This is a genomic window from Streptomyces sp. NPDC006368 (genome assembly GCF_040612535.1).
GTDB lineage: Bacteria > Actinomycetota > Actinomycetes > Streptomycetales > Streptomycetaceae > Streptomyces.
The window spans coordinates 56,533-109,149 of sequence record NZ_JBEXQK010000020.1; the positions used below are offsets into that span (position 1 = coordinate 56,533).

At 71.9% G+C, this 52,617-nt stretch carries 45 protein-coding genes (1 of these 45 only partly in view); 22 read left to right on the forward strand and 23 right to left on the reverse strand.

Translation table 11 applies throughout. The features are described 5' to 3' along the window. Positions 1 to 495: the 3' end of a malto-oligosyltrehalose trehalohydrolase gene (gene treZ, locus ABZZ38_RS17245; RefSeq protein WP_356740462.1), read on the forward strand. 1,251 nt of this gene lie to the left of the window's left edge; only the last 495 of its 1,746 coding nucleotides appear in the window; the start codon falls outside the window, past its left edge; it ends in the stop codon at positions 493 to 495. 24 nt (positions 496 to 519) lie between these two features. Here treZ and ABZZ38_RS17250 read toward each other — a convergent pair whose 3' ends face one another. Continuing rightward, entirely contained in the window at positions 520 to 1,146 is a 627-nt protein-coding gene (locus ABZZ38_RS17250; RefSeq protein ID WP_356740375.1) for a nucleoside/nucleotide kinase family protein, read from the reverse strand. A 62-nt stretch (positions 1,147 to 1,208) separates the two neighbouring features. Between ABZZ38_RS17250 and ABZZ38_RS17255 the strand changes: the two genes are divergently transcribed. Then, complete coding sequence (locus ABZZ38_RS17255; protein ID WP_356740377.1) at positions 1,209 to 1,598, forward strand: VOC family protein; 390 nt, start codon at positions 1,209 to 1,211, stop codon at positions 1,596 to 1,598. 84 nt (positions 1,599 to 1,682) lie between these two features. Here ABZZ38_RS17255 and msrB read toward each other — a convergent pair whose 3' ends face one another. The 4 genes from msrB to ABZZ38_RS17275 all read right to left on the reverse strand — a co-directional run bounded on the left by msrB (position 1,683) and on the right by ABZZ38_RS17275 (position 4,957). Further along, a complete protein-coding gene (gene msrB / locus ABZZ38_RS17260) occupies positions 1,683 to 2,096 on the reverse strand; it encodes a peptide-methionine (R)-S-oxide reductase MsrB (protein WP_356740379.1) in 414 nt (137 codons plus the stop codon). Positions 2,097 to 2,106: 10 nt separating this feature from the next. Beyond that, on the reverse strand, positions 2,107 to 3,504 hold the full coding sequence (gene murC / locus ABZZ38_RS17265; RefSeq protein WP_356740381.1) for a UDP-N-acetylmuramate--L-alanine ligase: 1,398 nt from the start codon (positions 3,502 to 3,504) through the stop codon (positions 2,107 to 2,109). An 81-nt stretch (positions 3,505 to 3,585) separates the two neighbouring features. After that, positions 3,586 to 4,071, reverse strand: a complete 486-nt coding sequence (locus ABZZ38_RS17270) for an indole-3-glycerol phosphate synthase (RefSeq protein WP_356740383.1) — start codon at positions 4,069 to 4,071, stop codon at positions 3,586 to 3,588. Between the two features lie 115 nt (positions 4,072 to 4,186). Further along, the gene (locus ABZZ38_RS17275; RefSeq protein WP_356740385.1) at positions 4,187 to 4,957 is read right to left on the reverse strand and encodes a pyrimidine reductase family protein; all 771 of its coding nucleotides are present in this window, start codon (positions 4,955 to 4,957) and stop codon (positions 4,187 to 4,189) included. Between the two features lie 63 nt (positions 4,958 to 5,020). Here ABZZ38_RS17275 and zapE point away from each other — a divergent pair, with 63 nt between their 5' ends. The 6 genes from zapE (at position 5,021) to ABZZ38_RS17305 (ending at position 10,868) form a co-directional block, all read left to right on the forward strand. Next, positions 5,021 to 6,076: a cell division protein ZapE gene (gene zapE, locus ABZZ38_RS17280; protein WP_356740464.1), complete on the forward strand. Its 1,056-nt coding sequence runs from the start codon at positions 5,021 to 5,023 to the stop codon at positions 6,074 to 6,076. Positions 6,077 to 6,136: 60 nt separating this feature from the next. Beyond that, positions 6,137 to 6,562 (forward strand): OsmC family protein, encoded by a 426-nt coding sequence (locus ABZZ38_RS17285; RefSeq protein ID WP_356740387.1) that lies wholly within the window; start codon positions 6,137 to 6,139, stop codon positions 6,560 to 6,562. A 141-nt stretch (positions 6,563 to 6,703) separates the two neighbouring features. Further along, entirely contained in the window at positions 6,704 to 8,062 is a 1,359-nt protein-coding gene (locus ABZZ38_RS17290) for an alkaline phosphatase PhoX (protein ID WP_356740389.1), read from the forward strand. A gap of 216 nt (positions 8,063 to 8,278) precedes the next feature. Next, positions 8,279 to 9,628 carry a nucleobase:cation symporter-2 family protein gene (locus ABZZ38_RS17295; protein ID WP_356740391.1) on the forward strand — a complete coding sequence of 450 codons (1,350 nt, stop codon included), beginning with the start codon at positions 8,279 to 8,281 and terminating at the stop codon, positions 9,626 to 9,628. A 17-nt stretch (positions 9,629 to 9,645) separates the two neighbouring features. Continuing rightward, complete coding sequence (locus ABZZ38_RS17300; RefSeq protein WP_356740393.1) at positions 9,646 to 10,506, forward strand: polysaccharide deacetylase family protein; 861 nt, start codon at positions 9,646 to 9,648, stop codon at positions 10,504 to 10,506. An 83-nt stretch (positions 10,507 to 10,589) separates the two neighbouring features. After that, entirely contained in the window at positions 10,590 to 10,868 is a 279-nt protein-coding gene (locus ABZZ38_RS17305; RefSeq protein ID WP_356740395.1) for a DUF2087 domain-containing protein, read from the forward strand. A gap of 49 nt (positions 10,869 to 10,917) precedes the next feature. On the opposite strand, the gene ABZZ38_RS17310 is transcribed toward ABZZ38_RS17305, so the two are convergent. Genes ABZZ38_RS17310 through ABZZ38_RS17320 form a run of 3 tightly spaced genes read right to left on the reverse strand, consistent with a single transcriptional unit; the run spans position 10,918 to position 12,097 of the window. After that, on the reverse strand, positions 10,918 to 11,109 hold the full coding sequence (locus tag ABZZ38_RS17310; RefSeq protein ID WP_356740397.1) for a hypothetical protein: 192 nt from the start codon (positions 11,107 to 11,109) through the stop codon (positions 10,918 to 10,920). Between the two features lie 42 nt (positions 11,110 to 11,151). After that, on the reverse strand, positions 11,152 to 11,379 hold the full coding sequence (locus ABZZ38_RS17315) for a hypothetical protein (RefSeq protein ID WP_356740398.1): 228 nt from the start codon (positions 11,377 to 11,379) through the stop codon (positions 11,152 to 11,154). 40 nt (positions 11,380 to 11,419) lie between these two features. Continuing rightward, a complete protein-coding gene (locus ABZZ38_RS17320) occupies positions 11,420 to 12,097 on the reverse strand; it encodes an AIM24 family protein (RefSeq protein WP_356740400.1) in 678 nt (225 codons plus the stop codon). A gap of 70 nt (positions 12,098 to 12,167) precedes the next feature. On the opposite strand from ABZZ38_RS17320, the gene ABZZ38_RS17325 reads away from it, so the two are divergent. The 6 genes from ABZZ38_RS17325 (at position 12,168) to ABZZ38_RS17350 (ending at position 19,020) form a co-directional block, all read left to right on the forward strand. Beyond that, positions 12,168 to 12,836 carry a peptidyl-tRNA hydrolase gene (locus ABZZ38_RS17325; protein ID WP_356740402.1) on the forward strand — a complete coding sequence of 223 codons (669 nt, stop codon included), beginning with the start codon at positions 12,168 to 12,170 and terminating at the stop codon, positions 12,834 to 12,836. A gap of 65 nt (positions 12,837 to 12,901) precedes the next feature. Beyond that, on the forward strand, positions 12,902 to 13,678 hold the full coding sequence (locus tag ABZZ38_RS17330) for a DUF4142 domain-containing protein (protein WP_356740465.1): 777 nt from the start codon (positions 12,902 to 12,904) through the stop codon (positions 13,676 to 13,678). A 108-nt stretch (positions 13,679 to 13,786) separates the two neighbouring features. Beyond that, on the forward strand, positions 13,787 to 15,526 hold the full coding sequence (locus ABZZ38_RS17335; RefSeq protein ID WP_356740404.1) for a DUF692 family multinuclear iron-containing protein: 1,740 nt from the start codon (positions 13,787 to 13,789) through the stop codon (positions 15,524 to 15,526). A 7-nt stretch (positions 15,527 to 15,533) separates the two neighbouring features. Then, on the forward strand, positions 15,534 to 16,532 hold the full coding sequence (locus ABZZ38_RS17340; RefSeq protein WP_356740406.1) for a TIGR04222 domain-containing membrane protein: 999 nt from the start codon (positions 15,534 to 15,536) through the stop codon (positions 16,530 to 16,532). A gap of 74 nt (positions 16,533 to 16,606) precedes the next feature. Continuing rightward, on the forward strand, positions 16,607 to 17,359 hold the full coding sequence (locus tag ABZZ38_RS17345) for a TIGR04222 domain-containing membrane protein (protein WP_356740408.1): 753 nt from the start codon (positions 16,607 to 16,609) through the stop codon (positions 17,357 to 17,359). Positions 17,360 to 17,517: 158 nt separating this feature from the next. Next, positions 17,518 to 19,020 (forward strand): alpha/beta hydrolase, encoded by a 1,503-nt coding sequence (locus ABZZ38_RS17350; RefSeq protein ID WP_356740410.1) that lies wholly within the window; start codon positions 17,518 to 17,520, stop codon positions 19,018 to 19,020. Between the two features lie 51 nt (positions 19,021 to 19,071). Here the strand turns inward: ABZZ38_RS17350 and hemQ are convergent, their stop codons facing one another. Next, positions 19,072 to 19,785, reverse strand: coding sequence for a hydrogen peroxide-dependent heme synthase (gene hemQ, locus ABZZ38_RS17355; protein ID WP_356740412.1), 714 nt, complete (start codon positions 19,783 to 19,785; stop codon positions 19,072 to 19,074). 4 nt (positions 19,786 to 19,789) lie between these two features. Beyond that, positions 19,790 to 21,226, reverse strand: coding sequence for a protoporphyrinogen oxidase (gene hemG / locus ABZZ38_RS17360; protein ID WP_356740413.1), 1,437 nt, complete (start codon positions 21,224 to 21,226; stop codon positions 19,790 to 19,792). Positions 21,227 to 21,322: 96 nt separating this feature from the next. Here hemG and ABZZ38_RS17365 point away from each other — a divergent pair, with 96 nt between their 5' ends. Then, entirely contained in the window at positions 21,323 to 22,708 is a 1,386-nt protein-coding gene (locus tag ABZZ38_RS17365) for an FAD-dependent oxidoreductase (protein ID WP_356740415.1), read from the forward strand. Here the strand turns inward: ABZZ38_RS17365 and hemE are convergent. Next, on the reverse strand, positions 22,705 to 23,787 hold the full coding sequence (gene hemE / locus ABZZ38_RS17370) for a uroporphyrinogen decarboxylase (RefSeq protein WP_356740466.1): 1,083 nt from the start codon (positions 23,785 to 23,787) through the stop codon (positions 22,705 to 22,707). The genes ABZZ38_RS17365 and hemE overlap by 4 nt on opposite strands. Before the next feature lie 112 nt (positions 23,788 to 23,899). Between hemE and ABZZ38_RS17375 the strand changes: the two genes are divergently transcribed. The 5 genes from ABZZ38_RS17375 (at position 23,900) to ABZZ38_RS17395 (ending at position 30,967) form a co-directional block, all read left to right on the forward strand. Then, entirely contained in the window at positions 23,900 to 24,571 is a 672-nt protein-coding gene (locus ABZZ38_RS17375) for a DUF3000 domain-containing protein (RefSeq protein WP_356740417.1), read from the forward strand. A 729-nt stretch (positions 24,572 to 25,300) separates the two neighbouring features. Then, on the forward strand, positions 25,301 to 25,960 hold the full coding sequence (locus ABZZ38_RS17380; protein ID WP_356740419.1) for a response regulator transcription factor: 660 nt from the start codon (positions 25,301 to 25,303) through the stop codon (positions 25,958 to 25,960). A 78-nt stretch (positions 25,961 to 26,038) separates the two neighbouring features. Next, positions 26,039 to 27,334 (forward strand): ribonuclease D, encoded by a 1,296-nt coding sequence (locus tag ABZZ38_RS17385; RefSeq protein WP_356740421.1) that lies wholly within the window; start codon positions 26,039 to 26,041, stop codon positions 27,332 to 27,334. Positions 27,335 to 27,614: 280 nt separating this feature from the next. Next, entirely contained in the window at positions 27,615 to 28,841 is a 1,227-nt protein-coding gene (locus tag ABZZ38_RS17390) for an acetyl-CoA C-acyltransferase (protein WP_356740423.1), read from the forward strand. Continuing rightward, the gene (locus tag ABZZ38_RS17395; RefSeq protein ID WP_356740425.1) at positions 28,838 to 30,967 is read left to right on the forward strand and encodes a 3-hydroxyacyl-CoA dehydrogenase NAD-binding domain-containing protein; all 2,130 of its coding nucleotides are present in this window, start codon (positions 28,838 to 28,840) and stop codon (positions 30,965 to 30,967) included. Before ABZZ38_RS17390 ends, ABZZ38_RS17395 begins: the two co-directional genes overlap by 4 nt. Positions 30,968 to 31,033: 66 nt before the next feature. Here ABZZ38_RS17395 and ABZZ38_RS17400 read toward each other — a convergent pair whose 3' ends face one another. Beyond that, entirely contained in the window at positions 31,034 to 31,783 is a 750-nt protein-coding gene (locus tag ABZZ38_RS17400; protein WP_356740428.1) for an ALF repeat-containing protein, read from the reverse strand. A gap of 72 nt (positions 31,784 to 31,855) precedes the next feature. Further along, entirely contained in the window at positions 31,856 to 32,992 is a 1,137-nt protein-coding gene (locus ABZZ38_RS17405; RefSeq protein WP_356740430.1) for a hypothetical protein, read from the reverse strand. Positions 32,993 to 33,062: 70 nt separating this feature from the next. Between ABZZ38_RS17405 and ABZZ38_RS17410 the strand changes: the two genes are divergently transcribed. Beyond that, on the forward strand, positions 33,063 to 33,434 hold the full coding sequence (locus ABZZ38_RS17410) for an NTP pyrophosphohydrolase (RefSeq protein ID WP_356740432.1): 372 nt from the start codon (positions 33,063 to 33,065) through the stop codon (positions 33,432 to 33,434). A 397-nt stretch (positions 33,435 to 33,831) separates the two neighbouring features. Here ABZZ38_RS17410 and ABZZ38_RS17415 read toward each other — a convergent pair whose 3' ends face one another. The 9 genes from ABZZ38_RS17415 to ngcE all read right to left on the reverse strand — a co-directional run bounded on the left by ABZZ38_RS17415 (position 33,832) and on the right by ngcE (position 45,916). After that, positions 33,832 to 35,343: an amino acid permease gene (locus ABZZ38_RS17415; protein WP_356740434.1), complete on the reverse strand. Its 1,512-nt coding sequence runs from the start codon at positions 35,341 to 35,343 to the stop codon at positions 33,832 to 33,834. Between the two features lie 183 nt (positions 35,344 to 35,526). Beyond that, positions 35,527 to 37,452: a 1-deoxy-D-xylulose-5-phosphate synthase gene (gene dxs, locus ABZZ38_RS17420; protein WP_356740436.1), complete on the reverse strand. Its 1,926-nt coding sequence runs from the start codon at positions 37,450 to 37,452 to the stop codon at positions 35,527 to 35,529. 164 nt (positions 37,453 to 37,616) lie between these two features. Beyond that, entirely contained in the window at positions 37,617 to 38,900 is a 1,284-nt protein-coding gene (locus tag ABZZ38_RS17425; protein WP_356740438.1) for a sugar ABC transporter permease, read from the reverse strand. Then, positions 38,897 to 39,691, reverse strand: a complete 795-nt coding sequence (locus ABZZ38_RS17430) for an ATP-binding cassette domain-containing protein (RefSeq protein ID WP_356740440.1) — start codon at positions 39,689 to 39,691, stop codon at positions 38,897 to 38,899. Before ABZZ38_RS17430 ends, ABZZ38_RS17425 begins: the two co-directional genes overlap by 4 nt. Before the next feature lie 159 nt (positions 39,692 to 39,850). Then, positions 39,851 to 40,942, reverse strand: a complete 1,092-nt coding sequence (locus tag ABZZ38_RS17435) for a substrate-binding domain-containing protein (RefSeq protein WP_356740467.1) — start codon at positions 40,940 to 40,942, stop codon at positions 39,851 to 39,853. Between the two features lie 131 nt (positions 40,943 to 41,073). After that, positions 41,074 to 42,273, reverse strand: a complete 1,200-nt coding sequence (locus ABZZ38_RS17440; protein WP_356740442.1) for an ROK family transcriptional regulator — start codon at positions 42,271 to 42,273, stop codon at positions 41,074 to 41,076. Positions 42,274 to 42,492: 219 nt separating this feature from the next. After that, positions 42,493 to 43,452, reverse strand: coding sequence for a carbohydrate ABC transporter permease (locus ABZZ38_RS17445; protein ID WP_356740444.1), 960 nt, complete (start codon positions 43,450 to 43,452; stop codon positions 42,493 to 42,495). A gap of 11 nt (positions 43,453 to 43,463) precedes the next feature. Further along, the gene (locus tag ABZZ38_RS17450; protein ID WP_356740446.1) at positions 43,464 to 44,387 is read right to left on the reverse strand and encodes a sugar ABC transporter permease; all 924 of its coding nucleotides are present in this window, start codon (positions 44,385 to 44,387) and stop codon (positions 43,464 to 43,466) included. A 77-nt stretch (positions 44,388 to 44,464) separates the two neighbouring features. After that, positions 44,465 to 45,916: an N-acetylglucosamine/diacetylchitobiose ABC transporter substrate-binding protein gene (ngcE, locus tag ABZZ38_RS17455; RefSeq protein ID WP_356740448.1), complete on the reverse strand. Its 1,452-nt coding sequence runs from the start codon at positions 45,914 to 45,916 to the stop codon at positions 44,465 to 44,467. 528 nt (positions 45,917 to 46,444) lie between these two features. On the opposite strand from ngcE, the gene ABZZ38_RS17460 reads away from it, so the two are divergent. Further along, positions 46,445 to 50,290: a GH92 family glycosyl hydrolase gene (locus ABZZ38_RS17460; RefSeq protein ID WP_356740450.1), complete on the forward strand. Its 3,846-nt coding sequence runs from the start codon at positions 46,445 to 46,447 to the stop codon at positions 50,288 to 50,290. 175 nt (positions 50,291 to 50,465) lie between these two features. Here ABZZ38_RS17460 and acnA read toward each other — a convergent pair. Beyond that, a partial coding sequence (gene acnA, locus ABZZ38_RS17465; RefSeq protein WP_356740452.1) for an aconitate hydratase AcnA occupies positions 50,466 to 52,617 on the reverse strand: 2,152 nt, incomplete at its 5' end.

A 52,617-nucleotide genomic window follows, 5' to 3' on the forward strand; every position in this document is an offset into this window, starting at 1 on the left:
ATGGGTGAGGAGTGGGGCGCGGGCACGCCCTGGCAGTTCTTCACCGACCACACGGACCCGGAGCTCGCGGAAGCCGTGCGCACCGGGCGGCGGCGGGAGTTCGCTGAGCACGGCTGGGCGGCGGAGGACGTCCCCGATCCACAGGATCCGGCCACCCGGGACCGGTCCTGCCTGGACTGGACGGAGCCGGAGCGCGAGCCGCACGCCGCGCTGCTGGCCTGGCACCGGAGGCTGATCGCGCTGCGGGCGGCCCAGCCCGACCTGACCGACCCCGACCTGGCGGCCGTCCGGGTCGCCCATGACGAGTCGGCCCGCTGGCTGGCGTACCGGCGCGGCGACCTGAGGATCGTCCTCAACTTCGCGAAGGAGCCGGCGCGGATCCCGCTGGGGGCTCCGGGGCGGGTACTGGCGGCGTGGGGGGACGTCGACGACCCGGACGGCGCCGGGGTGCTGTCGCTGCCCGCGGAGTCGTGCGCCGTCCTGAGGGACGTCTGAGGCCCGCGCCGTTCTGTCGCGGCGTCAGGGCACCGGGACGACGAGGTCGGCGCGGGTGCGGCCGGTGGCGACGAGGCGGGCGTTGGCCTCGTCGGACTCGCGGACCCAGCGCTCGGCCTCGGGGCGGTCCTTGCCGAAGCGGATGTGACGCTCGACGAGCCGGCTGACGCGGCGGCGGTCGTCCGGTTCCAGGAACCAGACCTCGTCGAGCAGGGCGCGGACCGGCGCCCAGGGGCCTTCGTCGTGGAGCAGGTAGTTGCCCTCGGTGACGACGAGCGGGACGTCGGGAGCGACGGGGATGCTCCCGGCGACCGGCTCCTCCAGGCCGCGGTCGAAGGCGGGCGCGTAGACGGTGACGCCGGGTTCGGGGGCGCGCAGGCGGGCGAGGAGGGCGGCGTACCCGGCCGCGTCGAAGGTGTCGGGGGCGCCCTTGCGGCCGGTGCGGCCCAGGCGGCGCAGCTCGGCCTGGGCGAGGTGGAAGCCGTCCATGGGCACGAGGACGGCGAGGGGGCCGAGGCGTTCGACCAGGCGGCCGGCGAGGGTGGACTTGCCCGCGCCGGGGGCTCCCGCGAGACCCAGGACGCGCCGGGTTCCGGGCACGGCGAGGCGGCGTGCGCGGGCGGTGAGCTCGGCGAGCTGCTGGGACTCCATGGGGGCATTGTTCCCGGTGGTCCGGCGCACCGCACCGCTGGTCATACGTATAACGTGGTCCCATGTCGTACATCGCCCTGGTCACCCTCGTCGTCCGTGACTACGACGAGGCCATCGCCTTCTACACCGGACCGCTCGGCTTCGCGCTGGTCGAGGACAGTCCCAGGGAGGACGGGGGCCGCTGGGTCGTCGTCCGGCCGCGCGGCGCCGGCGCCGGTACGGGGCTGCTCCTCGCCCGTGCCGGGGACGGGGAGCAGCGGGCGAGCGTGGGCGCCCAGACCGGTGGGCGGGTGGGGTTCTTCCTGCACACCGAGGACTTCACCGGCGACCGGGCGCTGATGCTCGCGGCGGGCGTGCGCTTCCTGGCGGAGCCGCGCCACGAGCCGTACGGGACGGTGGCGGTCTTCGAGGACCTCTACGGCAACCGCTGGGACCTGCTGCAACCGGCGTGACCGGCCCCTCACGGTGAAGCGGGGCCGCCCCGGAAGGTTCCGGAGGCGGCCCCGCTTCGTCGCACCGCGCCCGCGGCGGCCCGGCTAGGCCTGGTCGTCCGCCGGCGTGAGACGCAGCGAGACGGAGTTGATGCAGTACCGCTGGTCCGTCGGCGTGGGGTAGCCCTCGCCCGCGAAGACGTGCCCGAGGTGCGAGCCGCAGCGCGCACACCGCACCTCGGTGCGGAGCATGCCGAAGGAGCGGTCCTCGATCAGTTCGACCGCGTCGGTGTCCTTCGGGTCGTAGAAGGACGGCCAGCCGCAGTGCGACTCGAACTTGGTCGTGGACGTGAACAGTTCGGCGCCGCAGGCCCGGCAGGAGTAGACGCCCCGGGTCCTGGTGTCGGTGTACTCACCGGTGAAGGGGCGCTCCGTGCCCGCCTCGCGCAGGACGTGGTACTCCTCGGGGGACAGCTCCGCACGCCACTGCTCGTCCGGTTTCTCGACGTCGTACGCCATGCGCTCTCCCTCAGTCTCGGTCGGCCAGGCGGGCGAGGATCAGCGGACCGAGGTCCGTGACGTCGCCCGCGCCCATGGTGAGAACGAGATCACCGGGCCCGGCCATTCCCGCGACGACGTCCGGCACGGCGTCCTTGTCGGCGACGGGGGTCACGTCGGCGCCCGCGGCTCGGGCGGCGTCGGTGATCAGGGCGCTGGTGATGCCCGGGATCGGGTCCTCGCGGGCCGGGTAGATGTCCAGGACCACGGACGCGTCGGCGAGCGCGAGCGCCTGTCCCATCTCGGTGCCCAGCTCCTGGGTGCGGGAGAAGAGGTGCGGCTGGAAGACCACGAGGAGGCGGGCGTCCCCGGCGGCGGAGCGCATGGCCTCCAGGTCGGCGGTCATCTCGGTGGGGTGGTGCGCGTACGAGTCGATGACCTGGACGCCCGCGGCCTCGCCCTTGAGCTGGAGGCGGCGGCCGACACCGGTGTACGCGGTGAGGGCCTGGGCCAGCGCGGCGGGGTCGATGCCGGTGCGGGCGCCGGCGGCGAGGGCGGCGGCGGCGTTGTGGGCGTAGTGGCGGCCGGGCACGGAGACCGTGAAGGTGTGCTCGGTGCCGTCGAGGGAGACGGTGACCTCGCTGGTCATGCCCTTGGGGGTGATCGCGAGGATCCGGACGTCAGAGTCGGCCGACTCGCCGACGCGGACGATGTGAAGGTCCTCGCGGCCGGCGACGCGGCGGGCCAGTTCGCGGGCGCCGCCGTGCTCGCCGACGACCAGCGTGCCCCCGGACCGGATCTTGGCGACGAACGCCTCGAAGGACTCGTAGATCTCGTCCATGGACGCGTAGTTCGCGTGGTGGTCGAGCTCGACGTTGAGGACGATCGCGACCTCGGGGTCGTACTTCTGGAAGCTGCGGTCGCTCTCGTCCGCCTCGGCGACGAAGAGCTCGCCGTCGCCGTGCAGCGCGTTGGTGCCGGGCCCGGCGAGGTCGCCGCCGATGGCGTACGACGGGTCGAGGCCCAGCTCGGTGAGGGCGACGGCGAGCATCGAGGTGGTGGTGGTCTTGCCGTGCGTGCCGGCCACCGCGATGGCGCGCAGCCCGGTCATGAGCGCGGCCAGCGCGTCGGAGCGGTGGACCACCGGGATGGACAGCTCGGTGGCGCGGGCGAGCTCCGGGTTGTCGGCCCGGATCGCGCTGGAGACGACGACGCAGGTGGTGTCGTCGGCGAGGTGGTCCGCGGCGTGCCCGATGTGGACGGTCGCGCCGAGCGCCCGCAGGGCGGCGGCGGTGTCGGAGTCGCGCGCGTCACTGCCGGCGACCTTGGCCCCGCGCTGGGCGAGGATCTTCGCGATGCCCGACATTCCGGCGCCGCCGATGCCGATGAAGTGCGGCCGTTCCATGGCAGCAGGGATGGCGGGTGCCATGCGTGTGTCTCCCCGGGTGTGACGTGGTGTGCGTGGTGCGACGTGACGCGCCCGTGGCGCGCCGTACGTGCGGGGCCCAGCCTATGCCGTCTCCCCGTCGTCGTTGTGCGCGAAGAGTTTCAGCACCGGTACGCCGACCTTGTGGCGCGCCCGGGAGGCCCAGTCGCGGTGGAAGAACTCCTCCACGTAGTGCGGGGCGGTCAGCACGATCACCTCGTCGGCGCGCGCTTCCTCGACGACGGCTCTCAGCTTGTCCAGGGGGTGCTCCTCGACCACCTGGCCCACCGCTTCGCAGCCGGCGTCGCGCAGGGCCTGCAGCGAGTGCTCCAGGGCGGCCTGCGCGGGCAGTCTGGCGGCCTTGCCCTCGGGCTCCGCGCCCTCCTGGACCGCTTCCTTGATCTCGCCCAGGGCGACGTCGTCGATGGCGCGCAGCAGGACGACGGACTGGTCGCCGCGGGGCTGCATGAGCACGATGAAGGAGGAGCCCTCGTCGCCGTGCAGGGTGGTGACGAATTCCACGTCCACCCTGGAGAGCGGCTTCTCGATCATGAGAACGCTTGTGAACACCTCGGGAGCCCTTCTGCGGAAACCATCCTTCCCCGTGCGCGCACGGGGACTGCGAGATAAGTGTGCCCACAGGAAGCGAACAGGAACGACATATTCCGCTTCCCGGTCACGTGGGTCACGCCCGTCGGTACCGGGTGAAAAGAAAACCTTCCTCCTCCAGTACGGAGGCGAGCGCGAACCGCTCCGGAACCACGAGCGACGGCCCGCCCGCGATCCGTTGCGCGTTTCCCGCCGTCAGCAGCGGCGACACCGTCAGGCACAGTTCGTCCAGTGCCCCGGCGGCCACCAGCTGCCCGAGCAGCCGCGGCCCGCCCTCGGTGAGCTGGCGGGTCAGCCCCCGCGCGGCCAGCGCCCGCAGCGCCCGCACCGGCTCCACACCCGGCCCGTCGCCGGCGACGATCACCTCGGCGCCCGCCGCCTCGGCCGCGCGGACCCGGTCCGCGGGCGCCGCGGCGCCCGTCAGCAGCAGCGTCGGGACGAGTGGCCCGGTGAACAGCGGGGCGGCGAAGTCCAGCTCCAGCGAGGCGCTGACCACGGCGATCGCGGGCGCCGGGCCCTGTCCGGCCGCCGCCCGCCGGGCCGCGAAGGCCTCACGCGCGCGTGCCGGGCGATAGCCCTCCCGCCGTACCGTTTCGGCACCGACGATCACCACGTCGGCCAGCGCCCGCAGGGTGCCGAAGATCCGCATGTCGGTGGCGGACGAAATGGGCTCGGAGCGGCCGTCGTGCTGGGCGGCCCCGTCCAGGGACGACACCATGTTGGCGCGCAGCCAGGGCCGCTCCGGATACGCGTAGGCCTCCGCCAGCTCGTCGAGGGACCACTCGCGGTCCCGGGCGGGAGCGTGCGCGGCTGATGTCTCGTCGGTCACAGGGAACAGGCGTCGCATGCCGTGCAGTCTGACACGGACCTTAGAGTGGGAAACGTGTCCACCAGCGCGTCCACCAGTGCCATGACCGAAGCGGCCCCGCAGTCCCTGTGCGCCCGCGAGCCGGTCGTCCCCGCCGATCGGCTGGTCGCCGAGATGGTGCCGCCGCCGCGTTTCGACGCGGTGCGCTTCGAGACGTACCTCCCCGACCCGAACCAGCCGAGCCAGACCGAGGCGGTCCGCGTCCTCGGCTCCTTCGCCGCCGGGCTCGGCGGCGCGCACGCGACCGGCGCGGGCCGGCGGCGCTGGTTCGCGCGGAAGCCGGCCGCGCCGGCCGCGCCGCGCGGGGTCTATCTGGACGGCGGGTACGGCGTCGGCAAGACCCACCTGCTGGCGTCGCTCTGGCACGCCACACCGGCCGAGCCGTCACTCAAGGCGTTCGGCACGTTCGTGGAGCTGACCAATCTGGTGGGCGCGCTCGGTTTCCAGCAGACCGTCGCCACGCTCAGCGGCCACCGGCTGCTGTGCATCGACGAGTTCGAGCTGGACGACCCGGGCGACACCGTCCTCGTGTCGACTCTGCTCGGCAAGCTGGTCGACGCGGGTGTCGCGCTGGCGGCCACCTCCAACACCCTGCCCGGCAAGCTGGGCGAGGGCCGGTTCGCCGCGGCGGACTTCCTGCGCGAGATCCAGGGGCTGTCCGCCCACTTCCGCCCCCTGCGGATCGACGGTGAGGACTACCGCCACCGCGGACTGCCCGAGGCCCCGCCGCCGTACGCCGACGAGCAGGTGACGCGCGCGGCGCGCGCCACGCCGGGCGCGTCGCTCGACGCCTTCCCGGATCTGCTGGAGCACCTGGCCCGGGTCCACCCGAGCCGGTACGGCGCGCTGACCGACGGCATAGCCGCGGTCTGCCTCACCGGGGTGGCGCCGGTGCCGGACCAGTCGACCGCGCTGCGCCTGGTCGTCCTCGCCGACCGGCTGTACGACCGCGAGGTGCCCGTTCTGGCCTCCGGGCAGCCGTTCGACCGGCTGTTCAGCGACGAGATGCTGAACGGCGGGTACCGAAAGAAGTACTTCCGGGCCATCTCACGGCTCACCGCGCTGGCGCGCGACGCGAAGGGACTGGTGGAGCAGTAGGTTGGGGTGCCGGACACCCCTCACCCATTGGGGTCGCACACCATCCGAAGGGAACGCGCCATGGCCACCACGCGTCACGCGCACACCGTCTGGGAAGGCAACCTCGCCGAGGGCACGGGCACCGTGTCCCTCGACTCCTCCGGCATCGGCCGGTACCCGGTCTCCTGGCCGGCGCGCGCCGAGGAGCCGAACGGCATGACGAGCCCCGAGGAGCTCATCGCCGCCGCCCACTCCAGCTGCTTCTCGATGTTCCTGTCCGGCTCCCTCACCAAGGCCGGAAACCCGCCCACCCGCCTGAACACGCAGGCGGACGTGACCTTCCAGCCCGGCAAGGGCATCACCGGCATCCACCTCACCGTGGAGGGCGAGGTGCCGGGCCTGGACGAGGCCGGCTTCCTCAAGGCCGCCGAGGACGCCAAGGCGGGCTGCCCGGTCAGCCAGGCGCTCACCGGCACGGAGATCACCCTCACCGCCAAGCTGGCCTGACCCGGCAGTCGCACGAGGCGACGTGGCCCGCATCGTTCACGTGTCACCACACCGCGTGGTACACACGTGCGGGTCACGTCACATCTCCTGTCCTCCCCCACCGCTGTGGCGTCCGGGGAGCCTTCCACAGGGAGTTGCCTCATGTCAGCGACACGACGTCAGATCCTGGCCGGCACCGGCGCCTCCGTCGCCGCGATCGCCTTCACCGGAGCGTTCTGCGAGCTCTTCGCCGGTACGGCCGCAGCCCGCGGCCACGCCGGTTACGGCCCCCTCCTCCCCGACCCCGACGGCCTGCTCGACCTGCCGAAGGGCTTCCGCTACACGGTGCTGTCCCGGGAAGGTCTGCGGCTCCGCTCCGACGAGGGGCAAGTGCCCGGCAACCATGACGGCATGGGCGCCTTCCGCGGGCGACGCGGCCGGGTCCACCTCGTACGCAACCACGAGAACCGCGCCACCGCCCCCACAGGGGTACCGACCGTCAGCGGCCTGACCTACGATCCGGCCGGCAAGGGCGGCTGCACGGTGATAGATCTGGACGGTCGCAACAACGTCCTCGGCGAGCGGGTCGGCATCGCGGGCACGGCCGTCAACTGCGCGGGCGGGCCGACTCCCTGGAACACCTGGCTCACCTGCGAGGAGACCGAGGACAGGGCCGGGACGAACGGCTACACCAAGGACCACGGCTTCATCTTCGAGGTCGACCCGGCCGACCCGCGGCGCACCGGAGCCGTACCGCTGACCGCGATGGGCCGCTTCCAGCACGAGGCGATCGCCGTCGACCCGTACAGCGGGATCGTGTACGAGACGGAGGACGCCTTCCAGCGGCCGTTCGGGCTGTTCTACCGCTTCCTGCCCGTCAAGCCGCTCGGCGGGGCCGGGTCGCTGCGCGCGGGCGGCACCCTGGAGGCGATGCGGGTGCCGGGCGTGCCGGACCTGTCCGCCATCGACGAGACCGGCGCGGTGTTCGAGGGGATCGAGTGGGCGCCCGTGCCGGACAGCCAGGCGCGCGAGACCCCCATCCGGCACCAGGACTTCGGCTCCAAGGGCATCACGCACGCCCAGAAGCTGGAGGGTTGCTACTGGCGCGGCGACTGCGTCTACTTCGTGTCCAGCTTCGCGCGCGCCGCGCAGGGCTCGGCGGCCGACCACTACGGCCAGGTGTGGAGGTACGAGCCTCGGCGGCGCCGCCTCACACTCGTCATCGTCTTCGGGCCGAGCACCGACATCCGGCTGCCGGGCGAGTCGCCCGACAACATCTGTCTGGCGCCGGGCGGCGGCCTGATGGTGAGCGAGGACGGTGACGGCGCCCAGCACGTGTACGGGCTGACCAAGCGGGGCGAGGTGTACCCGGTGGCGCGCAACGCGCAGAACATCGGCACGGACGAGGCACCGGAGTGGGGCGAGTTCGCGGGTGTCACCTTCTCGCCCGACGGGCGCACGATGTTCGTGAACTGCTACACGCCGGGCACGACGTTCGCGGTCACCGGCCCGTGGCACTGACGCGGGGACACGGCGACCCGTCCACACGGTGGCCGGTCGCCGTGACGCGGGGGTGGTGTGAGGCCCTGACTCGGGGGGTGCAGGTGACGCGGTGACGTCCTGACGCGGGGCGGCAGCCCGTCACTCGTGTTACCCGCGCGTAACGCGTCCGCCCCACGCCGACAAAGATCAACTGCGTCAATGCAGGTCCGCCTCGTCATCCCTGGAGGACCTCCCGTGTCAGCCCCGCCCCGCGACCCCGCCGGTCGCCACCCCGTCGATCAGCGGCCTCCCCTGGCCAGGCTCGCCGCACTCGGGCTCCAGCACGTGCTGGTCATGTACACCGGCTGTGTCACGGTGCCGCTGGTCTTCGGTGCGGCGGCCGGTCTCGACGCCTCCGCCATCGCGCTGCTCATCAACGCCGACCTGCTCGTGGCGGGGCTGGTCACCGTCGTACAGAGCCTGGGCGTCAGCCGGCTCCTCGGTATCCGGTTGCCGGTCGTCACCGGCGCGACCTTCGCGGGCGTGACCCCGATGATCCTGATCGAGCAGCAGTACGGCATGCAGGCCGTATACGGATCGATGCTCGCGGCGGGCCTGTTCGGGCTGCTGGTCGCCGCGCCGTTCGCCCGGCTGGTGCGGTTCTTCCCGCCGCTGGTGAGCGGCACCGTGATCACCGTGATCGGGCTCTCGCTCATCGGGGTCGCGGCGGGCCTGATCACCGGCAACGATCCGAAGGCGGCGGACCACGCCTCGGACGGGCGGCTGGCGCTGGCCGCCGGGGTGCTGATCTTCATCGTCCTGTTCACCCGTTTCGCGCGCGGTTTCCTCGGACAGATCGGCATCCTGCTGGCGCTGGTCGGCGGCACGCTGGTCGCGATACCGATGGGCCTGACCGACTTCTCCGGCGTGTCCGGCACCGACTGGCTGGGGCCGGCGGCGCCGTTCCACTTCGGGGCGCCGCGGTTCCCGCCGACCGCCGTCCTCGCGATGTGCGTGGTGATGCTGGTGATCTTCACGGAGTCGACGGCGGCCATGCTGGCGGTCGGCGAGGCCGCCGGCCGGCCCGTGACCGACAAGGACTTGGCACGCGGCCTCGCCGCCGACGGCCTGTCCGGCGTCCTGGGCGGCGCGATGAACTCCTTCATGGACACGGTCTTCAGCCAGAACGTCGGTCTCATCGGCATCACGGGCGTGGTCAGCCGGTACGTGACGGCCGTCGCCGGAGGACTGCTGGTCGCCCTCGGGCTCGTCCCCAAGCTGGGTGCACTGGTCGCGGCGCTGCCGGGCCCGGTGGTCGGCGCGGCGGCCCTGGTCCTCTTCGCGACGGTCACGATGGTGGGCGTCAACACCCTGCGCCGCGTCGACCTCGACCAGGGCCACAACCTGACCGTCGCGGCAGTCGCCCTGGGCGTCGGCCTGATGCCGGAGGTGGCGCCCGGAATCTACGACGGCTTCCCGTCCTGGGCGCGGATCATCCTGGCCAGCGGCATCACGAGCGCGGCCCTGACGGCGTTCGCGCTGAACCTGCTGTTCCACCACGTGGGACGCGACGCGCGCCGCCGCTCCCCTGAAAACGCACAATAATCATATAGTTTCACTATGTGATCAACCGTGTACGAAAGCTGTCATTTCTGACCGCTCTCGCCGCCCTGACCGGCTGCGGCGGGGGCGGCGCCGATGTCGCGCACCTCCCCGACACGGTGCGGCCCGCGTCGGCGAGCCCCTCCGCCGCGCGCCTCGCGCGGACACCGCCGAACCTGGCACCCGGTCCCGGGGGGCGCACCCCCGTGTACGAGCGGGGCGCCCCGTCCGGCGCGAAGACCGTCGCGCTCACCTTCGACGCCGACATGACCGCCGATCAGGGCCCCCGCGCCGCGCGCGGGGAGCGGTTCGACAACCCCGCGCTGATCGCCACGCTCAAGCGCCTGAAGGTCGACTCGACGATCTTCATGACGGGCCGCTGGGCCGAGGAGTACCCCGAGCAGGCCAGGGCGATCGGCAGCGATCCCCGCTTCGAGGTCGCCAACCACTCCTACAGCCACCATGCCTTCAAGGCCCCCTGCTACGGCCTTCCGACGCTGGACCGGACCGCCATGGCCGCCGACGTGCGCCGCGCTTTCGACGCCTTCCGTGCGGCCGGTGTCCGCAACGTCGTGCCGTACTTCCGCTTTCCCGGCGGCTGCTACGACGACGACGCGCTGCGCGCCCTGGCGCCCGCGCGGGTGACGGCCGTGCAGTGGGACGTGATCAGCGGCGACGCCTTCGCGACCGACCCGGACGCGGTCGCCGAACAGGTCCTCGCGGGCGTGAGACCGGGCTCCCTGGTGGTGCTGCACTGCACCCGCAGCGCGGCGCCGGTCACCGAGGAGGCGGTCCGGACGATCGTGCCGGAGCTGCGCAGGCGCGGCTACCGTTTCGTCAAGGTGTCCGAGCTGATGCGGGCGGACCGGAACGGCGCCTGACGAGGCCCACCGTGAGCCGGGCGCGACCGGGCCCGCCGGAAAACACGTTGCCCCGGCGTCCACCCGGCTGCGAGGCTCCCGCCATGTCCGACGACCTGACCGGCGGCTCCCACGCGGTGACCGCTCTCTTCTCCCGCGGCCGGCTGACCGCCATCCCGCGCAAGGCGGCCCGCCGTGAACAGCTGCTCACGCACCTCGCCCACGCGCTGTTCGAGCGGGACCGCGCGTACAGCGAGCGCGAGGTCAACGACGCGCTGCTCACCGTCCACGAGGACTGCTCGGCGCTGCGCCGGTACCTGGTCGTGGCCGGGCTGCTGACCCGCACCAGGGACGGCAGCAGCTACCGCCGCGCCGCGGTCTGACGCGCCCCGGCCCGGACAGGCGCCCGCTCGGCCGCCCGGACAGGCGCGCTCAGCCGGAACAGGCGGTGCGCTCGGCCTCCCGCCACTCACAGACCGGGCACAGCGTGATGCCCTTGGTCGACTCCGGGTACTCCGTCGGCTCCTGGCACAGGACGCAGGCGGCGTACGGCGGGCCCTCGGCGGTCGTCGGCCCGGGCGCGGCGGTCTCGGCCGCCGACGTTTCGCAGTACGAGTCGTCCATGTGTACGAGCGTACTCGCGCCGCTGTCCACGGGCGCCGCCGCTCACTCGCGGGCCGTGAGCCGGCAGGCCAGCGCCGTCGCCGCCGCGACGGCCATGGCGCCCACGAACGCGAGCCAGGGGGGATCGACGGTGCCGGTGAGGGAGCCGGTGACCAGGGCCGTGACCGCGTGCCGCGCCGGGGAGCCGGGGGTGACCAGGGCGAGCAGCGCGCTCAGGGCGATCGCGGCATGCGCGGGGGCAGCGCGAGGTCGGCGCCGCGCAGGACCCACGGCCCGCGGGCGCCGTAACGGCGGCCCACCCCCTGGAGGTTCAGCCCTGCTTCGCCTTCTCCGTGGTGAGTTCGCTGGGCCGCACGATCACGAACCCCTCACCCTCCAGCATCAGCTGCACCGCCTCGCCCGAGCCGCCGCGGATCATCGAGCCGAGGGACTGCGAGCGGTGCAGCGAGGTGTTCAGCTGGTCGCTCCAGCCGACGACGGCGTCGGTGTCGACGTACACCGGCTGGTGCGTGGTGACCGGGATGACGATGGGGTCGCCCTCGCAGATCACGGCCAGCTTGCCGTACCCCGTGAAGACGCTGTTGAAGATGCCGCCGCCGGTCATCCCGGCGCCCTTCACCGTCTTGATCTCGTACTGGAGGGTGGCGTCGAAGCACAGGACGTTGCGGCCGTTGAGGGTGAGCGCGTCGCCCTGTTCGATGTCGATGATGAAGCAGTTCCGCGCCTCGTGCGCGAACCACGCCTCGCCCTGGCCCCGCACGGCCATCAGCGGCAGCCCCTCGCCGGTGACGGCGCGCTTGAGCATGCCGCCCAGGCCCTGGCCCTTGCGCTCGAACTGCAGATTGCCCCGGAAGGCGATCATCGAGCCCTGGCGCGCGTGCATCTCGCCGTTGACCGCGTACTTGACCGACTTGGCATTCTGCAACGTCATGCCGGGCACCGTCGCCTGCTGCGCCGTGTGTGCGGACGCGAAGAGATCGCTTTTCATACGGGCATCCTGTCCCGGAATTACCCATTCCGCCAAGAACGGCCGACCGGGGGGCTGGCAGACTGGCCGCGTGAGCAGCAACGACACCCCGCAGTACGTCCTTCCCCTCGTCGTACGGATCGAGCGGTCGGAGCCCCCCGCCCGTACCGACGCACTCGAAACCGCGGCGCGCGCGGTGCTGGTGATGCTCTCGGACGACCGCTCCCTCGGGGACGGTGCGTGGGCGCAAGCCATGCGTGACTGGCAGGACACCCGGATCCGCAAAGTCGTGCGCCGGGCGCGCGGCGCCGAGTGGCGCAAGGCCTCGCAGCTGCCGGGCGTCACGGTCACCGGTGACACCGCGGAGGTACGGGTCTTCCCGCCCGTACCGCTGGACGGCTGGCCCAAGGAGCTGGCCAGGCTCCAGGTGTCCGGCACGGAGCTGGACGACACCGGCGAGCTGCCCGGGCCCCGTCCCGACCAGGCCGCGCTGTGGCTCAACCCCGGGCTGAGCATGTCGGCCGGCAAGGAGATGGCACAGGTCGGACATGGCGCCCAGCTGCTGTGGTGGGCCATGACGGACGCGGACCGCAAGGCGTGGCGGGAGGCCGGCTTCCCGCTGGCGGTGCGCACCGCGCACCGCGACCGGTGGGCCGAACTGACCGCGAGCGGGCTGCCGGTGGTGCGGGACGCGGGCTTCACGGAGATCGCTCCGGGCTCCTGCACGGTCGTCTCCGACTTTCCCGTTCGAGCCGACTGAACGTTCCCGCAGCGGTATACGTACTCCCCAGTACTGCCATCGGTTCGGGAGGCTCCACCTTGTTGTTGCGGCGTATCAACGGCACGGCACTCATCATCACGGCTCTGGTCGCCACGGTCGGCGCCCTGGCGTTCCCCGTCTGGTCGTACGCCGACCGCTCCGGTACCGGCCAGGCCAATCTCACCGCGTCCTCCGTCGCCACGCAGTGGGGCCCACTGTCCGCGACCGACCGCGACTTCCTCGTCAAGGTCCGGCTGGCCGGGCTGTGGGAACTGCCCGCCGGCCAGCAGGCGATCGAACGGGCACCGTCACAGGCGATCAAGGACGCGGGTGACCATCTCGTCGTCGGCCACACCGACCTGGACGAGCGGGCGCGTGACGTGGCCGCGAAGCTGGGCGTGGAGCTGCCCAACCAGCCGACGGAGCAGCAGCAGGGCTGGCTGCGGGAGTTGTCGGCGGCGAGCGGCGAGGAGTACGAGCGGAAGTTCGCCAACCTGCTGCGCAACGCGCACGGCAAGGTCTTCGCCCTGGTCGCCCAGGTGCGGCACACCACGCGCAACACGCTGATACGGCAGCTGGCGACCGACGCCAACCAGACCGTGCTCGACCACATCACGATGCTGGAGCAGACCGGCAAGGTCGACTTCGACGCCATCGCCAACGAGGCCGCGGGGCAGGCGACCGCGAGCCCGTCGGGACCGCCGCCGCCGAACGGCAACCTGCCGCCGGCGCCGTCCCCGGCCGTGCCGACCGGGACGGACCAGTCGTTCACCTCCCGCCCCTCGACGCAGCCCGGCCCGCCGACGGCGGTCAACACGAACCGCCCGCCCGTGAACCCGTGAACCCGTGTGCACCGGTGAACCTCAAATGAAGCTCTGAACGGTCCCCCTCCTGGGTTGATCGCTCTCCGCCGGGGCCATCACCCCTCCACAGCGGTGGAGGAGGGGGACATGACGAACCTGGGTACCGGCATCGGCTGGCGACCGGAGATCGCGGACGCGGTGGAGGGGCTGCCCGGCGTGGACTGGGTGGAGGTGGTCGCCGAGAACATCTGCGCCGGCCACCTCCCCGACTCCTTGCTGCGGCTGCGCGAGCGGGGCGTCACCGTCGTCCCGCACGGTGTGTCGCTGGGCCTGGGCGGCGCGGACCGACCGGACGCGGAGCGGCTGGCGGAGCTGGCCGCCAAGGCGACGGCGCTGGGCGCGCCACTGGTGACCGAGCACATCGCGTTCGTACGGGCCGGGGGCCTGGAGGCGGGTCACCTGCTGCCGGTGCCGCGGACGTGGGACGCGCTGGACGTACTGTGCGAGAACGTCCGCATCGCGCAGGAGGCGCTGCCGGTGCCGCTCGCGCTGGAGAACATCGCGGCGCTGGTGTCCTGGCCGGGCGAGGAGCTGACGGAGGGACGGTTCCTCGCGGAGCTGGTGGCCCGCACCGGAGTGCGGCTGCTCATCGACGTGGCCAACCTGCACACCAACCACGTCAACCGGGGCGAGGACCCCTCCAGGGCGCTCGACGAACTGCCGGTCGAGGCGATCGCGTACGTGCACGTGGCGGGCGGCGTCGAACGGGACGGCGTCTGGCACGACACCCACGCCCACCCGGTGCCGCCCCAGATCCTGGACGTGCTCGCGGACCTCGCCTCCCGGGTCACCCCGCCGGGTGTCCTCCTGGAACGGGACGACGACTTCCCCCCGGCGTCCGAACTGGCGGCGGAGCTGTCGGCGATCCGGGGAACGCTCGTCCGGGGCCGGGCCCGCGCCCCGAGGGCCGCCCTGTCACGGAAGCCGGCCTTGACGGGCGCGGCGCTTTCGGCGGCGGCGCCCTCGGCGACCGGGGTCACCGGCGCGGCGTCCTCCGACGCGGTGTCCTCCGGCGCGGGGTCCTGCGGCGCGGCTCCTTCCGGCGGGGCGCTTCCCGGTGCCCGGCAGCGGGTGGGGGCGGCGCCTTCGGCGGCGGGGGTCACCGGCGCGGGGCTTTCGGGCACGGGACTTCCGGGCGCCGGGGTCTTCGGCGCGGGGCCTTCGGCGGCGGGGGTCACCGGCGCGGGGCCTTCGGGCACGGGACTTCCGGGCGCGGGGAGCTCCGGCGCGGGGCCTTCGGGCACGGGACTTCCGGGCGCCGGGGTCTTCGGCGCGGGGCCTTCGGGCACGGGACTTCCGGGCGCGGGGGTCACCGGCGCGGGGCCTTCGGGCACGGGACTTCCGGGCGCCGGGGTCTCCGGCGCGGGGCCTTCGGGCGCAGGACTTCCGGGCGCGGCGTCCCCCGACGGGGAGCTTCCCGGTGCCCGGCAGCGGGTGGGGGTGGCGCAGGCCGGGCTGTTGGGGGCGCTCGTCGCGGGGGCGGAGGTGCCCGAGGGGTTCGACCGGGCGCGGCTGCGGGTGCAGAGCCGGGCGCTGGCCGCCAAGCGGGCCGGGGTCGTCGCCAAGGTCGCGCCCGAGGTGCCGGAGATCGTCGGGGACGGCTACCGCGCCGCGTTCCTCGCGTACGCCATGTCCCGCCCCATGCGCGGCGGTTACCGGCGCGACGCGCTCGACTTCGTCGAGCACCTGCTCGTCGCCGGGGAGCCCGCGGACCCCGCCGCGCGGCGGCGGCTCACCTTGTGGTGGCAGGACCGTGCCGGGGCGCGCCCGCCCGGGCGGGTCACCCGGTTCGTACGCGCCGCCCGCGCCGCGCTGGCGGGGAGGTGAGCCGGCCGTGAACGTGCTCGCCGTCCTGATCGCCCTGGGTGTCGCCCTCTCGTCGGTCCTGCTCATCCGCGGCACGGCCGCGAGCCGGCGCACCGGCCCGGGCGGTCCCCTTCACGACCGGGTGGAGGCCGCGTTCCTGCGCGGCGGCCCCGCCCGCGTCGTGGACGCCGCGATCGCCGCCCTCCACGAGGACGGGCGTCTCGTCGTCGCCGGGCCGGGGATCGTCGCCGTCCAACGCCCCGTCGCGTACGACCCCGTCGAGCGCGCCGTCCTCGACGTGCACGCCTCCGCGCCCAGCGGCGCGCTGCACGTCCTGCGGCTCGCCGCGATGCGACACCCCTCGGTCCAGGCGGTCGGTGACGCTCTCGCCGCACGGGGCCTGATCCTGCCGCGCGACGCCGGGCGCAAGTGGCGCCGCTGGAGCCTCGCCCAGGGGCTCACGTGCCTGCTGCTGCTCTTCGTGTCGATCCCTTTGACGGTGATCGAGCTGGTGGCTCACGGGCTCGACGAGTGGCCGATCCCCTTCATCGGGAAGGTGGCTCCCGTCCTCGTCGCGGGCGGCGTCGTCGCCGGGGTGTGCGGGAGCGTCGCCGGACGCCGGGTGACCGGCGCGGGCAATCGCGCCATCGCCGCGTTCACGGGGGCACACGCCCACTCCCCGGACGCGGGGCACCGGGTGGCCCTGTACGGGTTGCGGGCGGTTCCGGACCCGGTGCTGGCGGAGCAGTTGGTCGCCGCGGCGCGGATGAACCGCGGTGGCGCCCGGTCGTCGGACGCGCTCGTCACCACCGGGGTGGCGGTCACGGTGTGGTGCGCGGCCTCCGATCCGGGCGGCTCGGGCTGCGGGTCCGCCAGTTGCGGAAGCAGCGGCTCCGGCTGTGGAGGCGGGTCCGGTTGCGGCACTGGCAGCGGCTCCGGCTGTGGAGGCAGCAGCGGTGGCAGCAGTGGTGGCGGCTCCAGTTGCGGTGGTGGCGGGTCGAGTTGCGGCGGCGGCTCCAGTTCCTGAGCCCGTGACCCGGTGACGTCCACATCGTGGAAAACCCATGGCGGTCCGTCCACCCCCTCGCGTACAACTCCGCCATGCTCTGGCTCCCCTTCCTCCTGGTGGCGTGGACCGCCGCGGCCGTCAGTTGCGCGCGGCTGTGCCTCGCCGCCGTCGAAGCGGCCAAGCCGCCGCACCGCCCGGAGACCCCCGCCGACCGGGACCGCGTCCGTGAACTGAGCCTGTACGAAGCCGCTTTCCTCGCCGGCGGCCCGTCCCGCGTCACCGAGCTGACCCTGGTCTCGATGCACCGCCGCCGCCGGCTGCTCCTCGCGCACACCGGCTGGGCGACCGTCGTCGACCCGGCGGGCGAGGACGACCTGGAGCGTTCCGTCATCGGCGCGATAGGGCCCGGAGGGCAGTCCCGGACAGCGGCGGTCCGCACCGCCGCCGCCCGCTCCCCCGCCGTACACGCCCTCGCGGACCGTCTCGTCGCGGCCGGCCTGGCCGTCCCCGAGGGCGCCCGCGCGGCCGTCGGCGCCTCGATACGGGCCGTGCGCGGCGCGACCGCCCTCACCGTCCTGCTGGCCGCCGCCGTACCACTGCTCCTCCCGGCCGGCCACGTCCCGCCCGGCCCGGGGATGGCGTGGTTCGCGCTGCCGCTCGTCCTCACCCTGGGCTGTCTCGTCATCGCCCGTATCGAGGTCCATCCGTACACCCGCTGGGCCTCCCCCGCCGGCCAGCGGCTCCTCGCCCGGGTCACCCCGCGCGACCCGCTGACCGCCGTCGCGATCGGCGGCGTGGCCGCCGTGGACGACCCGGCCCTGCGGGCGGCGCTCTCCGCCCCGTGACTCCGCCGTGAAGGGAGCCCCGTACGTCCCACCCCATAAGGGTGGTTGACCCCGACACCGCGGCGAAGATCCTGGACCGGCGTCACCCTCCGGAGAAGGATCCCTCTGTTCCGCGCGTCCGCGCCGTTCCGCGCCCGCACGCCGACGAAGGGACCGCGATGAGAGCAGTCGCCCTGTGCGGAGCCGTCGGCTCCCTGGTCCTGTCCCCTCTCGCCGCCACGCCCGCCGGGGGCCTGGAGACCGCCACCGCCGAGGCGTTGGGCGCCGCACGCGCCGCCCAGCGCGCCGCCGCCACCGGCATCGCCTTCGGCCCCTGCCCCGCGGCGGGGAAGCCGCCCTCCGGGGTCGAGTGCGGCACCGTCGAGGTCCCCCTCGACTACGCCCGCTCCGACGGCGGCCGGATCACCCTGACGGTCAGCCGGGCCGGGGCGCTCGGCGAACCCGCCGAACGGCAGGGCGCCCTGGTCTTCAACCCCGGTGGCCCCGGAGCGGGTTCGCTGTGGTTCCCGGCGTCCGCCGAGCTACCCGAGTGGCGGCGCGTCGCCCGCGCGTACGACCTCGTCGGGTACACCCCGCGCGGCGTGGACGACTCCGCGCCGCTCAGCTGCCAGGACCCCGCGGACTTCGTCAAGGCGCCGACCCCGGCACCGGCGGAGCCGTCCGCGTCGTACAAGAAGGAGCGGATCGCGAGGGCGCGGGCCTACGCACGGGGCTGCGAGCGGCACGCGGGCCCCGCGCTGCGCCATTACACGTCGCTCAACAACGCCCGCGACCTGGAGGTGCTGCGGGCGGCGCTGGGCGAGCGGAAGCTGACGTACCTGGGTGCGTCGTACGGCACGTACCTGGGCGGGCTGTACGCGACTCTCTTCCCGGGCCGGGTGCGCCGGATGGTCTTCGACTCGGTGGTCGACCCCTCCCCCGGCCGCATCTGGTACCGGAACAACCTCGGCCAGTCGCGCGCCTTCGAGCGGCGCTGGCTGGACTTTTGCACCTGGGTCGCCCGGCACGACGACACGTACCACCTGGGCGCGGACGCGGAGGTGGTGCGGCGGGCCTACGAGAAGGTGAGTGCCGAGCTCGCCCGCCGGCCGGCCGGCGGGAAGGTCGGCCCGGGCCGGCTCCAGGCCGCGTACCTGGGGGCGGGCTACTACGACGATCTGTGGGTCCCGCGGGCGACGGCCCTGTCGGAGTTCCTGAAGGGCAACGCGCAGCCGCTGATCGAGCAGGCGGCGCCGCGCGCGGAGGCGGCGCGGGAGGCGGAGAACGGCAACGCCGTCCACACGGCGGTGGAGTGCGACGACGGGCCCTGGCCGACGGACTGGCGGGTCTGGGACCGCGACAACACGCTGCCGGCGCGGGAGGCGCCGTTCGAGACGTGGGCCAACGTGTGGCTGAACCTGCCGTGCGCCTACCGGCCCGCGCCCCGGCAGCAGCCGCTCGATGTGCGGGCGGAGCCGGGCGCGCTGCCCCCGACGCTGATCCTGGCGGCCGAACGGGACGCGGCCACGCCGTACGGTGTCGCGGGCGGGCCCAACGCGTGCGTGAACGGGTATCTGGAGGCGTATCTGCTCCAGGGGAGGACGCCGGTGCGGCGCGCGTCGTGCGCGCCGCACCGGGAGCCGGACCCGGTGTCGCTGGAGCGGCGGACGCCCGCCGTCTGATCTTCCGGGTCGAGGGGTGGCCGGGCCTGGGGTCAGGCCCGGGCCGGGCCGTCAGGCCAGGCCCGCCACCAGGTCCGCGACCGACTTGCGCCGGCCGGTGTAGAACGGGACCTCTTCGCGCACGTGCATGCGGGCCTCGGAGGCGCGCAGGTGGCGCATGAGGTCCACGATGCGGTACAGCTCGTCCGCCTCGAAGGCGAGGAGCCACTCGTAGTCGCCGAGCGAGAACGAGGCGACCGTGTTGGCGCGCACGTCGGGGAAGCCACGCGCCATCTTGCCGTGGTCGGCCAGCATGCGCCGCCGGTCCTCGTCGGGCAGCAGGTACCAGTCGTACGAGCGCACGAAGGGGTACACCGAGACGTAGTCGCGCGGCGTCTCGTCGGCGAGGAAGGCCGGGATGTGGGAGCGGTTGAACTCGGCCGGGCGGTGCAGCGCCATGTTCGACCACACCGGCTCCAGGGCGCGGCCCAGCCTGGTGCGGCGGAACAGGTTGTACGCCTCCTGGAGCGCGTCCGAGGTCTCGGCGTGCCACCAGATCATCAGATCGGCGTCGGCGCGCAGACCGGAGACGTCGTACGTGCCGCGCACGGTGATGTCCTTGGCGGCGAGCTGGTCGAACAGCTCCTGGACCTCGTCGGCGTAGCCGGCCCGGTCCTCGGGCAGGACGTCGCGCAGCTTGAAGACGGACCACAGGGTGTAGCGGATGACCTCGTTGAGGTCCTTCGCCTTCTTACCGGCGTTCGGGATCTTTTCGGGCGCACTCATGGGGCTATTCTCGCTCGTCACTCAGGGTGCCCTGCGCCAGGGTCGGCGTGGCGAGGATCTCGTCCGCCGCGCGCCGGGCGCTCGCGACGCAGGCGGGGATGCCGACACCGTCGTAGACGGCCCCGCAGACGCGCAGGGCGGGCAGTTTGGCGACGGCGTCGCGGATGCGCGCGACGCGCGCCGGATGACCGACGGGGTACTGCGGCAGGCCGCCGGTCCACCGGGTGACCTCGGTGGCCACCGGCCTGGCGGCGAGGCCGGTGGCGGCGGTGAGGTCCTCCAGCGACACGGAGACGAGGTCGGCGTCGTCCCGCTCCAGGTGCTCCTCCTCGCCGTACCGGCCGATGGAGGTGCGGAGCACGACGAGGTCGCCGGAGCCCTCGTCGGTCCACCGCCACTTCTGCGACGAGAAGGTGGACGCCTTGATGGTGCGGCCGTCGACGGGCGGCACGAGGAAGCCGGAGCCCGCGGGCAGGACCGCCTCGGCGTCGGCGCGCCGGAAGGCGAAGGTGACGAGGGCCATCGACGCGTACTCGACGGCGGCGAGTTCGGTGGCGGCGGCCGGGGACTCGGCGGCCAGGAGCGCGGAGGCGGACCGGGCGGGCGTGGCGAGGATGACGGCGTCGGCGTGGATGACGCGTTCGCCGGTACGGACGTCCCAGCCCCCGGCCGACCGGGTCAGGGCGTGGACGGGCATGTCGGTGAGGATCTCGCCGCCCTGTGCGGTGATCGCGTCGGCGACGGCGCCGGGGAGCGTGCCGATGCCGCCCTCGATGCCCATGAAGGCGGGCCCGGTCTGCCCCTGAGCTCCTCGCTGCACGGCGCGCACGGCCTCGGTGAGGGTGCCGTGGGTGCGGGCGGCCTCGAACAGCTTCGGTACGGCTGCCCGCATGGAGATCGTGTACGCGTCGCCCGCGTACACCCCGCCGAGGAGCGGCTCGACGAGCCGGTCGACGACCTCGCGGCCGAGGCGCCCGGCGACGTACGCCCCGATGGCGACGTCGTCGCCGAGGTCGAGCGGGTCGGCGGGGGCGAGGTCGCGTTCGCGCTCGATGCGGGTGAGGCCCTCGGGGGACAGCAGGCCGGTGAGGGCGGCGGCGTCCGCCGGGACGCCCATGACGTGGCCCTTGGGCATGGGGCGCAGGGCGTCGCGGGTCCACACGGCGGCGGCGGTGGTCGCGGGCGGCTGGAGGCGGTCGCCGAGGCCGACGGCCCGCGCGAGGTCGATGGCCTCGGGGCGGCGGGCGAGCATCGACTCGGCGCCGAGGTCGACGGGGGCGCCGGCGATGTCGCCGGCGTGGAGCTTGCCACCGAGGCGTCCGGTGGCCTCCAGCAGGGTGACGCGCCGGCCGGCGGTGATCAGCCGGTGGGCGGCGGCGAGCCCGGCGATACCGCCGCCGATGACGACCACGTGGCCGCCCTGGGGTGTGTCCGCGTTCATGGGTCCACTCTCTCAAACGCCGTTGCGGGTGCCGACCGCAACCGCTGAGCGAGCCCCCTCTCCGGTGACGGCGCGGGTGCGCCGTAGCGTGTCCCCATGGGACGAGCGGGACGAGAACGACTGGTGGTCATCGGCGGTGACGCGGCGGGCATGTCGGCCGCGTCGCAGGCCCGCAGGCTGAGGGGCCCGGACGAGCTGGAGATCGTCGCCTTCGAGCGCACCGACTTCACCTCCTACTCCGCGTGCGGCATCCCGTACTGGGTCGGCGGTGATGTGGACGACCGCGACCGGCTCATCGCGCGCGGTCCGCGGGAGCACCGCGAGCGGGGCATCGACCTGCGGCTGCGGACCGAGGTGACCGAGCTGGACGTCGACGGCCGGCGGGTACGCGTGCGCGATCAGGAGTCGGGCGCCGAGTCCTGGACGGGTTACGACAAGCTGGTGATCGCGACCGGCGCCCGGCCGGTGCGGCCGCCGCTGCCGGGCATCGACGCCCCGGGCGTGCACGGGGTGCAGACCCTCGACGACGGCCAGGCCCTGCTGGACACGCTGAACGGGTCGCCGGGGCGGCGCGCCGTCGTCGTCGGCGCCGGTTACATCGGCGTCGAGATGGCCGAGGCGCTGCTCAAACGCGGTTACGGGGTGACGGTCCTCAACCGGGGCGAGCAGCCGATGTCGACGCTGGACCCGGACATGGGCCGGCTGGTGCACGAGGCGATGGACGGGCTCGGCATCACCACCGTCGGCGGCACGGAGGTCACCAAGGTCCTGACGGGTGAGGACGGCAGGGTGCGGGCGGTGGCGACCGAGGACGCCGAGTACCCGGCGGACGTCGTCGTCCTCGGCATGGGTGTCGAGCCCGAGACGACCCTGGCCCGCGCGGCGGGGCTGCCGGTCGGCGCGTACGGCGGCCTGCTCACCGATCTGACGATGCGGGTGCGGGGCCGGGAGGACGTGTGGGCGGGCGGCGACTGCGTGGAGGTCCTGGACCTGGTGTCGGGCCGCGAACGGCACATCCCGCTGGGCACGCACGCCAACAAGCACGGCCAGGTCATCGGCGCCAACGTGGCCGGCGACTACGGCACCTTCCCGGGTGTGGTCGGTACGGCGGTGAGCAAGGTCTGCTCGCTGGAGATCGCCCGCACGGGCCTGCGCGAGCGGGACGCGGAGGCGGTGGGGCTCCGGTTCGTGACGGTGACCGTCGAGTCGACGAGCCGCGCCGGGTACTACCCCGGCGCGGCGCCGATGACGGTGAAGATGCTCGCCGAACGCCGCTCCGGCCGGCTCCTCGGCGTCCAGATCGTGGGCCGTGAGGGCGCGGCGAAGCGCGTGGACATCGCGGCGGTGGCGCTGACGGCCCGGATGACCGTCGAGCAGGTCGCCGCCCTCGACCTGGGCTACGCCCCGCCGTTCTCCCCGGTCTGGGACCCGGTCCAGGTCGCGGCCCGCAAGGCGGTGACGGCGGTGCGCCGCGCCGGTTAGGCCGCCGTCCGCGTGTGGACGTCCTCGACGAGGCGGGTCAGGGCGTCCGGGTCGGTGGTGGGCAGGACGCCGTGGCCCAGGTTGAAGATGTGGCCCTCCAGGCCGGCCGCGGCGTCCAGGACCTCGCGGGTCTTGGCCTCGACGGCCTCGGTGGAGGAGAAGAGGACCGCCGGGTCGAGGTTGCCCTGGAGCGCCTTGCCGGGGCCGACGCGGCGGGCCGCCTCGTCCAGCGGGACGCGCCAGTCGACGCCGACCACGTCGGCGCCCGCCTCACCCATGAGGCCGAGCAGCTCGCCGGTGCCGACGCCGAAGTGGATGCGCGGCACGCCGTATCCCTCGACCGCCCGGAACACCTTCGCCGAGGCCGGCATGACCGAGCGGCGGTAGTCCGCGGGTGCCAGGGCGCCGACCCAGGAGTCGAACAGCTGGATGGCGGACGCGCCGGCCTCGATCTGCACCTTCAGGAAGGCGGAGGTGATGTCGGCGAGCCGGTCGAGCAGGTCGGCCCACAGCTCGGGGTCGCCGTACATGAGGGCCTTGGTGTGCTCGTGGTTGCGGGACGGGCCGCCCTCGACGAGGTAGCTCGCGAGGGTGAAGGGCGCGCCCGCGAAACCGATCAGCGGGGTGGCGCCGAGCTCGCCGGTGAGCATGCCGATGGCCTCGGTGACGTACGAGACGTCCTCGGGGGTCAGGTCCCGCAGCCGCTCCAGGTCCTCCCGGCGGCGGATCGGCTCGGCGACGACCGGGCCGACGCCCGGCTTGATGTCGAGGTCGACGCCGATGGCCTTGAGGGGGACGACGATGTCGCTGAAGAAGATCGCCGCGTCGACCTTGTGCCGCCGCACCGGCTGGAGGGTGATCTCGGTGACGAGCTCCGGTCGCATGCACGACTCCAGCATCGCAATGCCCTCGCGTACCTTCAGGTACTCGGGCAGCGAGCGTCCCGCCTGGCGCATGAACCAGACCGGCGTGTGCGGCACGGGCTCGCGCCTGCACGCCTTCAGGAAGGCGGAGTCGTAGGTCTTCGGCTGCTGGCCCGGGGTGGGGGTGCCCCCGGCCGGGGCTGAGCCTCGGGCCAGGGGGAGATCGTTGGCACTCACGCCCAGAATCTTCGCACGCGCGGGCAAGCCGCTCGGCCGGTGAGGGTGTCCCTCCCTGCGCGAAGGGCTCCTTCCGCCTACTCTTCCCCGCATGGCTGCGGCTCAGGGACAGTTTTCCGATCACTCCGAAGGTGCCGAAGGCACGGACAGCAGGGAGGGGAACCCCGTCCCGTCGGCCTTCGGGCTGGCGGTGGACGCACTGCGCACGGCGCGGCTGCGGCCGGAGGTCGAGGTCGATCCGACCCGTCCGCCGCAGCGGCTGGCCCCGTACGCGTACGCGCTGGAGGCGGCGGTCGTCGAGGGCGAGGAGGATCTGGCGGACGGACGGCTCGTGCTGCTGCACGACCCCGCCGGCCACGAGGCCTGGCAGGGCACCTTCCGGCTCGTCACGCTGGTGCGTGCGGAGCTGGAGCCCGAAATGGCGGCCGATCCGCTGCTGCCCGAGGTGTCCTGGTCGTGGCTGACGGGCGCGCTGGAGGCGCGGGGCCTGTCCTACGACGAGGCCGGCGGCACCGTCACCCGCGCGGGGTCTCACTACTTCGGTGGACTCGCGGACCGCAGGCCGGCGACCCAGATCGAGATCCGCGCGTCGTGGACGCCGCGTGAGGGACGCGGCGGGGTTCCGGACACGGCGGCGCACCTGGCGGCCTGGTGCGACCTCCTGTGCCAGATCGCGGGCCTCCCCCCGTCTTCCCCGGGCCCCCTGGACCCGGGCGCGGGCGTGGTCTCCCTCCCCCAGCGCCGCGGCCCCCAGCGCCCGTAACGGGCCGCACCCGCGAACTCCACCGCCCCGCACCCGGAAACGGCGCGGGGGCGGGGGCAGCGCCCCGCAGCCCGGCGCCTGCCACCACCGAGCCGGCCCGCACCCGGCATGGGGCGCAGGGTGGGGCCGTGCGGGGTCGTGCCGCAGGGGTCGGCGGCGCAGCCGGGGAGTTCAACACGAAGGGCCCGGGCCGCCAGGGAGAGCCGGGCCGGAGGGGCCCCGCACCCCACCCACCGACAGGAGCCGCGCCCCGGTGGCTCGGCACGCGCGCCGCGCCACCGGTTCCCCGGACGGAGGTCCCGGTACGCGACCGGGGCCACCCGTGCGGGTGGACCGCGACCGATCCCGGGAGAGCGGCACCCCGGGTGAGCCCGTCCCGCCCGGGACCGGCGCGCTCCGGGCGGTCCCGGCGCGCCGCTAGGGTCGGACGCGGCGAGGCACCGCCGCCCCTCCCCCGGACGCGACGCCCCTCCCGGCAGGCGCGACGGGAGCCGCCCGCACGCCACGGGACGCACTCCGGCGCGGGATGGCGCGCGGCCCCGGGCGAAAGGGGGCGCTCGTAGGATGATCGATCACCCGTCCGAATTGCCCCAATTGTTACTCATCAAATCGCGATCTTTCTCTAAAGGCGGACGGGTGGGCTGCCGAAGAGGTCTGTGACCCTTCAAACACGGTTCGCCCGGCTTCTTCCCCGAGCCGGCTGTGTCCCGCACCTTCCCAGGAGGCCTGGTGTCCGTTCTCCTCGAGCAGCCCGCAAGCCTGGTCGCCTACCGCCCGAACAAGCCGACGGCCATGGTCGTCGTGGCCGACCCGCGCGTCCGCTCCACCGTGACCCGCCACTTGTGGGCCCTCGGAGTGCGTGACGTCATCGAGGCGTCGTCCATCGCGGAGGCTCGTCCCCGCGTCGGCAACCCGCGCGACATCTGCGTTGCCGACGTCCACCTGCCCGACGGTTCCGGGCTGACCCTGCTGTCCGAGACCCGCGCCGCGGGCTGGCCGAACGGCCTGGCCCTGTCGGCGGCCGATGACATCGGTGCCGTACGCAACGCCCTGGCGGGCGGCGTCAAGGGCTACGTCGTCACCGGCACCCGTACGAACATCGGCCACCCCACCCGTCCCGGTGCCGCCCCGATCGGCGCCGCCGCCCGGATGCACCGCCGTCCCCCCGGCACCCCGAGCCACCCGGGCGGCTACCGAGAGCTCTCCGGCCGTGAGGTCGAGGTGCTCCGGCTGGTCGCCGAAGGCCAGTCGAACAAGGCCATCGGCGTCTCGATGGGCCTGTCCGCACTGACCGTCAAGAGCCACCTCGCCCGCATCGCCCGCAAGCTGGGCACCGGCGACCGGGCCGGAATGGTCGCCGTGGCACTTCGTACGGGAATCATCCACTGACCGGATCACGTCGCTCCACCGCCCGTCGACGGAACGTTCCGTCGGCGGGCTCTTGCCGTTCACAGATACCCTTGACAGGTGACCGACGCCCAAGAGACCGCAGCCGAGACAGCACTGCGCACCACCGGGGGCGGCCCTCCGGACGACGGCGTCGCAGGCGTCGCAGTCGACGGGACGCCGATTCCCTTGCTGGAGCCCCGCGAGGGCGTTCCGCCCGTGGTGGCCGACGAGTACGCCCTGGCGGAGGTGATCGCCGCCTTCGCGGCGGGCACCGGCCCGGTCGCCGTGGACGCCGAGCGCGCCTCCGGCTACCGCTACGGCCAGCGCGCCTACCTCGTGCAGCTGCGCCGCGAGGGCGCGGGGACGGCGCTGATCGACCCGGTCGGCTGCCCGGACCTGTCCGGCCTCGGCGAGGCGCTCGCCGGGGTGGAGTGGATCCTGCACGCCGCGACCCAGGACCTGCCGTGCCTGCGCGAAATAGGCATGGCCCCCGACCGGCTCTTCGACACCGAGCTGGCCGGGCGCCTCGCGGGCTTCCCGCGCGTCGGGCTCGGCGCGATGGTCGAGTCGGTGCTCGGGTACGCCCTGGAGAAGGGGCACTCCGCGGTGGACTGGTCCACCCGCCCGCTGCCCGAGCCCTGGCTCCGGTACGCCGCGCTGGACGTCGAGCTGCTCGTCGACCTGCGTGACGCACTGGAGAAGGACCTCGACCGGCAGGGCAAGCTGGAGTGGGCGTACCAGGAGTTCGACGCGATCGCCTCGGCCCCGCCGCCCCCGCCGCGCAAGGACCCCTGGCGCCGTACGTCCGGGATGCACAAGGTGCGCCGGCGCCGTCAGATGGCCGTGGTGCGGGAGCTGTGGACGGCCCGCGACCGGATCGCCCAGCGGCGTGACGTGTCGCCCGGCAAGGTGCTCAGCGACGCCGCGATCGTCGAGGCCGCCCTCGCCCTGCCCCCGACCGTGCACGCGCTGACCGCGCTGCCCGGGTTCGGGCACCGCATGGGGCGCCGCCAGCTGGAGCAGTGGCAGGCCGCCGTGGACCGGGCCAGGGAGCTGCCCGACTCCGAGTTGCCGCAGCCCGGTCAGCCGGTGCTGGGCCCGCCGCCGCCGCGCGCCTGGGCGGACAAGGACCCGGCTGCCGCGGCCCGGCTCTCGGCGGCCCGTACGGCGGTCTCGGCACTCGCCGAGGCGCTGAACCTGCCGCAGGAGAACCTGATCACGCCGGACACGGTGCGCCGGGTGTGCTGGGAGCCGCCCGAGGAGATCACCGCGGAGAGCGTGGCGGGCGCGCTCGCCGGGTACGGGGCACGGCCCTGGCAGGTGGAGCAGGTGACGCCGGTGCTGGTGGGAGCGCTGACGGCCGCGACGGCGTAGCCGCCCGCGCACGGGCGCCGCACGCACGCGGCGACCGCAGGCTCCGCACCGCCGCACCGCCGCACCACCGCACCGTCGCACCGTCGCACCGGACGAAAGGGTGCTCCCTCCCCCGGAGGGGGCACCCTTCTTCCATGGCCACGCAGTGTGACGTTCGCCGCTCCGGGCGAGGGGACTGTGCAGCTTGGTTACCCGTAAGTAGCATGGGGCGTGCAAGCGCGCGCTTAGTCGCGTGCCCGCAGCAGTGCAGTGCCATCCCGCACCCTGGAGGAGAGCCATCGTGCCTCGTACCGTCAAGGACGTCGTCTTCGTCGACGGCGTCCGCACCCCGTTCGGCAAGGCGGGCCCGAAGGGCATCTACCACGAGACCCGCGCCGACGATCTCGTCGTGAAGGCCATCCGGGAGCTGCTGCGCCGCAACCCGGCCCTGGACCCCAAGAAGATCGACGAGGTCGCCATCGCCGCGACCACGCAGATCGGCGACCAGGGTCTGACCCTGGGCCGCACGGCGGGCATCCTGGCGGGCCTGCCGCAGTCCGTGCCCGGTTACTCGATCGACCGCATGTGCGCGGGCGCGCTGACCGCCGTGACCTCGGTCGCCGGTTCCATCGCCTTCGGCGCGTACGACGCCGTCATCGCCGGTGGCGTCGAGCACATGGGCCGCCACCCGATGGGTGAGGGCGTCGACCCCAACCCGCGCTTCGTCAGCGAGAAGCTGGTCGACGAGTCGGCCCTGTTCATGGGCATGACCGCGGAGAACCTGCACGACCGCTACCCGCACATCACCAAGCTGCGCGCCGACGAGTACGCCGTGCGCTCGCAGGAGAAGGCCGCCAAGGCGTACGCCAACGGCAAGATCCAGCAGGACCTGGTGCCGATCTCGGTGCGCCGCACCAACGCGGAGGCCGGCGAGACGGGCTGGGGCCTGGTCACCGCCGACGAGCCGATGCGCCCGGGCACCACGCTGGAGAGCCTCGCCGGGCTGAAGACGCCGTTCCGTACGCACGGCCGCGTCACCGCCGGTAACGCCGCGGGTCTCAACGACGGCGCCACCGCCTCGATCATCGCGTCCGAGGACTTCGCCCGCGAGATCGGCCTGCCGGTCAAGATGCGCCTGGTCTCGTACGCCTTCGCCGGCGTCGAGCCCGAGGTCATGGGCTACGGCCCGATCCCGGCGACCGAGAAGGCACTCGCCAAGGCCGGTCTGTCGATCGAGGACATCAACCTCTTCGAGATCAACGAGGCGTTCGCCGTCCAGGTCCTGGCCTTCCTCGACCACTACGGCATCGCCGACGACGACGCGCGCGTCAACCAGTACGGCGGCGCCATCGCGTTCGGCCACCCGCTGGCCTCCTCCGGCGTCCGTCTGATGACGCAGCTGGCCCGCCAGTTCGAGGAGCAGCCGGAGGTCCGCTACGGCCTCACCACCATGTGCGTCGGCTTCGGCATGGGCGCCACGGTCATCTGGGAGAACCCGCACCACAAGGACGCCGGAGGCGACAAGTGAGCACCACCGCTGAGCTGTTGAAGGGTGCGGCCGAGCTGTTCCCGGACGAGGTCGTCACCAGCGCCCACGTACGCCACTTCGACCTGCCCTTCGGCGCGGGCCGGTTCGCGCTGATCACGCTGGACAACGGTTTCGACCACACGAAGCCGACCACCTTCGGGCCGCAGTCGCTGGCGAACCTCAACACCGCCATCGACCAGGTCGAGAAGGAGGCGTCCGAGGGCACGATCGTCGGTGTCGGCATCACCGGCAAGCCGTTCATCTTCGCCGTCGGGGCCGACCTCAAGGGCGTCGAGCTGCTGAAGCGGCACGAGGACGCGCTCGCCATCGGCAAGGGCGGCCACGACGTCTTCAAGCGCCTGTCCGCGCTGGGCGTCCCGACGTTCGCGTACTACAACGGCGCGGCGATGGGCGGCGGTGTCGAGGTCGGTCTGCACTGCACCTACCGCACCGTGTCGGCGGCCGTGCCGGCGTTCTCGCTGCCCGAGGTCTTCCTCGGTCTGGTCCCGGGCTGGGGCGGCTGCGCGATCCTGCCGAACCTGATCGGCGCGGACCGCGCGGTCTCGGTCATCATCGAGAACTCGCTCAACCAGAACAAGCAGCTCAAGGGCGCGCAGGTGTACGAGCTGGGGATCGCCGACGCGATCTTCGAGGGCGCGGACTTCCTGGAGCAGTCGCTGCTGTGGACGGCCTCCGTCCTCAAGGGCGAGATCGTCGTCGAGCGCGCGGACGTCGACCGCGGCGAGGCCTGGGACGCCGCGGTGGCCCGTGGCCGGTTCATCGCGGACTCCAAGGTGCACGGCGCGGCCCCGGCCGCGTACCGCGCCCTGGAGATCATCGAGGCCGCCAAGGACGGTGACCTGCAGAAGGGCTTCGACGCCGAGGACACCGCGCTCGCGGACCTCATCATGGGCGGCGAGCTGCGCTCCGGCATCTACGCCTTCAACCTGGTCCAGAAGCGCGCCAAGCGCCCGGCGGGCGCGCCCGACAAGAGCCTGGCGCGCCCGGTCTCCAAGGTCGGTGTCGTCGGCGCCGGTCTGATGGCCTCCCAGCTGGCGCTGCTGTTCCTGCGCCGCCTGGAGGTGCCGGTCGTCCTGACCGACATCGACCAGGAGCGCGTCGACAAGGGCGTGGGTTACGTCCACGCCGAGATCGACAAGCTGCTCGGCAAGGGCCGCGTCAACCAGGACAAGGCCAACCGCCTCAAGGCCCTGGTGTCCGGCGTGCTGGACAAGGCCGAGGGCTTCGCGGACGCGGACTTCATCATCGAGGCCGTCTTCGAGGAGATGTCGGTCAAGCAGAAGGTGTTCGCGGAGGTCGAGGCGGTCGCCCCGGCGCACGCGATCCTCGCCACCAACACCTCGTCGCTGTCGGTGACGGAGATGGCGTCGAAGCTGGAGCACCCGGAGCGGGTCGTCGGCTTCCACTTCTTCAACCCGGTGGCGGTCCTGCCGCTGCTGGAGATCGTGCGCGGCGAGAAGACGGACGACGCGTCGCTGGCGACGGCGTTCGGTGTCGCCAAGAAGCTGAAGAAGACCGCGGTGCTGTGCAAGGACGCCCCGGCGTTCGTCGTCAACCGCATCCTCACCCGCTTCATGGGCGAGATCCAGAACATCATCGACGAGGGCACCCCGGTCGCCACGGCCGAGAAGGCCGTCGAGCCGCTGGGTCTGCCGATGTCGCCGCTGGTGCTGCTGGAGCTGGTCGGCCCGGCGATCGGTCTGCACGTCTCGGAGACCCTGAACCGTTCCTTCCCGGACCGATTCAAGGTCTCCCCGAACCTGAAGGCCGTCGTCGAGGCGGGCAAGCGCGGCTTCTACGTGTACGACTCGGGCAAGCCCGAGCTCGACCCCGAGGTCGCGGCGCTGCTCAAGCAGGGTGACGCCGTCCTGACGGAGGAGCAGGTCCGCGCCCGTGTCCTGGACGCGGTGGCGCAGGAGATCGGCCTGATGCTGGAGGAGGGTGTCGTCGCCGAGGCGCAGGACATCGACCTCTGCCTCATCACGGGCGCCGGCTGGCCCTTCCACCTGGGCGGCATCACGCCGTACCTGGACCGCGAGGGTGTCTCGGAGCGCGTGAACGGCAAGCGTTTCCTGCCGCAGGGCGTCGCGAGCGTCCCGGCGTAACGTCCCCACGCACACTGCCCCGGCACCGCGTCCGCGGTGCCGGGGCAGTGCGTTGTGCCGGAACCCTCAGCGCTTCTTCTTCGCCGCCGCGGCCTCGGCGGCCTTGTCCTTGGCGAAGGCCTCGTGGTGGCCGACGTCGAGGAACCGGCGGATGTCGTCCGCGGTGCCGTTCAGCGCCTTCCTCCCGGCCGCCTTCACGTTCGCCCCGCCCACGCTGACGATCTGCGCGACGCGCACCCGGTCGTCCTGCAGGCGGGCCTGGTGCTGGCCGGTCTCCAGGAAGCGCCGGACCTCCTCCGGCGTGCCCTTCAGCGCCTTCTGGGCGGCTGCCTTCACCTCGGGGCCGCCCCAGTTGTGGATCTGGCCGATCCGTACCTGGTCGTCCTCCAGGCGGGCCCGGTGCTGCCCGGTCTCCAGGAAGGCCACGATGTCCTCGGCGGTGCCGTCCAGCGCCTTGCTCGCGGCCTTCTTCACGCCGGGGCCGCCCACGTGCGCGATCTGCGCGACGCGCACCCGGTCGTCCTCCAGCCGGGCCTGGTACTGGCCGGTCTCCAGGAACCGCCGCATGTCCTCCGCGGTGCCGTCGAGCGCCTTCTGCGCCGCCTGCCGCACCCCCCGGCCCACGTACGGGTTGGCCAGCATCCTGAGGATCGCCACCCGGTCCTCCTCCGCCGACGCCGCCGAGCCCTGGGCCGATACGGAAGCGGCGGGCTTGACGTCACTTCCGGCAGCGAGCGCCGGGACGCCGAAGAGGACCGTGGGGACGGTCGCGGCCACCGCGGCGACGGCGATGACCCGAACCTGCTTTACTCGCAAGAAACTTCCCCCTTGTGTGTGAAGTCTTCACAGTCGCCCCAAGGAAAGTCGATCTTGGTCTTCCCGGTCAAATCAATTCGGCGCGGCCCGGGTCCAGGGCTCCAGGGCAAGGCCCGCCCCGATCGTCCCGCGGCTGACGCGCAGGCCGCCGTCCGCCGCGACGGTGGCGACGACCACGCGGCCGTGGCCGTCCGAGGCCAGCGCCGGAGCACCGAGCCCCGGCTCGCCGGTGGGCACCCAGTCGACACCGGCCTCCTCGGCGCCCGTGGGGAAGGCGGCGACGCGGACGCGGCCGTCCCGGTCCCGTACCGCGAGGACCGTGCGGTCGTGGCCGTCGACGAGCGTGCGCAGCACCGCCGGCGGGCTCCCGGAGGGCGTGAGGCCCAGGGCGACCGTGTCGCCGCCCGGCCGGTGGACGACCAGCTCACCGGTGCCGGCGTCGGTGCCGTACAGGCTGAGGCGCTCGGGGGCGGTCTCCAGCGGGGTCATGGAGCCGCCCACCAGGCGCACCGGGAAGGCGTCGCACGGTGCGATGCGCGCGCCCGGCCCCGGCTGGGCCCAGTGCTCGACCTTGTCGTCGCCGACGCCCAGCGCATGGACGATCCGGGACGCGGTGGTGCACGCGGCGAGGGAGCGGTGGCCGCCGTCGCCGGGCAGTTCCACCCAGTCGGCCCACCTGCCGTCGCGCTTCTCGGCGCGCAGGCAGGCCCGGCCGCCCGCACTGAGCGACAGCACGTACAGAGAGCCGTCGTGGCCGACGGTCGCGGCGGGCTGCCCGAGGCCGCCGGCGTGCTCCGTGTCGGCGAAGGGGCGGCCGATGGAATGCCACCGGGTGGTGCGGCGGCCCGTCTGGTACTGCGTCGCGTGGGAGATCCCCGCGTCGGCCCGGTCGTCACCGCGCGCCGCGCCGCGCGGCGCGACGAGGTGCACATAGCCGTCCGCGCCCTGGGCGAAGGCGACGTGCGCCACGTCCCGCACCGGGACGAAGCGCGGCGGGTCCCATGCGGGGCCGCCGGGGCGGCTCTCGGCCCAGCACAGCAGTCCGCCCTCGGTGGCGGCGTACGCGCTGAGCCGGCCGTCCTTGCGCAGGAACAGCCAGCGGCTGGTGGCGGGAGGGTGCGCGGGCCGGACGGCGGAGGCCGTCGTGCCGTCCCCGGACGGGCCCTCGGAGCCGTTCTTCCTCAACCCGCGCAGGGGCCGCAATGCCATGTCCGACACCTCACGGGCGACCGTAGTTGGACCGAAGTAACACCTGCGGTGCAGGTGAGACGCTTGGCACATGAGCGTACTCGTGGTGGTCGACGCGGCCAACGTCGTGGGTTCCGTACCGGACGGCTGGTGGCGGGACCGGCACGGCGCCGCCGAACGGCTGCGCGACCGGCTGGTGCCGTACGCGGCCGAGGGCGTGGCGGGCCGGCCGGGACCGGTCGAGGTCGTGCTGGTCGTCGAGGGACGCGCGCGCGGGGTGGAGTCGGTGCCGGGGGTACGGGTGGAGTCGGCGCCCGGCAGCGGTGACGACCTGATCGCGGAGCTGGCCCGGGAAGCGGCCGGTCGGCCGTGCCTGGTGGTCACGGCCGACCGGGAGCTGCGGCGGCGGGTGGCGGAGTACGGCGCCGAGTGCGTCGGCCCGCGCGCGGTGCGCGCCCCCTGAAGGGGCCCCGGCGGCCATCGCGGCCGCTGTCGCGGCAGCGGTCGCGACCGTGCCGGCAGTGCGCCTTCTCGTGGCGGCCATCATCCGCCCGCCCTTCTCTTCTTCCGGGGGTGCCGCGAGCGCCGTCAGGCTCGCAAGCCGGAGCCGCGCGGCCCGGAGGCCCGAGGGAGTGTCTTCACAGTAGCGTCGTCCGCCCGTGAGGCGGGCCTGGGCGGCCTCTGGCGCGTGCGATCGCAAGGCGGAGGAAGGAGCCACTGCGGTGGGGGCACCTCCCGTGCCCGAAGGGCTACGGGGGACATCGGCGACTGACGACAACGCGGTGGGGAATACCCCCAGGCGCAGCTCTGGGGAGTGCGTGCCGGGCGCCGACGCGCAGACGGGACTTCGAAGACACCACCTAGCGCTTCAGCGCGGCGTTCCGGCCGCCCAGGCGGCTGTGCCCGCGGCCGTAGAGGAAGTACACGACGATGCCGATCGCCATCCAGACGGCGAACCGGAACCAGGTCTCGACCGGCAGGTTGAGCATCAGCCACACCGAGGCGGCGATCGAGAGGATGGGGACGAGCGGCACCAACGGGGTGCGGAACGCGCGGTGGAGGTCGGGGCGGGAGCGGCGCAGGATGAGTACGCCGGTGGCGACGATGACGAATGCGAAGAGCGTGCCGATGTTCACGAGGGTCGCGAGCTCGTTGATGCTGGTGAAGCCGGCGACGATGGCGATGACCACGCCGAGCAGGATGGTCGGGCGGTAGGGGGTGCGGAACCTCGGGTGGGTGACGGAGAAGAACCGCGGCAGCAGTCCGTCGCGGCTCATCGCGAAGAACACCCGGGTCTGTCCGAGCAGCAGGATGAGGCAGACGGTGGTGAGGCCGACGGCGGCGCCGAAGCTGATGACACCGGCGTAGAAGGGGTGTCCGCTGGCCTTGAAGGCGTCGGCGAGCGGGGCGCTGACGGACAGTTCGGTGTAGTGCTGCATACCGGTGACGACGAGCGAGACGGCCACGTACAGCACGGTGCAGATGAGGAGGGAGCCGAGGATGCCGCGCGGCATGTCGCGCTGCGGGAGCTTGGTCTCCTCGGCGGCGGTGGCGACCACGTCGAAGCCGATGAAGGCGAAGAAGACGACGGAGGCGGCGGTGAAGATGCCCATGACACCGAAGTTGGTGGGCTGGTAACCGAAGATCGTCTGGACCAGCGGAGCGTCCCAGCCGCCTCCGGCCTGCTGGTCGACCGCCTCGGGGATGAACGGCGAGTAGTTCTCGCCGACGATGAAGAACAGGCCCGCGACGATCACGATCATGACGACGGTCACCTTGATCGCCACGACGAGCGCGGTGATGCGGGCGGACAGCTTCATGCCGACCACGAGGATCGCGGTGAGCACGAGGACCAGCAGGAACGCCAGGATGTCGAAGGTGCCGCCCGGCACGTCGGGACCTTGGAGCCAGGCCGGTAGATGCCAGGCGACGTTGTCCATGAGTGAGCGGACGTAGCCGGACCAGCCCACGGCGACGACGGCGGTGCCGAGCGCGAACTCCAGGACCAGGTCCCAGCCGATGATCCAGGCGGGCAGCTCGCCGAGGGAGGCGTAGGCGAAGGTGTACGCGGAGCCCGCCACGGGGACCGTGGAGGCGAACTCGGCGTAGCAGAGTGCGGCCAGCGCGCAGACGATGCCCGCGGCGACGAAGGCGAGCGCGGTGGCCGGGCCGGCGTTCTCCTTGGCGACCTTTCCGGTAAGCACGAAGATGCCGGTGCCGATGATGACGCCGACGCCGAAGACCGTCAGGTCCCAGGCGGAGAGGGATTTCTTGAGGGCGTGCTCGGGCTCCTCCGTGTCCTGGATGGACTGCTCGACCGTCTTGGTGCGGAACATCCCGTTCCCGCGTGCCGGGTCCGTCTCTGTACTCACCGCATGCACCTCCGCGCTTGTCGTCCGGGCCATGATCGGGACGCAGGGCGGTCCGGCCGGACCCGTACGGGTGGGTTTCACGCGAATGGGCCGGAGGGACCACCCTTACAGGGTGACTCTCCGGCCCGTTGCGCACACGCTGGGTGAACTGTTCGAGCGCCCGCGCCGCGGGCGCGCGGGGGGTCAGTCGCGGGCGGGCTCGGCCTCCGCGTTCTCGACCCGGTCCTCCACGCGGCCGTCCAGCTTGGAGACGAGGCCGGTGACCTGGCGGGCGATGTCCGGCGCGGTGAGACCGATCTCGGCCAGGATCTCCTTGCGGGAGGCGTGGTCGAGGAAGCGCGGCGGGATGCCGAAGTCACGCAGCGGTACGTCGACGCCGGCGTCGCGCAGCGCCTGGGCGACGGCGGAGCCGACACCGCCGACGCGGCCGTTGTCCTCGACGGTGACGACGACGCGGTGGAGTGCGGCGAGCGGCGCCAGCGCGTCGTCGACCGGCTTGACCCAGCGGGGGTCGACGACGGTGGTGGAGATGCCCTGCTTGTCGAGCAGGTCGGCGATCTCCAGGCACATCGGGGCGAGCGCGCCGACGGAGACCAGCAGCACGTCCGGCTTGTCGGCGCCGGGCTCGCGCAGCACGTCCATGGAGCCGACCCGGCCCACGGCCTCGACGGCGGGGCCGACCGCGCCCTTGGAGTAGCGCACGACGGTCGGCGCGTCGTCGACCTCGACGGCCTCGCGCAGCTGGGCGCGGACCTGGTCGGCGTCGCGCGGGGCGGCGATCCGCAGGCCCGGCACGACCTGGAGGATCGACATGTCCCACATGCCGTTGTGCGAGGCGCCGTCGGTGCCGGTCACGCCCGCCCGGTCCAGGACGAAGGTGACGCCGCACTTGTGCAGGGCGACGTCCATCAGGACCTGGTCGAAGGCGCGGTTGAGGAAGGTGGCGTACACCGCGAAGACCGGGTGGAGCCCGCCGGTGGCGAGGCCCGCGGCGGAGACGGCGCCGTGCTGCTCGGCGATGCCGACGTCGTACACCCGGTCGGGGAAGGCCTTGGCGAACTTGTCGAGGCCGACCGGCTGGAGCATGGCCGCGGTGATCGCGACGATGTCCTCGCGCTCCTTGCCGAGCGCGACCATCTCGTCGGCGAACACGGAGGTCCAGTCGGCGCCCGAGGTGGCGATCGGCAGGCCGGTGTCCGGGTGGATCTTGCCGACGGCGTGGAAGCGGTCGGCCTCGTCCTGGAGGGCGGGCTGGTAGCCGCGGCCCTTCTCGGTGAGGCAGTGGACGATGACCGGGCCGCCGAACCGCTTGGCGCGGGTGAGAGCGGATTCCAGGGCCTCGATGTCGTGGCCGTCGATCGGTCCGACGTACTTCAGGCCGAGGTCCTCGAACATGCCCTGTGGGGCGATGAAGTCCTTCAGGCCCTTCTTGGCGCCGTGCAGCGTCTCGTACAGCGGCTTTCCGACGACCGGGGTGCGGTCGAGGATCTCCTTCGTACGGGCGAGGAAGCGCTCGTAGCCGTCCGTGGTGCGGAGGGTGGCGAGGTGGTTGGCGAGGCCGCCGATCGTCGGGGCGTAGGAGCGCTCGTTGTCGTTGACGACGATGACGAGGGGGCGGTCCTTGGCCTCGGCGATGTTGTTGAGGGCCTCCCAGGCCATGCCGCCGGTGAGCGCGCCGTCGCCGATGACCGCAACGACGTGGTCGTCCTTCTTCAGGACCTCGTTGGCCTTGGCGAGGCCGTCGGCCCAGCCGAGGACGGTGGAGGCGTGCGAGTTCTCGATGACGTCGTGCTCGGACTCCGCGCGGGCCGGGTAGCCGGACAGGCCGCCCTTCATCTTCAGCTTGGAGAAGTCCTGGCGGCCGGTGAGCAGCTTGTGGACGTAGCACTGGTGGCCGGTGTCCCAGAGGATCTTGTCCTTGGGGGATTCGAAGACCCGGTGCAGGGCGATGGTCAGCTCGACCACGCCCAGGTTGGGACCGAGGTGGCCGCCGGTCTTGGAGACGGCCTCCACGAGGAAGGACCGGATCTCCGCCGCCAGCAGGTCCAGCTGCTCCGGGGAGAGCCGGTCGAGATCGCGCGGGCCCGTGATACGGGTCAGCAGAGCCACCCGTGCCTCCTTGCGTGTTGAGCTGGTCGAGCTGCCGATTTGGTCGAGTCTAATGTTCCGCCCGTGACGGTGGTCATCGGGCGGTGGGTTCCGCGTCATGCCGATGGCGCAGACGCGACAGCGCCCGGCACCGGTTCGGCGGTGCCGGGCACTGGGTGTGTGATTTACGCGCGACCTGCGGTCTTCTGCGTACGGCGGGAGACCGAGTCGATCACGACGGCGGCGAGGAGCACCGCGCCGGTGATCATGTACTGGATCTCGCTGGCCATGCCGAGCATGTTCAGGCCCTGCTGGATCGACTGGATCACGATCATGCCGAGCAGCGCGGACCAGACCTTGCCGCGCCCGCCGAAGAGGCTGGTGCCACCGATGACGGCCGCGGCGATGACGAGCATCAGCGTGTTGCCGCCGCCGAGGCTCTTGGTGGCGCCGCCGGAGAGGCTGGCCACGAAGAGGCCGCCGAAGGCGGCGAGCAGGCCGGAGAGGCCGAAGACGGTGATCCGGACGCGGTCGACGTTGATGCCGGCGCGGCGGGCGGCCTCGGCGTTGCCGCCGACCGCGAAGACCTGGCGGCCGAAGGTGGTGCGGCGGGCGACGAAGTCGGCGACGACCAGGACGACCAGGAAGAGCACCAGGGCGAGCGGCAGGCCGCGCGCGCCGGCGGGCTCGTTGAGGACGTAGGCGACGACGAAGCACAGGACCGCGACGACAGTCGTGCGCAGGATGACCTCGCTGGTGGGGCGGGCGGGCAGGGCGGCGGCCTTGCGGCGCTTGCTGTCCAGCAGCAGGGAGGCGGCGTACGCGAGGACGGCGACCAGGGCGAGGCCGTAGGCGGCGGCCTTGTCCTCGAAGTAGTAGCCGGTCAGGTTCTCGACGATGGAGCCCGTGGGGGCGTTGATGGAGCCTTCCTTGCCCATGAGCCAGATCTGCAGGCCGCTCCAGCCGAGGAAGCCGGCGAGGGTGACGACGAAGGCCGGGACACCGATCTTGGCGAAGAAGAAGCCGTGGAGCAGGCCGAGCGCCAGGCCGGAGAGGACGGCGATGGCGACGGCGAGCCAGTCGTTCATGCCGTTGCTCACATTGAGCACGGCCCATACGGCGGCGCCGACACCCGCGACCGAGCCGACCGACAGGTCGATCTCGCCGAGGATGAGGACGAAGACGATGCCGACCGCCATGATGCCGAGACCGGAGGTGTAGACGGCGATGTTGGCGACCGAGCTCGCGGACAGGAAGTTGCTGTTCTGCGCCTGGAAGACGATCGCGATGACGATCAGGCCGATGAAGACGGGCAGGGAGCCCAGCTCACCGCCGCGGACCTTGCGGGTGAACTCGGTCCAGTAGCCCTTGAGGCCCTCCTCGCGGACGAGGAGACGCGGGTCGACGGCGGGGACGGGGGCCGCGGAGGCCTCGGTCCCGTTGGTCGCGGGGGTCTTGAGGTCGCTCACTTCGCGTCCTCCTTCGTGGCCGTACGCGCCTGGCGGCGGGTCACGGCGTTGTCCGTGGCGCCGGTGATCGCGGCGATGATCTCTTCGTGCGTGGTGTCCTTGACGTGGAAGACACCGTTGTTGCGGCCCAGGCGCAGGACGGCGACGCGGTCGGCGACGGCGCGCACATCGGCCATGTTGTGGCTGATGAGGATGACGCCGTGGCCCCGCTCGCGCAGCCGCTCGACCAGGTCGAGGACCTGGGCGGTCTGCTCGACGCCGAGGGCGGCGGTCGGCTCGTCCAGGATGACGATCTTGGGGTCGCCGATCAGGGCGCGGGCGATGGCCACGACCTGGCGCTGGCCGCCGGAGAGCGCGGCGACCGGGATGCGGACGCTGGGGATGCGGATGGACAGGGTGTCCAGCAGCTCCTTGGCGCGCTTCTCCATGGCGATCTCGTCGAGGACGGACGCCTTGCGGATCTCGCTGCCGAGGAAGAGGTTGGCGACGACGTCGAGGTTGTCGCAGAGCGCCAGGTCCTGGTAGACGGTGGCCACTCCGAGGTCCTGGGCGTCGTTCGGCCGGGTGATGCGGACCGTGTCGCCCTCCCATTCGATGGCGCCTTCATCGATGGGGTGGACACCCGAGATCGTCTTGACGAGGGTCGACTTTCCGGCGCCGTTGTCGCCGACCAGGGCGACGACCTCACCGGCGTGGATCTCCAGGTCTACATCGGTGAGCGCCTGGACGGCGCCGAACCGCTTGGAGACTCCGCGCAACGCCAGCACGGGCGTAGCGGACACGTGAATCATCTCCTTCGCCGCCTGTCCGGCGGGGATGGTGGTACGTGGAGCAGGGGGGTGCGAGGGGGGTGGGAAGAGTCCGGCCGCCCGCCCGCTGCTGCGGGGCGTGGACGGGGCGGGCCGCCGGACCGGTGCAGGGGGCCGCCGCGAGGGGCCTCTCCTGGGGGGTTACTTGATGCCCGCTGCCTCGCAGGCCGCCTTGTACTCGGCCGTGCAGATGTCCGCGGCCTTGTAGACCTTGTCCGCGATGATCGTGGAGGCGATGTTGTCCTTGGTCACGACCTCGGCGTCGTACAGCTTGGCCGGGATGTTCTTGAACTCGCCGGTGAGGCTGGTGACCTTGGTGGAGACCAGGTCGTCGATCTTGTCGCCCTTGAGGAGGCGGACGGCGATCTCGGCGGTGGTCTCGGCCTCCGGCTTGATCTGCTTGTAGATCGTGAAGGCCTGGTCGCCCTTCAGGATGCGCTGGAGACCGGCGAGCTCGGCGTCCTGGCCGCCGACCGGGACCTTGACGCCCTGCTTGCTGAGGGCGGTGATGATGCCGCCGGCCATGCCGTCGTTGGCGGAGTAGACGCCCTGGAAGCCGTCCTTGCCCAGGGAGTCGATGGCGGCGCCCATCTTCTTGTTCGCCTCGTCCGGCGACCAGTCGGGGATGTCCTGCTCGTAGACGACCTTCTTGACCTGCTTGTCCAGGACGCTGTGGGCGCCCTTCTTGAACAGCGGCGCGTTGGGGTCGGTCGGCGAGCCGTTGATCATGACGACGTTGCTGTCCTTGGCCTTGGCGCCGAGCGCCTTGACCAGGCCCTCGCCCTGGAGGCGGCCGATCTTCTCGTTGTCGTAGCTCACGTACGCGGAGATCGGGCCCTCGGCCAGCCGGTCGTACGCGACGACCTTGACGCCCTGCTTGTCGGCCTGCTGCACCCAGGACTTGGTGGCCTTGTAGTCGACCGCGTCGAGGATGATCACCTTGACGCCCTGCGTGACGAGCGCGTCGAACTGCTTCTTCTGCGTCTCGGTGTCCTGCGCGGCGTTGTTGTACTGGACCTTGCAGTCGCCGCAGACCTGCTTGATCTTCGCCTCGATGATCGGGCGGTCGAACGTCTCGTACCGGGTCGTCTTGTTCTCCGGCAGCAGCAGACCGATGGTCTTGCTGTCGCCACCACTTCCACCGGCGGTGTCACCGTCGCCCGCCTTGCCACAGGCGGCGAGGGTGGCGGCCATGGATACCGCTGCCGTGGCTATGACGATGCGTCGCGTCATTGCGTTCATGTGGGGTTGCCTCCCTGACGAGGCCGCGACGTTGCGGCCGAGGTGGCTGGAAGTCAACTCGGCCGACACTCCGTCGTCAAGGAGTAAATTGACAACGAGATGACAACGGTGCCATCCGTTATCTAAGTGAACGCAGGGGTGGAGGCGGGACCGGCGCTCCACAGAAGGGTCGAATCGCCCATTTCACTGAGGGCGAGGGCCAGGGCGCCGAGCACCTCCGCGCGTCCCCCGAGGGCCCCGGGCGCCACCGACAACTGCCGGGCCGCGCTGGGGATGGCGTACCGCGAGACGGATTCCCGGATGGGCGCGAGGACCAGCTCACCGGCCTCCGCGAGGTCGCCGCCCAGCACGACGCGGCTGGGGTTGAGGAGGTTGCACAGGTTGGCCACGCCGCTGCCGATGTGGCGCCCGACGTCCGCGATCACCCGGCGGCACCCCGGGTCGCCCTCCCGCGCGAGCTGCACCACCCGCTCCAGGGTGAGGTCGGGGCCGTGGCTGGGCTGGAGCAGCGGCAGGACGTAGCGGGCGGCCGTGAAGGTCTCCAGGCAGCCGCGGTTGCCGCAGCGGCACACCGGGCCCGACTCGTCGAGCGTGATGTGGCCGATCTCGCCGGCGGTGCCGCCCGGACCCCGGTAGATCTGCCCGTCGATCACCAGGCCGGCGCCCACACCGCTGGCCACCTTGATGTACGCGAGGTCCTTGACGCCGCGCCCGCCGCCCCAGACGAGTTCGCCGAGCGCGCCCAGGTTGGCGTCGTTGTCGACGTACACCGGGACGCCGAGACGGCCGGAGAGCTCGTCGCTGGGGTTGATGCCGGTCCAGCCCGGCAGGATCGAGGTGGAGCCGAGGGTGCCGGAGGAGACGTCGATGGGGCCGGGCACGCCGAGCCCGACGCCGATGATCTTGTCCTGGCCGATTCCGGTCGTCGCGATCAGCCGCTTGACCAGCTGTTCGGCCCGGTCGAAGCCCTCCGCGGAGGACGCGTCGACGTCGAGCGGCTCGGCCTCCTCGGCGAGCACCTGGTGGGCGAGGTTGCCCACCGCGACGCGCAGGTGGGTGTGGCCGAAGTCGACGCCGATGACGATGCCGGCGTCACCGCTGAGCGAGACGCTGCGGGCGCGGCGGCCGCCCGCGGAGGTCGGGGTGACCTCGACGGTGCCGCCGTCCTTGAGCTCGCGGACGATGTTGGAGACCGTGGCCGCGGAGAGGCCGGTGGTCCTGGCGATCTCGGCCTGGGTCAGCGACCCGGCCATGCGCACGGCACGTACGACCCGCTCGAGGTTGGCCCGATGCAGAGATGTCTGCGACCCCGGAGTCTCCATCGACTCACTCACTCCTGCCGTTTTCTCCAACATGTGAACTCTAAGCTGAGCCTTTTGGGTTGCCCCCCGTCAAGGCCTTGAGCATCGCGGACCTCTGATGAGCGAAGCACATCGGCGGAAAAGGGATATTGACCTGCGTAAACCGGCAAACCGCCCGCCGATGGAGGATGCTCCACCGGCGGGCGGTTCGCTCTTCGTACGGAAATTACTCGAACGGCGTCACTTCAGGGCACCGGCGGTGAGGCCCGCCTGGACCTGGCGCTGGAAGATCGTGTAGACGACGAGCACCGGCAGCATCGCGATCATCATGCCCGCCATGAGGGCGCCCCAGTCGTTCTCGTAGCCCTGCTGGAGCGCGATCATCGCCAGCCCCTGGGTGAGGACGTACTTCTCCTCCTGCTGGTTGAGCACCATGGGAAGCAGGTACTGGTTCCACTGCCCCAGGAAGTTGAAGATGCCGATGCTGATCAGGCCGGGCTTGGCCATCGGCACCATCACCTGGAAGAACGTGCGCGTGTGCGACGCGCCGTCGATCAGCGCCGCCTCCGCGACCGAGGTCGGCAGCGTGCGGAAGAAGGCCGTCATGAAGAAGACGGTGAACGGCAGCGAATAGGCGATGTAGACGAGGATCAGCCCGTGGTAGGTGGCCAGCAGCGAGCTGCCGGGGAAGTCCCGCAGGACGAAGAAGAGCGGGATGACCAGCATGAAGACGGGGAAGGACATGCCGGCCACGAACAGGTAGTAGATGAACCTGTTGCCGGGGAAGGTGAAGCGGGCCAGAACGTACGCGGCCATCGACCCGAGCACCATGGTGCCGATGACCGAACCGCCGACGACGATCGCGGTGTTGATGAAGTACTGTCCCATGTTCGCGTCGTCCCACGCGTTGGACCAGTTCTCCCAGCGCAGGGCGGTCGGCAGGCCCCACGGGTCGGTGAGGATGCCGTTGCTGTCCTTGAAGGCGCTCCACAGCACCCAGAGCAGCGGCACGCCGACCATCAGCGCCCACAGGAGCAGGATGGAGTGGGAGAAGACGTTGAGCACGCCGCCCTCGGAGGTGCGGCCGGTGGCCGGCCCCGGCTTGCCGGTGACCGTGGTGGGCCCCGTGCCCGGCCGCCCGTCCGGCCCCGTGTCCCGCTTCGTCACCGCGGGGATCTCGTCGATCTCTTCGGTCGTCATCCGCCGTACCCCTAGTACTCGATCCGCTCACGGCGCGCGAAGCGCATCGTGAGCACTGCGAACGTCATGGTGACGATGAGCATCGCGACGCCCATGGCGGAGGCGTAGCCGAACTGGCTGTCGCGGAAGGCCGTGAGGTAGAGCCTCAGCGGCATGACGTCCGTGGCGCCGTCCGGGCCTCCCATGTTCACCGACATGATCTGGACCAGGGCGAAGGCGTCCAGGGCGATGATGCCCATGTACACCCAGCCGGTCTGGACGGTGTCCCACAGCAGCGGGAGGGTGATCCTGAAGAAGGTGTGGAAGCGGCTCGCGCCGTCCAGCAGCGCCGCTTCGTAGATGTCGCGCGGGATGGAGGCCATCGCCGCGGAGAACAGCACCACGTAGAAGCCGACGTGGCTCCAGATCATGACCGCGCCGATGCACCACAGGGCGAGGCTCTTCTCCCCCAGCCAGGAGTTCTGCAGTCCGTCCAGGCCGACGCCGCCCAGCAGTGCGTTCAGCATGCCGTCGTCCGGGTCGGGGTTGTAGATGTTGAACCAGATGACCGCGACGATGGTGACGGAGATGACCTGCGGGAAGAAGAAGACGAACCGGTAGAACTTCGAGCCGGCCACACCGGCGACCGCTTCGTTCTTCCGGCGGCGGCCCCCCACGTTGAGCATGAAGGCGAAGAAGAGGCCGAGACCGAGCGTCACCACCGGGACCAGCGCCAGCATGTAGACGTTGTGCCGCAGGGCGTTCCAGAAGTCGTCGCTTTGCCAGAGCTTGTGGAAGTTGTCCAGGCCGACGAACGTGGCGCTGCCCACGAGCCCGGACCAGTCCGTCATCGAGATCTGGAACGCCTGCACGAAGGGCGAGATGACGAAGACGCCGTAGATGAGCAGAGGCAGGGCCAGGAAGCCCACGATGAATCGGTATTTGCCGTGTTGCATGTGCTCCCCGGCCCTTCCCCTCGGTGCGTCGAATCGGGTGTCGGTCCGACCGGTCAGGCGGTGCGCTCGAACACCGGTCAGGCGGTGCGCTTGAACTTGGTGACGGAGTCGTCCTTGGCGACCCGGTCGCACTCCGCCTGGGTCTTCCTGATCCAATCGGCAGCCTTGAGCTCACCCGTGAGCAGCTGGCCGGTCAGTCCGCCGATCTTCTCGTCGGTGAGTGCCGGGTACCACTCCTGCAGATGAAGGCTGATCAGGTTCTCGCCGGCCTCCTTGAAGACCTTGCCGGCGGAGGCGAGACCGGGTGAGAGGGTCATGCCCTGCGTGGCGTCCACGACACAGGTCAGCGACTTCACCTTGGTGGCGAAGTTCTGGGCGTGCTTCCTGGAGAGCATGATGCGCAGCAGTTCCATGCCGCCGACCGGGTTCCTGCCCTTGGCGGCGACGATGTACGGCTCGCTCGGCTCGACCCGCAGGGTGCCGTGCGGCATGGCGTCGCCGGTGCCGTCGAAGAGGGCGCCGACGGCCATGCCGAAGTCCTTCGGCGTGGTGGGGGCGGCCTCGTTCTCGACCCAGGAGCCGTTGGGCATGAAGACGGCCTTGCCCCTGTTCCAGGCGGTCTGGGACTGGATGTGGGTGAGGCCCTGGCTGCCTTCGAGGAAGTACTTCTTGGCCGCGAGCTCCTCGTAGTGCTCGATGACCTCCTTGACCCCGTCGTTCGACGTCCAGGCGTTCGGCTCCAGGTTGTCGATCGCGATCCACTTCTCCATGCCGCCGATCTTGGCGATCTGGGCGAAGAGGTTGAAGTGGACGTAGTAGGGGAATTTGCCCGGGTACGTCCAGGGCGCGATGCCGGCCTTCTTGATGTCGCCGCAGAGCGTGACCATCTCGGAGAGGGTCTTGGGGTACGTCCAGCCCTTGTCGGCCAGCAGCTTCCCGGAGTACCAGGTGCCGTAGACGGTGAAGGCGTAGTAGAGCACGTCGAAGGTGTCGCCGTGCATGCCCTTCTCGACGGTGCTGGGGTGGATCGTGTCGCGGACCTTCTTGTTCGGGTCGTCCAGGGAGGGCGCGTCGAGCAGCGCGGCGAGGTCCTGGAGCTGGCCCTGGGTGGACAGCTTGTTCATGTCGAGGTGGTCGGCGCCGGAGTTGTCGATGATGTCCGGGGGGTTGCCGCCGGCGAAGCGCGGGGTGAGTTTGGGGCCGACCTGCTGGGTGCCGGTGTGCTTGACCGCCGCCCCGTAGGTGGCCTTGTAATCGGCCTCGGCGTCCTTCGCGTACTGGTCGCCCAGGCCGCCCTTGAAGATGAACGCCTCCAGCGGGGCGCCCTTGGCCACGCCCAGTGGGTTCTTGGCGCTCTTCTCGCCGACGGGCGCCTTGGTCTCCTTGCCGCCGTCACCGCCCCCACCGGTGGCGCAGGCGGATACGAAGCCGATGGCGGGAACGGTGATCAGGCCGAGTGCGGCGGACCGCTTGATCAGATCACGACGGCCGAGGCCCTCATTGTCAGTGCGGGCGGAGGTGGATCCCATGCTCAAGTCCTCGCCTTCTCCAGGACTCAGGCGGTGTACCGGTCGCCCGTACTCCTCGCCTGAGGCGAAGGGGCCCCCGCCACCGCGGTCTTGTGCAGGTTGGGTCGTGCAGGTGCTGGTGGTGCGGGAGGTGCAGGTGCTGGGTGGCGCTGGTGCTGGGTGGCGCTGGTGCCGGCGTACCGACGCCGGCCGGTACGGCTGGCGACCGGATGGCGCGGCTCCACGCCGTCCCGATCGGCACGCACGAAAACGGGCGACCCGGACGCCGACAGGTATAGTCCACTTCGCGTCAACTGAGCAAGATCGAGAGCAACATTGCCCGGTACTCTTTCCCGAGTTGAGACCTCACGGAAATGCGTCCCGACCTGGCCCACAATTACACGCCGTCAGGATCGGCAGAACGACCGGATTCAGTCTTTCGCTGGCGCCAACACCCTTGACACCCCCTGCCACTTACTCCCTACTGGTTCCTGCGCAGATCATCTGACAACGTTGTCCGACGCGCTTCGGCAGGAGGCAGGCCCGCGGATGCAGTGCAGACCGAGAACCCGGGACAGACGCTTTCGTACGGCCACCCTGGTGGTGGCCGCTTCCCTGACCGTGACGGCTGCCCCCTCGGCCGCGCTCGCCGTCCCCCGCCAACCCGACGCGTCGCAGCGGGAGTTCCGTTCCTCGTTCGAAACGGAGGAGACACCGCCCACCTGGCGCGACACCGTCGACACGGACGAGAGCGGACACAAACGGGCGTCCGGCGTTGACGGCGAGTTCTCCGCCGGAATACCGGGCAATGTCACCGAGAAAGTGACGGATCTGCGCGCCAGCGGTGAGAACACCGCGTCGGGGGAGACCAAGGAGAACCTGGTCGACCTCCAGCCCGGCACCAAATGGCTCACGTTCTCCCCCACCGCCTGGGTCGAATTCGACCTCGACGAACCGGTCACCGTGGTGACGTACGCCCTCACGTCGGCCAATGACGCCGCCGGCCGCGACCCGAAGGACTGGACGCTCCAGGGATCGACGGACGGCAAGGAGTGGACGGTCCTGGACACCCGCGAGGGCCAGGTCTTCGAGAAGCGCTTCGAGACGAAGACGTACGACGTCCACCAGGCGACCGGGTACGCGCACTACCGGCTGGAGATCGCCCGGAACAACGGCGCCGACATCACCCAGCTCGCCGACGTCCAGTTCTCGAACGGTGACACCTCCACGCCCGTCCCGCCCGAGATGCGCAGCCATCCCGACCGGGGCCCCGGCGGCTCCCCCACGGCCAAGGCGAACGCCGGGTTCACCGGCAAGCGGGCGCTGCGCTACGCCGGTACGCACCGGCCGACCGGGCGCGCCCACTCGTACAACAAGGTCTTCGACGTCGACCTGGCCGTCGGCCGCGACACCGAGCTGTCGTACCGGATCTTCCCCGCCATGGCGGAGACGGACCTGAACTACCCGGCGACGCACGTGTCCGTGGACCTCGTGTTCACCGACGGCACCCTGCTGAGCGAGCTGGGCGCGGTCGACAGCCACGGCGGGCCGCTCACCCCGCGGGGCCAGGGCGCGGCCAAGCGGCTCTACGTCAACCAGTGGAACCAGGTCACCGCGTCGATCGGCGGGGTGGCGGCGGGCCGGACCGTGGACCGGATCCTGGTGGCGTACGACGCGCCGAAGGGGCCGGGGAAGTTCCAGGGCTGGATCGACGACATCGCGCTCACCCGCAAGGCGCCCGAGCGTCCGCCCGCCCGCCCGTCGGACTACGCCTCGACGGTGCGCGGCACCAACTCCAGCTCGTCCTTCTCGCGCGGCAACACCTTCCCGGCGACGGCGGTCCCGCACGGCTTCAACTTCTGGACGCCGGTGACCAACGCGGCCTCGAAGAGCTGGCTGTACGAGTACGCCCGGGGCAACAACGCGGACAACCTGCCCACGGTGCAGGCGTTCGGCGCCAGCCACGAGCCGAGCCCCTGGATGGGCGACCGGCAGACCTTCCAGCTGATGCCCTCCGCCGCGGCGGGCGTCCCGCCGGCGGCCCGTACCGCCCGCGCCCTGCCCTTCCGGCACGAGAAGGAGAGGGCGAGACCGCACCACTACGGCGTGACCTTCGAGAACGGCCTGCGGGCCGAGATCACCCCGACGGACCACGCCGCGATGATGCGTTTCACCTATCCCGGTGAGGACGCCTCGGTCGTCTTCGACAACGTCACGGAGGAGGGCGGGCTGACCCTCGACCCGGCGAGCCGCTCCTTCACCGGCTTCTCCGACGTCAAGAGCGGTCTGTCGACGGGAGCGACGCGGATGTTCGTGTACGGCGTCTTCGACGCGCCGGTCACCGATTCCGCTTCGGCGGGCGTCAAAGGTCATCTCCGCTTCGACGCGGGCGCGGACCGCACGGTGACGCTGCGCATGGCGACGTCGCTGATCGGCGTCGAGCAGGCGCGGCGGAACCTGGCCGCCGAGATCCCTTCGGGCACCCGGTTCGAAGAGGTCCGGGAACGGGCGCAGGACGCCTGGGACGACGTCCTCGGCCGGGTGACGGTCGAGGGCGCGACCCGCGACCAGCTGGTGACCCTCTACTCCAACCTCTACCGGCTGTACCTGTACCCCAACTCCGGCTTCGAGAGGGTCGGCGGCAAGGACCGGTACGCGAGCCCCTTCTCGCCGCGGACCGGCCCGGACACGCCGACGCACAGCGGCGCGAGGATCGTCGACGGCAAGGTGTACGTCAACAACGGCTTCTGGGACACCTACCGGACGACCTGGCCGGCGTACTCCTTCCTCACCCCGCGCAGGGCGGGTGAGCTGGTGGACGGCTTCGTCCAGCAGTACAAGGACGGCGGCTGGATCTCCCGCTGGTCCTCCCCCGGCTACGCCGACCTGATGACCGGCACCTCGTCCGACGTGGCGTTCGCCGACGCGTACGTCAAGGGCGTGGACTTCGACGCGGCGGCGGCGTACGAGGCGGCGCTGAAGAACGCGACCGTCGTGCCGCCGAGCCGGGGCGTCGGCCGCAAGGGCATGGAGACGTCACCGTTCCTGGGCTACGCCTCGACCGAGACGCACGAGGGCCTGTCCTGGTCGCTGGAGGGCTACCTCAACGACTACGGCCTGGCGAGGATGGCCGACGCGCTTCACCGGAAGACCGGCAAGACCCGGTACAAGGAGGAGTCGGCGTACTTCCTCAACCGGGCACGCCAGTACGTCACGCTCTTCGACTCCCGGGCGGGCTTCTTCCAGGGCCGCAACCCGAAGGGCGAGTGGCGGGTGCCCTCGGCCTCGTACGACCCGAGGATCTGGGGGTACGACTACACCGAGACGAACGGCTGGGGTTACGCCTTCACCGCCCCGCAGGACAGCCGTGGCCTGGCCAATCTGTACGGCGGGCGCGCGGGCCTCGCCAGGAAGCTGGACACCTACTTCTCGACCCCCGAGACCGCGTCGCCCGAGTTCGTGGGCTCGTACGGCAGCGTCATCCACGAGATGACCGAGGCACGGGACGTACGGATGGGCATGTACGGGCACTCCAACCAGGTCGCCCACCACGTCACGTACATGTACAACGCGGCCTCGCAGCCCTGGAAGACGCAGGAGAAGGTGCGCGAGGTGCTCTCCCGTCTCTACACGGGCAGCGAGATCGGCCAGGGCTACCACGGTGACGAGGACAACGGCGAGCAGTCCGCCTGGTGGCTGTTCTCGGCGCTCGGCTTCTACCCGCTGGTGATGGGCAGCGGGGAGTACGCGATCGGCTCGCCGCTGTTCTCGAAGGCGACGGTGCGGATGGACAACGGCCGCACGCTGGTGGTCAGGGCTCCGGAGAACAGCGCGCGGAACATCTACGTACGGGGCCTGAAGGTCAACGGCAAGCGGTGGTCGTCGACGGCGCTGCCGCACGCGCTCCTCGCGGGCGGCGGGACGCTGGAGTTCGACATGGGCCCCAGGCCGTCGGCGTGGGGCACGGGCAAGGACGCGACGCCCGTCTCGATCACCCGGGACGACCGGGTGCCGTCACCGCGCCGCGATGCGCTGTCCGGCCCGGGTGAGCTGTTCGACGACACCTCCGGCACGCAGGCCGGTCTCACGGCGGTGGAGCCGGTGGACCTGCCGGTCCCGGCCGGCACGCGGGCGGTGCAGTACACGCTGACCTCCTCGGACCGGGACAAGGCCCCGGCCGGCTGGGTGCTGCAGGGCTCGCGGGACGGCACGACGTGGCGGGACCTGGACAGCCGGTCCGGTGAGTCCTTCGCCTGGGACCGGCAGACGCGGGTGTTCACGGTGGCCCGGCCCGGCGCGTACGACCGGTACCGGCTGGTGCCCGCCGCGGCGGCGACGCTGGCGGAGGTGGAGTTGCTGTCCCAGCGGGCCGGCTCCGGCCGCCGGACGCCGTAGCCCGCCGGCCGTCGTACTCCCGGTCGTGCGCGGGCGCGTCCGGGAGTCGGCGGTGCGGATCGCTTGCGGATCGCTGTCGGGGTCCACGGCGCGCGGGACAGGGGCCCGGGTACGACACGACCGGCCGCCACCCCGTGAGGGGGTGGCGGCCGGTGCGGTGCGATGCGGTGCGGGACTAGCCGCGGATCAGCGAGCGCAGCACGTACTGCATGATGCCGCCGTTGCGGTAGTAGTCCGCCTCACCGGGGGTGTCGATGCGGACGACCGCGTCGAACTCGACACCGGTGTCGGTGGTGACCTTGACCGTGCGCGGCGTGCGGCCCTCGTTCAGCTCGGTGACGCCGGAGATGGAGAAGGTCTCCTCGCCGGACAGGCCGAGGGACTCGGCGGTCCGCCCCTCCGGGAACTGGAGCGGCAGGACGCCCATGCCGATCAGGTTCGAGCGGTGGATGCGCTCGTACGACTCGGCGATGACGGCCTTGACGCCGAGGAGCGCGGTGCCCTTGGCGGCCCAGTCGCGGGACGAGCCGGAGCCGTACTCCTTGCCCGCGAGGACGACGAGCGGGACGCCCTGCTCGATGTAGTTGCGGGAGGCGTCGTAGATGAACGACACCGGACCGCCGTCCTGGGTGAAGTCGCGGGTGTAGCCGCCCTCGGTGCCCGGCGCGATCTGGTTGCGCAGGCGGATGTTGGCGAACGTACCGCGGATCATGACCTCGTGGTTGCCGCGGCGCGAGCCGTAGCTGTTGAAGTCGCGGCGCTCCACACCGTGCTCGGTGAGGTACTGGCCGGCCGGGGTGTCGGCCTTGATGGCGCCGGCCGGGGAGATGTGGTCGGTGGTGACCGAGTCGCCCAGCTTGGCCAGCACGCGGGCGCCCGTGATGTCCTCGACCGGGGTCGTCTCCATCGTCATGCCCTCGAAGTACGGGGGCTTGCGGACGTAGGTGGACTGCGGGTCCCACTCGAAGGTGTTGCCGGTGGGGATCGGCAGCGCCTGCCACTGGGCGTCGCCCGCGAAGACGTCCTGGTAGGACTTGGCGAACATGTCCTCGCCGATGGCGTTGGCGACGACGTCGTTGACCTCGGCCTCGGAGGGCCAGATGTCCTTCAGGTGGACCGGGTTGCCGTCCTGGTCGGTGCCGAGGGCGTCCTTGGTGATGTCCACCTTCATGGAGCCCGCGATGGCGTACGCGACGACCAGCGGCGGGGAGGCCAGGTAGTTCATCTTGACGTCGGGGTTGATCCGGCCCTCGAAGTTGCGGTTGCCGGAGAGGACCGACGTCACGGCGAGGTCGTTGTCGTTGACGGCCTTGGAGACCTCCTCCGGCAGCGGGCCGGAGTTGCCGATGCAGGTGGTGCAGCCGTAGCCGACGAGGTTGAAGCCGACCTTGTCGAGGTACGGGGTGAGGCCCGCCTTGTCGAAGTAGTCGGTGACGACCTTCGAGCCCGGCGCGAGGGTGGTCTTGACCCACGGCTTGCGGGTCAGGCCCTTCTCGACCGCCTTCTTGGCCACCAGCGCGGCGGCGACCATGACGTACGGGTTGGAGGTGTTGGTGCAGGACGTGATCGCGGCGACGGTGACGGCGCCGTGGTCGATCTCGTACGTCGAGCCGTCGGGGGCGGTCACGGTGACCGGGTTGGACGGAACGGTCTCGCCCGTGGCCTCGTCGTGCTGCGGGGCGCCGGCGCCGTTGTCGTCGTTTCCGTAGGCCGGGGCGTCGCTGGCGGGGAACGACTCGGAGCTCGCCTCGTCGACCGGGGAGGCCACGCCGTGCGGCTTCTCCTGCTGCGGGACGCCCGGCTTGCGGTCGTCACCGCCGGTCACGCCCGCCTCGACGTAGTTGAGGACGTCGCGCTTGAACTGCTCGGCGGCGTTGGCGAGGACGATGCGGTCCTGCGGGCGCTTCGGGCCGGCGATGGAGGGGACGACCGTGGAGAGGTCGAGCTCCAGCTTCTCGGAGAAGTCGGGCTCGGCGGACGGGTCCAGCCAGAGGCCCTGCTCCTTGGCGTACGCCTCCACCAGCGCGAGCTGCTGCTCGGAGCGGCCGGTGAGCTTGAGGTACTTGATGGTCTCGTCGTCGATCGGGAAGATCGCGGCGGTGGAGCCGAACTCGGGCGACATGTTGCCGATGGTGGCGCGGTTCGCGAGGGAGGTGGCGGAGACGCCCTCACCGTAGAACTCGACGAACTTGCCGACCACGCCGTGCTTGCGCAGCATCTCGGTGATGGTGAGCCGGTGCGCCACGTCCCGCCGGTCACTGCGGAGTACGACCACCGCGTAGCGGCCCCGTTCGGGCAGGTCCAGGCCGGCGGCGGCCCGCGAGGAG

Excerpts from the sequence above, each read along its gene's own strand:
- hemQ (WP_356740412.1), bottom strand. The coding sequence starts at position 19,785 with ATGAGTGCGCCCGAAAAGATCCCGAACGCCGGTAAGAAGGCGAAGGAC.
- ABZZ38_RS17450 (WP_356740446.1), bottom strand. The coding sequence starts at position 44,387 with ATGCAACACGGCAAATACCGATTCATCGTGGGCTTCCTGGCCCTGCCT.
- ABZZ38_RS17310 (WP_356740397.1), bottom strand. The coding sequence starts at position 11,109 with ATGGACGACTCGTACTGCGAAACGTCGGCGGCCGAGACCGCCGCGCCC.
- ABZZ38_RS17430 (WP_356740440.1), bottom strand. The coding sequence starts at position 39,691 with ATGATTCACGTGTCCGCTACGCCCGTGCTGGCGTTGCGCGGAGTCTCC.
- msrB (WP_356740379.1), bottom strand. The coding sequence starts at position 2,096 with ATGGCGTACGACGTCGAGAAACCGGACGAGCAGTGGCGTGCGGAGCTG.
- ABZZ38_RS17350 (WP_356740410.1), top strand. The coding sequence starts at position 17,518 with ATGAGAGCAGTCGCCCTGTGCGGAGCCGTCGGCTCCCTGGTCCTGTCC.
- ABZZ38_RS17445 (WP_356740444.1), bottom strand. The coding sequence starts at position 43,452 with ATGACGACCGAAGAGATCGACGAGATCCCCGCGGTGACGAAGCGGGAC.
- ABZZ38_RS17345 (WP_356740408.1), top strand. The coding sequence starts at position 16,607 with ATGCTCTGGCTCCCCTTCCTCCTGGTGGCGTGGACCGCCGCGGCCGTC.
- murC (WP_356740381.1), bottom strand. The coding sequence starts at position 3,504 with ATGGCACCCGCCATCCCTGCTGCCATGGAACGGCCGCACTTCATCGGC.
- ABZZ38_RS17435 (WP_356740467.1), bottom strand. The coding sequence starts at position 40,942 with ATGACGCGACGCATCGTCATAGCCACGGCAGCGGTATCCATGGCCGCC.
- ABZZ38_RS17320 (WP_356740400.1), bottom strand. The coding sequence starts at position 12,097 with ATGAAAAGCGATCTCTTCGCGTCCGCACACACGGCGCAGCAGGCGACG.
- ABZZ38_RS17460 (WP_356740450.1), top strand. The coding sequence starts at position 46,445 with ATGCAGTGCAGACCGAGAACCCGGGACAGACGCTTTCGTACGGCCACC.
- ABZZ38_RS17290 (WP_356740389.1), top strand. The coding sequence starts at position 6,704 with ATGTCAGCGACACGACGTCAGATCCTGGCCGGCACCGGCGCCTCCGTC.
- ABZZ38_RS17305 (WP_356740395.1), top strand. The coding sequence starts at position 10,590 with ATGTCCGACGACCTGACCGGCGGCTCCCACGCGGTGACCGCTCTCTTC.
- ABZZ38_RS17440 (WP_356740442.1), bottom strand. The coding sequence starts at position 42,273 with ATGGAGACTCCGGGGTCGCAGACATCTCTGCATCGGGCCAACCTCGAG.
- ngcE (WP_356740448.1), bottom strand. The coding sequence starts at position 45,916 with ATGGGATCCACCTCCGCCCGCACTGACAATGAGGGCCTCGGCCGTCGT.
- ABZZ38_RS17335 (WP_356740404.1), top strand. The coding sequence starts at position 13,787 with ATGACGAACCTGGGTACCGGCATCGGCTGGCGACCGGAGATCGCGGAC.
- ABZZ38_RS17255 (WP_356740377.1), top strand. The coding sequence starts at position 1,209 with ATGTCGTACATCGCCCTGGTCACCCTCGTCGTCCGTGACTACGACGAG.
- ABZZ38_RS17365 (WP_356740415.1), top strand. The coding sequence starts at position 21,323 with ATGGGACGAGCGGGACGAGAACGACTGGTGGTCATCGGCGGTGACGCG.
- zapE (WP_356740464.1), top strand. The coding sequence starts at position 5,021 with ATGACCGAAGCGGCCCCGCAGTCCCTGTGCGCCCGCGAGCCGGTCGTC.
- ABZZ38_RS17285 (WP_356740387.1), top strand. The coding sequence starts at position 6,137 with ATGGCCACCACGCGTCACGCGCACACCGTCTGGGAAGGCAACCTCGCC.
- ABZZ38_RS17275 (WP_356740385.1), bottom strand. The coding sequence starts at position 4,957 with ATGCGACGCCTGTTCCCTGTGACCGACGAGACATCAGCCGCGCACGCT.
- ABZZ38_RS17250 (WP_356740375.1), bottom strand. The coding sequence starts at position 1,146 with ATGGAGTCCCAGCAGCTCGCCGAGCTCACCGCCCGCGCACGCCGCCTC.
- ABZZ38_RS17375 (WP_356740417.1), top strand. The coding sequence starts at position 23,900 with ATGGCTGCGGCTCAGGGACAGTTTTCCGATCACTCCGAAGGTGCCGAA.
- ABZZ38_RS17410 (WP_356740432.1), top strand. The coding sequence starts at position 33,063 with ATGAGCGTACTCGTGGTGGTCGACGCGGCCAACGTCGTGGGTTCCGTA.
- ABZZ38_RS17405 (WP_356740430.1), bottom strand. The coding sequence starts at position 32,992 with ATGGCATTGCGGCCCCTGCGCGGGTTGAGGAAGAACGGCTCCGAGGGC.
- hemG (WP_356740413.1), bottom strand. The coding sequence starts at position 21,226 with ATGAACGCGGACACACCCCAGGGCGGCCACGTGGTCGTCATCGGCGGC.